Genomic DNA, 57,671 nt, shown 5'->3' on the forward strand with positions numbered 1-57,671 from the left:
AAAGTCCCTCACGAATGACTCCACCATCTAATGGAATCAGACTCGTGAGGGACTTTTTATACTCAAAAACCAGCTCAGAATGGGATTAGCCCATCTCTTTAATACGCTTACTTTTTTTGTAGAAAAGAAAGGAAAGATATGAATGAAAGCAACAAGGCATAATGGAAGAGCTGGTAAGCATGGAGCTTACAATCCTAAGCATAATGACCGTGAATTTGATGAAGAGAACAGTGAACATATTGATGCAGAGAGAACAAAATTCAATGTCTATTGGGACTGCTATCAGGGTTATAGTCTACCAAATGCTGAGAACGAAAGAGCAAAATTCACTTTCACAGAAGTAGAGAAAGCCTACTATGTTGAGCATTATTCAGAGCATGTGGACGGACAGAATGAAAGGAATCGAAAGGCAAGGCACTATGATAGAGTGAAAACAATTGACGGCATACTTACGAATACGAAAACGTGTCCGGAAGAAACGTTACTACAGCTTGGCAACATTGACGGAACAGTTTCCGCTGATGTGCTTGCTCAGATTAGCGCAGAATACTTTGAGGAATTTAATAAGCGATATGGTTCTCATGTTCATATACTGGACTGGGCTTTGCATCTTGATGAAGCTACTCCGCATATCCATGAAAGACACGTTTTTGACGCATTGAACCAGTATGGAGAATTATGTCCCCAACAAGATAAGGCATTGGAAGAATTGGGTTTTGAACTTCCGAAGCCGAATGAGAAAAAAGGAAAATACAACAATCGGAAGATGGTATTTGATGATGAGTGTAGAAAGCTGTTCATTAGTATTTGCCAAAAGCATGGATTAAATATTGATGTTGAACCGGTCTATGGTGGTGCAAGTTATTTGGAAAAGCAGGATTTTATCCTCATGAACCAACAGAAACGCATTGAGGAAAAGCAAGCCCTGTTAGACGGGCTTATGATGAAGATAGAGGACGTAAACGCAGTTGTTGAGGAAGCAGTTGACCTTGCCTATGAAAAGGCTTGTGAGGTTGTCACAGAGCGTGTGAAAGAGGAAACTGTGAAACATGATGTTGATGTAGTAAAAGATTACGGAGAATTGTTACAGAAGCAGCCGAAGGAGAAACTCAGCGACAGTTCTAAGTCGGTAGCTTCCAAAGTCGTAAATGCGATTGTTTTCCGACTGGAGAAAGCGTCTCAGGTTCTTCTTGGCAATATTATTTCTGCCCTGAATGAGCCGAAGAATAAGACTAAGGCAAAAGAGCAGATCAAGGAGCACGCAAGGGTATCTATTCAGGAAAAATTGAAAGCCATGCAGAAGCAAATTAGGGAAGATGAGCAGAAACGAGACGTGCCTATCAGAAAAAAGAATATGGAACTTTAAGGAGCATTTGTTATCCATGACTGGAGAGACAGATGCTTTTTTATTGTCCGGAAAGGATATTATGGGAGTATTTGATGAAGTAAAGGAACGAGTGACCGCAAGGGCGGTTATGGAGCGAGCCGGTATTGTTTTCAATCGGGGTAATATGTGCAAGTGTCCGTTTCATCAGGATAAGACAGCGAGCATGAAAGTAAAGCCGATGGATAAAAAATATTTTTGCTTTGGTTGCGGGGAAAAGGGAGATGCAATTGATTTTGTTGCTAAGTATTATAACCTTTCTCCCAAAGATGCAGCTATGCAGATTGCTGATGAATTTGGAATAGCTTATGACAGTTCGGTGCGGTCTCCACCAAAGCCGGTCAGGAGAGAAAAATCTCCAATGCAGATACTGGAAGAAGCTAAAACAAAGATATATCGTGTGTTATCTGATTATTTTCATTTGTTAAAAGAATGGGAGAGAGACTTCAAACCGAAAAGCATGGATGAAATTGATGCAAGGTATGAGGAAGCGGTGCAGAATCTGCCTAAGGTGGAATATCAGCTTGATACTTTGCTATGGGGATTAGAGGAAGAAAAAGAAATGCTGGTAAAAGATTTGGGAAAGGGGGTGGCAGATATTGAGCGAAGAGTTAATGAGCATAGCAGAAATCAGGGAACTATTGATCACAACAGACAAAGGAGCTGTGAAGCAGTGCATTAGGAATGTTGTTACAGTATTGCAGAATGATCCGAAGTTCAAGGGTGTTATTTGTTACAACATGATGACAGACCGGAACGACATTGTAAAAGATCTGGGGTGGTATCGGGAAAGCCCTGTGCTGACTGATTCTGACATAGACCATATCATGCTGTATCTTGAAGAGAATTACAGTCTGACAACGGAGAAAAAGATAAAATCGGCAATCAATGTGGTCTCTATGGAAAACAAGTATCACCCGATTCAGCAAAAACTCAATTCCTTAGTGTGGGACAAAAAAGAGCGAATCAAAGATGTGCTGTATCACTTTCTTGGAGCGGATAGGAATGTCTATACCTACGAAGCAATGAAAGTTCTTCTGTTGGGGGCAATTTCAAGAGTGTTTCGCCCAGGGACGAAGTTTGAGTATATGCTGATACTGGTGGGTGGTCAGGGAGCCGGAAAGTCCACATTTTTCAGGTTCCTTGCCATGAATGATTCATGGTTTACTGATGATCTGAAAAAACTTGATGATGAAAATGTGTTCCGTAAAATGCAAGGACATCTCATCATAGAACTGTCGGAAATGATAGCGACTGCCAGTGCTAGGAGCATTGAGGATATTAAGTCTTTTATCAGTAGGCAGAGTGATATTTATAAAGTACCTTATGAGACACAGCCAAAGGACAGACCGAGACAGTGTGTGTTTGGTGGTACTTCCAATGCTATGGATACACTTCCGCTTGATCGTACCGGTAACAGACGATTTATGCCGGTCATGGTCTATCCTGAGAGAGCAGAGTGCCATATTCTTGATAATGAAGCAAGTTCAAGGGAATATATCGAGCAGGTGTGGGCGGAAGCTATGGAGATATTCAGATCAGGAGAGTTCAGGCTGATGCTTGGCAAGGAATCAGCGGAATACCTGAAAGATTATCAGAAGCAGTTCATGCCGGAAGATGCTGATGCCGGAATGATTCTTGCCTTTCTTGATGATTTCAAAGGAGACAGGGTTTGTTCCAAACTGTTGTGGAAAGAAGCCCTTCACAGAGATTACGAACCTAAGAGGATTGAACTAAAGCAGATTTGTGATATTATGAACAATTCTGTGACCGACTGGGTTATGAGTGATGGAGCAATGCATTTCGGAGATTATGGCAAGCAACGAGGTTGGGTGCGTGTCGGTTCGTCTCAGGAGATCCCCGACAAAGCGGACAGCGATGGTTTTATGGAAATACCGAAACAGTTGGAATTGGAGATACCATTTAAGTAACAAAATTGATGAAGTTACCTTGTTGTTACTTATGTTGTTACCCAGTGGAAGCATTGATTTTACTGGGTTTTCTATGAAAGGTAACAAAAGTAACAAGAAAATAGAAAAATAAATAAAATACGGGTAGCAAGCATAGGTAGCGGTGATTTGAGAAGTCTTTTCGGTCATGTTACCTTTTTTGTTACCCTTTCCCTTGTAGGGGGAATTTGGGAAAGGAGAGGTGCGAATGCAAGGAGATAAAACAGTGGAAAACAAAGCAAATTATATAGATGGCGGTAATTTTAAGACGAAGATCGGCAATACTACTTACCTTGTCGGGGTGTTCTTCAACAATGCGAAAAAGGTAACAGTAGAGGACAGAATGAAGAATTTAATACGTCAGGAAGTGGTTGCTGGCAATTTCTAAGCCAGTCCATCATAAAACAATCATTTTTTTAGTGAATTATCATTCTCTGTATTGACAAAACGCTTCCGAAAGGGACAGTTTTGCCTGAGGTTGGCAATGCTCTTTTAAAGAACGGATATCGTATAAAAATCTTCAATACCATCAACTTTAAAAAGAGTATGCATTACAACCCATTCGCTTATGTGCATGATGAGAAGGACATCTTAAAGCTTGTAACAACGCTGATTGCCAACACCAAAGGCGAAGGTAAATCCAATGACGAATTTTGGGAAAAGGCAGAGAAACTATTATATTCGGCGCTTATCGGATACATCCATTATGAAGCACCGGAGGAAGAGCAGAACTTCTCAACTTTGCTTGAAATGATCAATGCGATGGAAGTCAGGGAAGATGACGAAGAGTTCAAAAACCCTGTAGATCTCATGTTTGACGAGCTTGCAGAACGTGACCCGGATCACTTTGCGGTACGCCAATATGCCAAATACAAGTTAAGTGCCGGCAAGACGGCTAAATCCATACTTGTGAGTTGCGGCGCAAGGCTTGCTCCCTTTGATATTAAGGAGCTTCGTGAGATTACGGCATACGATGAACTTGAGCTTGATACCCTGGGCGATAAGAAGACTGCATTATTTCTTATCATGTCGGATACGGATGCAACCTTCAATTTTCTGATCAGCATGGTTTACACGCAGCTTTTCAACCTACTTTGCGAAAAAGCAGATGATGTCTATGGCGGAAGGCTTCCGGTGCATGTAAGATGTCTTATTGATGAGGCAGCAAACATCGGCCAGATTCCGAATCTTGAGAAACTTATGGCTACCATCCGTAGCCGTGAGATATCTGCAGCACTTGTGTTGCAGGCAAAATCACAGCTTAAGGCGATTTACAAAGACAATGCAGATACCATCATTGGTAACTGCGACACCCAGATATTCCTGGGCGGCTCTGAACAAACGACTCTTAAGGACCTGAACACTATTCTTGGTAAAGAAACGATTGATATGTATAACACGGGCGAAACCAGGGGTACGAGTCAGAGCTACAACATGAATTACCAGAAGTTAGGTCATGATCTTATGAGTATCGACGAATTGGCGGTCATGGATGGCGGCAAGTGTATTGTCCAAGTCAGAGGCGTAAGACCTTTTCTTTCAGATAAGTATGACTTAACACAGCATCCGAAATATCCGCTGACAGCGGATGCGGACAAAAGGAACCGGTTTGATATCGAGAAGTTCCTTGATCACAACTTAATATTGAAACCCGATGACCAATATGAAGTCATCGAAATCAACGAAGACTAAGGCTTTCTCCTAAGAACGGGAGAGGGCCTTTTTCTTATGCGCGCATACCGTGAGTCAGTCGACGGGCTTACGGACAACAGTAACTAACAAACAATCATTTTAATTTACGGAGGATTTTTATTATGGCATTTTTTCAGAGCGCAGTAGGCGTACTTCAGACACTCGTTGTAGCACTTGGTGCAGGTCTCGGCATTTGGGGAGCAATCAACCTCATGGAAGGTTACGGCAATGACAACCCTGGAGCTAATGCCAAGGAGCAGGCTGAAGTTCAGACCGTTCCTATTCAATGTAAAGTTGCGCTCACCATAAAGGAGGCTGCAGAGTATTCCAATATCGGTATCAACAAGTTGGAGTGTCTGCTTCGCTCTCCGAGATGTCCTTTTGTCTTATATGTGGGTAAGAAGAAACTTGTTAAGAGAAAGGAATTTGAGAAGTTCATTTCTGACAACATTGAGATATAGCGCATCTCCGACAAACGTGATGATTCCGCGGTTTGTCGGCTATCAAAAAAATGAAATAACATTGCAATTGAGCCCCGGTTGGTGTATAATATAGCGTGCTAATTTGGGGCTCTTATAGCTTAGAAAGGAGCCTTAAATGGGAAAAGATCTCAAAGGAAAGGAGATTGGAGCAGGAATCGTTCAGCAACCTAACGGAACTTACTTCGCCAGATTTGTTGATAAGTTTGGGAAACGCAGAACGAAAAGATCCAAGAAACTTCAAGAGGTAAAACAGTGGCTTGCTGATGCTACATATATAGACCAACACAGTGACCTCGACCAGGCAACGGATATGCTCGTTGATGCCTGGTTCGATTATTGGATAGGGATAAAAAAGCAGACAGTGAGACCAAATACGGTCAGAAACTATTCGGAACGGTATGAGCGTAATATCAAGAGTGTTATAGGCAATAAACTCTTAACTGATGTGAAGCCCATTCACTGCCAGAAGATTTTTTCAGATATGGCTGATGAGGGCTATAAGACGACTACCATATACCAGACGCGGATTGCTCTTTATAATATGTTTGAGTTTGCCAGGGAGAATGATGTACTCATCGCAAACCCTTGCAAGAAGTCATTAAAGAGCGATATGGGAAAACCTTCAGATAAGAAAGAAGCCCTTACGATTGACGTTCAGAAGAAGTTCTTGGAAGCTGTGGTGGGTTACAGCTATGAGAATCAGTACCGCTTCGTATTACAGACCGGACTTCGTACAGGTGAGCTTATAGGACTTAGATGGAGCGACATCGACTTCGAAAATCGTACTATGAAGATCGAAAGGACGATGGAATATCGCTATAAGGTAGGTGAGTGGAGAGTTGGTCCACCTAAGAGCAAATCTGGCTACCGTACAATTCCTCTTACAGACGAAGCAATTCGTATTCTTGAAAACCAGAGATCAAAGAATAAGAGCTTAAAGCTCGTGCCGATTGAATGGAAAGACATAGTATTCCTTTGCAGAAAGGGAACTCCGGTCAAGAACAGCACTTATGACACAGGCTTGTTTAAGTATTGCGACCGTGTAGGCATTCCGAGATTTTCAATGCATGTCTTAAGACATACTTTTGCTACCAGATGCATTGAAGGTGGAATGAAACCTAAGACTCTGCAGAAGATTTTAGGTCATTCTAATATCGGTATTACCATGAATCTGTATGTTCATATTACAGAGGATGAAAAACATAGAGAAATTGACTTAGTGGCTGACGCTTTAAAAGTGGTATAAAACTTGATGCGAAATTCATCTCCGTGGTACTCGACGTGGTACTCGGTCAAAACCATGAATCGCGGAAAGCCAGTAAAATAAAGAAAAAATGAAGGAGATGAATTCATTATGAAATTAGAGATTGTAATCAAAAATACAGAAAAACAAACTTTTATTATTTAGAAGAAAGGATATAAAAATGAAACGTTTACCTAAATATACGCCTGCGGAAGTACGGAATGATCCATACGGATTTACTTACAAAGAAATGTCGGAAGTTATTGGCGAGAATGAAGCAAAAGCCTTATATGAAGAATTATATAAGCAATTACCACGCAAAAAAAATCTATCAATGTTGGTAAAAAATATTTGCAAAAGCAGTGATACTGAAAAGTATGTTTACGAACTGAAAGACAACAAATACATTGAAACGGTTTTTATCAAGCGGCGAGATGGTGGAACTGTTTGCGTGAGCACACAAGTCGGTTGTCCTGTTGGTTGTATTTTTTGTGAGTCCGGGCGAAATGGCTTTGTTCGTAATCTAACATCGTCAGAAATCGTACAACAGATTATATTGTTGCGTCGAAAAGTAAACCGTATCGTTTTTATGGGTATGGGAGAGCCTTTATTCAATTATGACAACTTGATAAAAGCAATCCATATTCTCCGAGATAGATATGGGCTCAACTTTCCAACCGACGGCATTACCATATCAACAGTTGGTCCGGTCGATCAATTAAAAAAATTGCGCGAGGAACATCTTAAAATTCAGTTGACAATATCTTTACACGCAGCAACACAATCTGCAAGAAATCGTATTATTCCTCACATGCGCATATATGCTATTGAAGATGTTGTTAAGCAAGCCTTATCCTATTCTGAAAGGCATAATCGCAAAATTGTCTTTGCGTATTTGCTTTTACCGGGTATAAATGACCGGCCCTCAGATGTAAGACAACTTGCAAAATGGTTTCGGGGCAAAAAAGTTATGATTAACGTGTTACAATACAACCCAACAAGCAATTCAAGAATTAAAGCACCACAGAAACGGGAAATAGTTGCATTCAAACATCAATTAGAGCAAGCAGGACTTGAAGTTACTATGAGAGTTTCTCATGGCAGAGAGATTAACGCGGCTTGTGGACAGTTAGCTAACACATATAATAAATTCAAAAAAAAATGATTAAAAGTGCCAGACGCATAGACGCAGAGCCGATAACGCATTAGGTCAAAAAACCTATGTGTTATCGGCTTTTTTATTTAATATTGCGCAAAAGCCGCTGTTCCCTATTATAGAATGGATTGCGGGTAGTGTATTAAAGTCGCCCTTTTTTAAGGATACGGCGGTATCGGGGAGGTATCGCCGTGTCCATTTTTATTTACTGTAACCCGCCTAATGCTTTGCGGTCAAAAAAAGCTATGCTCCGCAAGCGGGATATTCCGGCTATGAATGTGAACTGTCAATACATTTAGCTACTGCTTACATTTCCTTTGCGCCCGTCCGCGTCTTGCGGACGGGCGCATTTTGCTTTTTTCAACTTTTTTCTGAAAAGCGCACTCAAGAGCCATCTCCCGAACGGGTACGGAGCGAAAGGGGCAGAGAGGACAAGCCCTTAACTCCCGTCCTCTACTCCACGCGGGAAGGAGGTGAACTCTATGGAGCTATCTTCTTCCGACAAGGAAAGAATACAACATCAGTACGACGCATTAGCAAAGAAAACTTTGGTCGGCGAAGCGAAAAGCCACCGCCGCACTCTTGCGAAACGCGCAGCACGCGAAGTTACTTTTTCGGATTTGAGCGAAAGCGAACTCGCGCAGCTTTTCACAACGGACGAATACGAAAGCGATTATTTCCGTTTTCAAGTGTCCGGCTTTGATGTACTCGTCAAAAATGAACTGCTTGCCGAAGCCCTTAACGCTTTGCCCGAAAGGAAACGCGACATTATCCTTTTGTCCTACTTCTTGGATATGAGCGACGCGGAAATTGGCGAACTGCTGAATGTTGTACGCACGACGGTTTTCCGGCACAGGAAATCCGCGCTTGCGAAAATCAAACAGTATTTGGAGGGAAAAGCAGATGATGAATACCGTTAGGAAGTCTGAAAATCTGTTGCCGTTCCCTGTCATTTCCGCAGCGGCAAACGGCGACACAACCGCCATGTGCGCGATCTTGAAGCACTACGAGGGTTACATAGCGAAACTTTGTACCCGCACGCTGAAAGACGACGCGGGCAATACCTATTCCTATGTGGACGAGGAAATGCGTAACAGGCTGCAAGTGCGCCTTATTACCCGCACCCTTGCTTTTCATGTAGGATAATCTTTTAGCCCATGCGGGGAGCGTGTCCCCTTTCCACGCTTCCCGTTATGGGCTATTTGTCGTTCCGCAAAAGCATATCCGCTGTTGATGTGCTTTTGCAGGCCGACAAAGCCTATTGTTCTTTGACAAAGAAAGCGGCCTTTGGTGCGCAGCATAACAGGCAAACGGGTACATTCCGTCTGTACCGAGCCAGTCGGCGGGTACGCCATGACAGCTTTTCCCCATAGGGGAAAAGCCGAGCGAGAACTACCGCGCCGTAAAACAGGTTTAGCAGCTTGTGGGCGACGACATACAAGGCGGCACAATGATACTCCCGCGTTGAACACCCTCAAAGTATTGCGCGGCGCACCCATAAGCATGGGCCGGGGTGAAACTCCCGTGAGGTTGCAGCTAACAACCGCCCGTTTTTGCCTTTTGACGAATATAGTTTATCCATACAGGAAAAGGAGGTTTTTCTAATGGATAAAAAACAGACAATTACAACCGAACGCAAAATAGGGAAAATCACCTATCTTGTTCAAGCGTTGCCGAGTGAAAAGGCAACCGATACAATCCATAAAAAGATTGAGAAACTCATTGTAAAGGATTTGCAGAAAAAGCCCGGAAATCCGGGATTTTTAGCGTCCGAGTAGTGCATTAGGCGGCGGGATATGGTATAATGATAGCAACACATTATACCTGTTTATTCGGCTGTCGGAAAGGAGGACTAATGTTACAGTCGAATAAAATCACCGCCCTTTACTGCCGTTTAAGTCAAGAGGATATGCAAGCCGGAGAAAGCGGAAGCATACAGCACCAAAAAATGATACTTCAACGCTATGCGGACGAACACCATTTTTTGAACACAAAGTTTTTTGTGGACGACGGATTTTCCGGCGTGAGTTTTGAGCGCGAGGGGCTGCAAGCGATGTTGCAGGAAGTGGAAGCCGGACGAGTGGCGACGGTCATTACCAAAGACCTTTCCCGTCTTGGCAGAAACTATCTGAAAACGGGCGAACTCATAGAGATTGTATTTCCCGAAAACGGAGTACGCTATATCGCGATCAACGACGGAGTTGACACAGCGCGGGAGGATAACGAGTTTACCCCCTTGCGGAACTGGTTTAACGAGTTTTACGCCCGCGACACAAGCAAGAAAATCCGCGCAGTTAAACAGGCACAGGCGCAAAAAGGCGAGCGCGTCAACGGGGAATATCCATACGGCTATATCCCAGACCCGAACAACCGCCACCACCTTATACCCGACCCGGAAACCGCGCCGATTGTCAAACAGGTTTTCGCTATGTTTGTTAGCGGCGTGCGTATGTGCGAAATCCAAAAATGGCTTGCGGAAAACAAAGTCTTGACGATTGGAGCGTTGCGCTATCAGCGTACAGGACAGGCGCGGTATCAGCGGGCAATGATCGCCCCCTATACTTGGCCGGACAAAACGCTCTATGACATATTAGCAAGGCAGGAATATTTAGGGCATACCATAACCGCAAAAACTCACAAGGTATCCTACAAGTCGAAAAAGACCCGGAAGAACGAAGAAGAACAACGCTATTTCTTCCCAAACACCCATGAGCCGCTTGTTGACGAGGAAACCTTTGAACTTGCGCAAAAGCGGATTGCTACCCGCCACCGCCCGACAAAAGCAGCGGAGATTGATATTTTTTCCGGCTTGCTGTTTTGCGCTGGTTGCAGACATAAGATGTATTACCAACAGGGCGTAAATATCGAGCCGCGCAAGTTTTCCTATTCTTGCGGCGCATGGCGCAACAGGGCAAGGACAGGCAGCGAGTGTACCTCTCATTATATCCGCAAAAACGTACTTCTTGATTTAGTGCTGGAAGATATGCGGCGGGTTTTGCGGTATGTTAAGGAACACGAACAGGACTTTATCTGTAAAGCTACCGAGTACGGCGACATGGAAGCGAGAAAGGCATTAGCGCAGCAGCAAAAGGAACTTTTCAAAGCACAGGCGCGTATGACCGAACTTGACACGCTTTTCCGCAAGCTGTATGAGGACAACGCATTAGGCAGACTGACAGATGAACGGTTTGTGTTTCTAACTTCCGGCTATGAGGACGAAAAGAAATCCCTTGCCGCAAGGATAGACGAGTTACAACAGCAGATCGCAACCGTTACCGAGCGAAAAAGGGATATATCAAGGTTTATTCAGATTGTCGGGAAATACAGCGACATACAGGAATTGACCTATGAAAACGTCCATGAGTTTATCGACCGTATTTTGATACATGAATTAGACCGGGAAACCAACACCCGGAAAATCGAAATCCATTATAGCTTTGTCGGACAGGTTGATACCGAGCAGGAGCCGACGCAAGTTGTCAACCATGACCGCCGCAACATGGTAGATGTAAAAAGTATCGCTATCTAACCCCAGCAAAGTTCGCGCCGGAATAGCCGTCGTCGGTGTACCAGCGCAGGTTGGTAAAGCCATTCTGTTTTGCAAAGGTTTCGAGTATCCGTTTTTGGTTCGATATGGAATTACTCTCGCCTTGCAATTCGTCCTCATGGGACAATCGCGGATAAAGGGCGGTAATGAGGTTTTGGGTGGCTTGTCTTAACATAAAATCCTCCGTTTCCGACAGCCAGCCCCACTATTCCGTGGTTTCATTGTACCACGGAACAGGGGCGGCTGTACAGCGGTAAAAGTGATAAATCTGCTTCTTTACAGCTTGTCAAATCGCCTTTTTTTGTGTAGCAGCGGCTTCCGCTTCCAGTACCCTCGCCATCTTGTCGGCGGCGGTGCTGGTGGTGTCTTTCTTGAAAAAGCCGGACACGACAAGAACGGTATTCCCCATGCGGATTTCCGTCACGCAGTCGGGGCGGCGGGTGGTACGGTGGTCGTGCTGCTTGATATTCTCCATAGGCAATACTCCTTTCATTCAGCCAGCAGTTTCTTCATGGTTTCCATTTTCCGCTTTGCGGTTTCCTGCCGGAAGTTGACGCCAGTAAAGCGTATCGGGACGCACATGGACAGCAGTCGGTCATAAATCCGAGAATGGGCCGTGTCTGTCGGCTTTTTCAACTCGTCCAGCGGGCGGTTGGTGGTGGCGATCAGCGGCTTGTTGCTGCGGTATCGGGTATCAATCACATGGAATACCTGTTCCAGTCCATAGTCGGTGCCACGCTCCATGCCGAAGTCGTCAATGATAAGCAGCGGATAGCGGCAAAGGCGGGAAATATACTCATTCCGGCCTGTAAAGCCGGGAGAGAGGTCGCCCAGGATAACGGCGAAGTTCGTCATATATACGGGGACTTCTTTCTCCATGAGGGCGTTTGCGATACAGCCCGCAAGGTAGCTTTTCCCGTTGCCGACGTTCCCCCAGAACAGGCAGCCGATGTTTTCGGCCTGCATTTCTTCCCAATGCTCCGCATACTGCCGGGCAATCCCGGTCTGCGGGTTTCTGCCGTTGTCGTTCTCGAATGTCCATTGCTGCATGGCTGAGTCGGCAAAAGCCCTCTGTTTCAGATTTTCCACGGCTTCCACATGGCGGCGGTGTTCCTCGGCGGCCTGCCGCTGCTCACGGGCGGCTCTCTGGCAGTCGCACTCTGCCGGGTGGCGGTCACGGCCAAACAGCTCCTTACCCTCCGGGAAGTAGGCTTCTTTCGGCGTATGGCACTTTCCGCAGTAAAGCAGTCCGTCCTCGCCGATATAGTCCTCCATCTCCGGGGCGGCGGTTGTCATGTTCTCCAAAATATCTTTGATTTCACTTGTCATAAGCTTTCTCCCTCCATACAGGTATAGTCGGGGATGCCCTGTTTTACGGCTCCCTTTTTGTCATTGGCCGCCCATCTGTGCAAGGCGGCGGCATAATTCTGGTAGGCTTTCCCGCTGGCGGCAAGGTAATGGCTCATTTCCTCAATCAGCCGTTCCAGCCTGTCCGGGTATTCTGCCTGTAACTCGTCATATTCGTCCTTTGACAGAAAAATATTCTCATATCGGCCATAAGCTGTGGGCGGCTCCCCACTCGCTCTCATTGTTTGGTTCTCTATTAAGTTGTTTATATTAGTTTTGTTAGGGGTCGGTTTTCCGACCATCATAGGGTCGGTTTTCCGACCGTCATAAGGTCGCTTTTCCGACTGTATGAGGGTCGCTTTTCCGGCCATCAGTTGGTCGGAAAACCGTACCACTGGGACAGGCGGCACTTTCACATAAAGCCGATTGGGTGCGGAGAAGCCCCGCCGTTCCCGTTCTAAAAGCCCGGCTGCGTCCAGTTCTTTCAAGGCTCCCTTGATGGCGGTACAACCCTTGTCCAGCATTTCCGCTATCTCCGCAACGGGGTAGACAATGAATATCCTGCCCTCGCCGTCCTGCCAGCCGTTCTTCTGTGACAGGGTGGAGCGGTCTAATAAAAGCGCATACAGCAGCTTGGCGGTCTGTGAAATCTCCATTTTCAGCAGGAAACGGGGGTATGGAAGATAGGCGGGCAGCGTGGTGTCTGCCCTGATATAATCAGCGATAGTATCACCTCCCTCTGTGTTGTGTCGTTTTTGGGCTTTGTCACGCATTAGGACGGCATTTCCGGGGGGAAAGGATAAATGTATCGCATACCCTTTGACACCCACGAAAAAAGCCTTGATTTATGCGGGTTTGAAAGGCTCTAAAGCGTGACATTTCTGCCTTTGTTTCCGCTTTCTCTCGGCGGCTTTGCGTTTCTTCATGCACCCGGCGCAGCCGGGGCAGTATTTCCCCCGGTTGGATTTGGGGACAAAGGCCGCCCCGCAGACCGCGCAGCGTTTCCGGCTCCCCCGGTACAAGAGGGCTGCGGCCAGCTCCCCGTCAAGGGGCAGGACAGCCACACGGAACCAGCGGAACATGAGGGAATAGGAAATGCTCTGGACGCACACGCAAGGCTCCCCGTCGTCTAACAGCAGGCAGTTCCCCTCGTCGTAGTTACAGCACTCATGCACAAGGCGGCGGGCTGCCTGGTGCTGGCGGTAGTCCATGCGGGACGGCTTATCGTTCATGGCTCTGCTCCTTTCTGCGGTGCGGCTCTTCCCGGCGCAAAATCTGGTCGATGTTCCGCTTGACGGTCTGCAACTCCCTGAACCGCTGCTTCTGTTCGTGATAGGTGTTGTACAGGCCGTCTTTCTCGGAGATAAGCTGCTCGATCTCGGCCTGCAACGCTTTTCGGCCGGGCAGCTTGGTAAGCCCCTGTGCCTTGAAATACCGGGCGGCGGCTTCGGCTATGATAAAATCGCTCTCGTTTGCCTGGCGGTATGCGGCGCGGGCTTTCTCGGATTTCTGCGCTTTCAGCCCCTCGCGGATGGGCTTGGTCTTGGCATAGGCAAGTACCTGTTGCCGCAACTCCCTTTTCCCTTGCAGCTTCGTTTCCAGTGCTTTCAGTTCGCCGCTGATCTGGCGCATTTCCTGATAGGCGGTAGCAACGGCGGCTTCAAGCTGTTCCGGGGAAGAAAAGCCGTACTGTTGGTAGATGGTCAGGGTCTTGGCGGCCTGTTTCAGATTGTGTATCTTCGCCCATCGTTCATAGCCTTTGCCCTTGCCCTCGGCCATCTTCTGCTCAATGTCCACAAGCCGCTGCACACTGTCCTGTCTGGGGTCGATTTTCCCTGTCTTTTCGCCCTGTAAGCGGCCTTTCCCGGCGTGTAGGTATTCGGGGATGGCTGCGGTCTGTTCGGCGGCTCTGGCGGCTTGGTGCTGCGGGGTGTAGCGAACCGTTACGCCCCTCTGGGCGTTCTGCTCCAAAACGGCAAGGACGGCGGTGCGGTCAAAGTCGCCGCCCAGCTTCCGGGCGGTGATAGGCTTCGTCCTGTCTGGCGTGAGGTAGGACAGCCGCCCCCGGCTCTCCTTGACGGTCACACCCTCCCGCAACAGCAGAGAGGAAAACTCGTCAAAGCTGGCAGCGGTGGCAAGGGCTTTCCGTAGGGTCTGCCGCAGCTTCTCCTTGTTCGTTTCAAACTTGGTCTGCCGGGGCGTGATACCGCCTGCAATCATGGGGGCGTTCTGCTTGTCCAGTGCGGCCTGTCCCTTTTTCTGCGCCCAATATTCCCGGTCTGTGACACGGTTCTTGCTGCCGTTCAAGAGGTCGATTTGGTAAAGTCCTTCCCGGTGGCACATCTCCATGACCTCGGACTTGAAGTAGCGTAGGGCTGCGTCGGTGCAGCGGTGCTTGCACCCGGCTTTCGTGTCCGCTGGCCTGTCCATGTAGGGCAGGAACGGCACTTCCTCTATCCGCAGGCTGTTAATGACGATATGCACATGGATGTTGCCGCTGTGGTTATGCCCGTCCGGGTGGGTGCAGACAAGGGCCTGATGGCCGGGGAAATGCTCTTTACAGAATTGCTCCCCCAACGCCTGCGCCCGGTCTACGGTCAGGCCGTTGTCCGGCCCGTCCCGTGGGTCAAAGCTGATGATATAGTGGTGGCTTTTCACATCCTCCCGCCGCTGATTTTTCTCATAGCGGAGATTGGAGCGCATACACGCAACGGCAAAATCCTCGCCGCCGCAGTTCAGCGTGGACAAGCGATCATCCTCACGGGGGATAAGCCTGCCGTTTTCATCAAGGACGGGCTTCATAGTAAATTCGTCATGCTCAAAGAGCAGGTATTGTTCGGCGGCTCCGTAGTCGGCGTTCTTAGAGCCTAAATGCTTGAGTGTTGCCAACGGCGTCACCTACTTTCTTTAGGACTTCATACTTGAGGGCGGCAAGGTCGGCGGCCGCTTCCCGCAATTCCTTTGCCATAGCCGGGTAGGGGCTATGCCACTCGTTGAGGGTGCGGGCAATCTGGTTGAGATTGCCGCCAATCCTGCCGTACTCGGCTGTGAGCTTCCCGACAGCGGAGAGCAGCTCGTCATTGACTGACGACACATGGAGTACGGGGCGTATGGTAGTGCGCCGGATGGCCTGCCGGAGAAATTCGGACTGACTGATACCATAGGGCGCAAGCCGTTCTGTGAAGTCGGCGTATTCTTCATCGGTCAGCCGGGTTTTCACAACATGGCTGCGGTGGGGGGTGTTGTATCGCTTCGGCATGGGCTGTAAACCTCCTTTCACTTATCACAAAAAATGGGCTGGTCTGTTAGCTATTTTCGGGGCATTTCCTGTCTGCCGGACAGAAATATTTTTGCGGCGTAAGCCGCATAGCAGGGTTTGGGGAAGGCACTCCCCAACAAGTTTCCCGCGAGGGGCAAAACCGCAGAATTGCGGATTTTGGAACCGTGGTAGAAACTTGCTCTAAGTAAGCCGTAGATTTCCCCTTGCACTTACTACTCGTATAGCTGCCGCCTGTTTTGGCCGGATTTCTGCAAAAATCTTACGGCGTGGGGCGATTTTTACCCGCAGTTCTTTCTTTCCGCTAAAGATACATTTCAAAGGCCGCCAGCTACCCGCTTGCCGGGAATTTTCTCAAATTTTCCTTTGCCTTAGAAATACAGAAAATGCAGATTTGGCTACCGCCGCAGAAAATTTTTTGTTTCCGGCTTCACCTACCTACTACGGATGACTTTGCGATTTTGCCAAACGGATAAAGAAAAAAGCAGCAAATCTTTTTCAGACTTACTGCTTTCGCTGGCCGCCGATGGGCGGTGGATATTCAGTTTTGAAAGTTCAGGTCAGGTTGGCCCGATGATGGATAGCACAATAAATTCCTGTTTTCCCTTTAAGGCATTGTGCATTTTTTCTATTTCTCTTGATGATTATTTTTTTCATAATCAATCAATGTACCTATAACAATTCCAATCAACATTCCGATACCTGCACAAATAGAAATAGCAAAAAGATTTTGCAAAAACGCCCATGCCAACACACCTATGCAACCACCGACAATAAATCCTGTTAATAAGCCAATAGTTAAGTATTTATTACTTTTCATATTGCTATATCTCCCCTAAAAGTATATTTGTCGTTGGTTCTATTATACTATGACCTGCTTCCTTTAGGAATAGATGAATTGTAAACTGGCTGGAGTGAAACCGCTAATGACAGCCAGTGTTTGTTCTTTGTTTATCGGTCAAAGCGAAATTTGAACAGGGCGGCAATGAGCTGTTGCTTTATATGTTCCTCAACTTCGGCGTTGACTTTCCCGTGTACTTTGGAACAGTAGCGGATATATCCGGCATAGTGGGAAAGAATGGTGTCGATTGCGTCCGGGTCGCCCTCATGGGCTTTGACGATTGTTTCATAGGGGAGAAGTTTACTCATAGTCATTTCCCTCCATGAGCCGCCTTAACCGCTGCAAGGCAAGCCGGATATGCCGCCCCGCTGTGCTGCGTGTCCGGCCAATATGTACGCCGATCACTCGCTGCGGCTGGCGCAGGAAATAGTAACGAAAAATTTCTTCCTGCGTCTGCTCCGGCAAAAGGGCAAGGGCGGCGGCAAGCTCCGCATGATACAGAACGGCGGTCTGGCCGCAGGCGGTAAAAAGATATTCTTCAAGCTACTCCGGCTCGGCAAGCTGGACAAACTTTTCACTCATCAGATAATCAAGGGAAACTTCCCGTTCCCACCTCCGGCGCAGCTTCAAGATTTTATCTATGGCTGCGTGACGAATGACTACCTTGCAAAAGGCATTGAATGTGTACTGGATATGCACCTTGTAGGCTTCATCTTCGGTCATGGAAATTCCCCCTCTCTGAATAATAGTGCGGGGCGGCAGTACTCCTTGCTGTCGCCCCTTGATTGCCTACCAGCAAAGACGGGCGGGGCTGTCAACGACGGCGCGAAGCGGCGTTCATTTTATCGTTGACTGGCTCGGCTGGGTTTGCTATTTACCCGACAAACTTGAATTTATTTTAAGCTATCACGTTTTACCTTCTTAAGCCTTACTATCATTACCATAGGAATTTCTTTGTTGGTTTTAAAACATTCTTCATAAAATCCATCAATGACAAATCCAGCTCTAAAACAAAGGTTAAAAATATCTTGTATGGAACGATGATAATAAATCTGCTCTTTCGGTTGCCCTTCAATCGCTATATCATAGTAACTGTGCGGTGTCATATATTTTTCAGTCAACGTGACAAAACAAGGGTGTTGCGTTGCAAAGACAAAAATTCCGCTTTCCTGCAACAGTTCATAAACAGCCATAAGAAGTGGTTCAATATCCGTAATATCCATAATTGCCATATTAGAAACTGCTTTCGTAAAGGCTCGATTTCTTTTTAATTCTAATATACTTTTTCTATCGGTCGCATCCGCCACACAAAATTCAATTTGTTTTGCATATTGTGATTGCCGTCTTTTAGCCAATTCTATCATTTTTTTGCTGTAATCAAAAGCGACAACCGAAGCGCCTCTTTGTGCAAGATACGAAGAATAATTTCCATTGCCACACGCAATATCCAAAATGTAATCCGCAGGATTAGGAGATAGAAGTTCCGTTACTTTGGGACGCACTACCTCTCTGTGAAATTCATTAGATTCGTCACCCATTGCATTATCCCAAAATTGTGCGTTCTCCTCCCAGATTTTTTTACTTTCCTCTGTTCCCATGTTCTCTCCCACTCCCCAAATTTGCTTTTTTGCTTCCATTAAATCTTCCTTACTATATTCCATTGTTACCCTCCATAACTTCTGATTGTTGCCGTCTTGACGATTATGTATCTTTACATTACCTTCTGAAACATATGGCGCACCTTGTCCAGGCGGCTGTTTGGACGGCGGGGCTGGATGACTGGCTTGCCGACAGCGGCCTGATACCCTTTCAGTTCTGTAAGGCATACGCTCTGCCCGTTGGTGTAAAAGGCCAGATCAGTACGGTATGCCTGTATACAGCGGGCGGGAATCTCGCCAGTAAAGACAACTTCATCCTTTTTTTCCTGGACCGTTTCGATGGTGGCACAGTATTTCGGTGCATCATGATAAGCCCTGGAAAGATATTCCCGGGGCGCATAGAGGGTGAAGGAGAGATAAGGTTCCAGCAGTTGCGTCCCTGATTCCTTCAATGCCTGTTCCAATACAATCGGGGCCAATGAGCGGAAGTCCGCCGGCGTGCTGACCGGACTGTAATAAAGCCCGTATTCAAAGCAAATCTTACAGTCCGTTACGTTCCAGCCGAACAAGCCCTGCTCCAGCCCGTAACGGATACCATCCCTGACAGCGTTTTGAAAACTCTGGTTCAAGTATCCCAGCGAAACCCGGCTCTCGTATTGTACACCGGAGCCAAGCGGGAGTGGTGTAACAGACAGTCCGATGGATGCCCAAAACGGGTTGGGCGGCACCTCGATATGGATGGTGTGGCTGGCTGCTTTGAGCGGCCGCTCCATATAAATGACGGTGGGTTCCTTTACCACTGTTTCAAGCTTGTATTTTTCCGACAGCAAAGCGGAAACAACCTCCAACTGCACCCGGCCCAAAAAAGAAAGAATGATCTCATGGGTGATGGAATCCACCTCGCAGCGCAAAAGCGGGTCAGTATCCGCAAGTTGCGTAAGAGCGTCCAGCAGCCGTTCTCTTTGCGCTGCCGTTTTCGGCGCAATCGACGTCCGCAGCATGGGGAGGGGGTCCTCACGCCACCTTTTACGAGGGAGCCGGGTTGGGTCCCCTAATACATCGTTTAACCTCACGCTGTCGCTGGGAAGGATAACAATTTCACCCGGATAAGCGGTGTCTGTCCGAACAATTTCCCCTTTGGATGGAATACGCATCTCTGTGATTTTCAGCTTTTCTCTCCCGGCCAGGGCCACCGTATCCCGCAGGCGCAGCGTTCCGCTGTATAGCCGTAGATAGACACGCCGCTGGCCGCAATCTGTATACTCCACCTTGAAAACGCTGCCGCATAGGGCGGCGCTCCCCTGTTCCCCAATCGGTTGGAACAGCCCTGTCACCGCATCCATCAACGGTTGAATGCCAAGGCCCTTTTTGGCGCTGCCATAATAGACCGGGAACAGGGAGGCGTCTTGAACCCGCCGCTGTTCCTCCCGCACAAGTTTTTCCCGGCTGATTGGTTCTCCTGCGATATACTTTTCCAATAATTTATCGTTATTTTCGATGACCGCATCCCATGCTTCTATGTCGGTATTTTCCTCCAGGACTATTTCCGGGGACAGCGACACCGTCTGCTTGATGATAATATCGGCGGAGAGCTTATCCCGAACAGACTGAACCACGCTCTGCAAATCAACGCCAGCCTGGTCGATCTTGTTGATAAAGATAACGGTGGGAATGTTCATTTTCCGCAGGGCATGGAACAGAATACGGGTCTGGGCCTGCACGCCATCTTTAGCGGAGATCACCAAGATGGCCCCATCTAAAACAGCCAAAGAGCGGTACACCTCCGCCAAAAAATCCATGTGGCCGGGCGTATCCACAATGTTGACTTTACATCTGTGCCACTGGAAGGAAGTGACTGCCGCTTGAATGGTAATCCCACGCTGCCGCTCCAAAAACATGGTGTCCGTCCTCGTTGTCCCTTTTTCGACGCTCCCCGGTTCTGAAATGGCTCCGCTGGCATATAGCAGACTTTCCGTCAATGTTGTTTTTCCTGCGTCTACGTGGGCAAGAATGCCAATATTGATTATTTTCATGTGATTGTCCTCCTTTTACAGCCCGAAAGGGCACAAAAATCCCCAGCAGTAAAATACTTTTACCACTGGGGATTATAATTTGCGGACATACACATATACAGCATACACCTATTTGTGACTGCTGTTTTTTTGGATATGTCAAAATTGATAAGGCAAAAGTATTCTTAAATTGGGTACAAAAAATCAAGCCCCCACAAAAGGAACTATCATAATCCTTTGTTCCCACTATTTGATTATAGTTTTATTTAAGAATACCTTGCCGCATATTTTTTACTCCTTTTCTGGATTAAATCATTGTATCACATCAGTTTTAGGAAAGCAAGTACCTAAAAGAAATTTTTCTTCCCCTTATATGTAACAATCATACCGGCTTCCTAGCGTTCAGAATGTTTTCTGCTGTCTGCTGTGGTGTTTGGTTGGAATTGTCCAACCAAAAGCCGATCCGTGGTGTTGTCTGCATTTTACTAAATACAAATTCAATGTATACAGAAAGATATAAGGAGTGGGAGGGATTCCGCCGTAGTTGGCATTGTAGGAAAATCCAAAAGTTTAGATTTTCCCACAATGCTTATCTTTTGGTCTTTGGTTCGGAATAGTGTAGTGCTGGCGGTCTATCTCTTGTTTTCGGTTGCTTGCTTCCTTACCGTACATGAGCATTCTCTCCGGGGATCTCTTCAACAATTTTCTTCAGCGAATGGTTCAATCACTTCTTTTACTTTTCAAAGTTCCACCTGCATTCCCTCAGTATTCCGGTCTCTCCAGAATCTCATTCCCTATCGAATACTCATCTTTCTTAGCTGAATATGTGACCTCCTCTTCATAATACCAAGGATCATCATCGTGTGCAGGATTTTTTATCACATGAAATTCCTGTGCCGGCATATACCCCTGTGCCAGCAGAAACGCTGCCTTTCCATCAGAATCCCGGCAGGTGTCTACTACCATCACTACATGTCCCGGACTCCCTGCACGAAGAAATACATCCCCTATACGCAGATCTTTCAGATCTATCTTATTACACTCTGTCTCCATCGATGCTGTTCCGGCATACATGAATACGGTATGCAGATACTTGATAAAGGTCTCATCAGAGTCATCTGCCGCAGCTGTCTTTACCCATGAGACATTATTACCCTTTGCAGAGACTCTGTATCCCTGCTTCCACTTTGAATACGAAGCCAGGAATCCGTTCGTAAAGTGAAAGGCTATCCTGTCATCCTCTCCTTTGCTCCGATAATACTCTGCATAAATACGCATTATGGAATCTGCACATTGCTGCAGGTCAACATTTTCTATCGGAAGAGCAAATACAGCGGCATGGCCGTTCTGCCCTGACTTCTCTGAACCGTCATACAGAAGGACCGGGCTGCCATCCGGCTTCATCGCATAATTGCGCAGGAATTCGCCGAGACTTCCATTTTCCTCATCAGTCCGGGTATATCCCTCTGGCACATTGATCCTGGTCTCAAGAGTATTGCCATCTGGATTTATATACTGATATTTTTCTTCTTCATCAGATACAGAGCTGGAAGATATATCATCTGTCTCCACCGATGTACTGCTCTTCACTGTCGATTGTGTCTGTTCAGAAATACCACAGGAACATAGCAGCAAGGCAATGATGGCTGACAGAACTATCATTTTCAGGAATCGGGCAATCGGCTTTTCAGATATCATTTTTCTTTTTTCCTCTTCATATTGCGGGGGTGCGGACATTTTTACTTGACAGTTAACAAGCTGTTCTTCCAAAAAATAATCGTTGTCTTTTTTATGAATTTTTCCGTCTAATAGATTGACTGTGCAACGCAAATCACATATAATATAAGTGCAATAGCAAGGAAAGGAGTTGACATTCATGGCTACCACAACTAATTTCAGTGTCCGTATGGACCGCGACATTAAGAAAAAGTGCGAAGCAATGTATGGTGAATTAGGTATCAACCTTACTACCGCTATCAATGTGTTTCTTCGCCAGTCGCTCCGTGTCGGCGGTTTTCCTTTTGATGTTCGTCTGGAGCAGCCGAACAAGGAAACGATGGCAGCAATGCTGGAAGCAGAACACATTGCCCGTGATCCGTCTGTAAAACGCTACTCTGATATAGAGGAAGCATTGAAAGCCTTGAAAGAATGAGTAAACATTTAGACATTGTTTGGACAAATCAATTTAAACGCTTAAGGCAGGCTGACACCACTTTTCATTACTTTGCCTGATGCACTGCCTGCGCCATCTCTGCTACGAATTTCTTTACTTCGGGAACACAGTCCTTGCCGTACTTTGCGCATAGCTTTACTATGGCGGAGCCTACGATTGCGCCGTCTGATTTCGATGCCATGTCCCCTGCTGATTGTGGGTCTGATATTCCGAAACCGACTGCACATGGGATATCCTTTGTCTCCTTTACCAGCCGGACCATAGCTCCTATATCTGTCGTGATCTTTGATCTTGTCCCGGTCACACCAAGTGATGAGACACAGTATACAAAGCCATCTGCCTCCCTTGCTATCATCCGGATACGATCATGCGATGTAGGAGCAATAAGAGATATAAAATCTATTCCGTATTTTCTGCAGACAGACTGGAATTCATCCTTTTCCTCATATGGCACATCAGGAAGTATCAGGCCATTCATACCTATCTCTGCTGCTGTCTTTATGAACTTTTCAGTTCCATAGTGGAAGACCACATTTGCATAGGTCATAAAGACCATAGGAATATCACAGTTCTTACGGATCCTCCTTACCATATCAAAAATGCTGTCAGTCGTCACACCACCGGAAAGCGCTCTTATATTCGCCTCCTGTATCACCGGGCCCTCAGCTGTCGGATCCGAAAAAGGGATACCAAGCTCTATAAGGTCCGCACCGGCCTCTGCCATAGCATAGACCAGCTGTTCAGTTATATCAAGTGAAGGATCCCCACTTGTGATGAAGGGGATAAATGTCTTGCCGTTTTTAAATGCTTTTTCTACCATCTTATTTCTCCATTCTATTGTCAGGGATCAGGTGAGTCAGACCCACTAGACCCTATACCCTTATTCCTTAATCTGCTCTCCCCTGTATCTCGCTATTGCTGCCACATCCTTGTCCCCTCTTCCGGATACTGTTACTACTATTATCTTATCCTTATCCATTGCAGGAGCAAGCTTCATTGCATATGCTATTGCATGAGCGCTTTCGATCGCAGGAATTATTCCCTCTGTCCTCGACAGGTATTCAAAAGCGTTTACCGCCTCATCATCGGTTACAGGTACATAGTCGGCCCTTCCTATATCATGCAGATAGGCATGCTCAGGTCCTACTCCCGGATAATCGAGTCCGGCGGAAATAGAATATACCGGAGCTATCTGACCATATTTATCCTGACAGAAATATGACTTCATACCGTGGAAGATACCCAGACTTCCGGTATTTACTGTCGCAGCTGTTTCTTTGGTATCTATGCCGCGGCCTGCTGCCTCACATCCGATCAGTTTTACCGAACTGTCATCTATGAAGTGGTAAAAAGAACCGATCGCATTGGATCCTCCGCCAACACAGGCTATCACTGCGTCAGGAAGTCTGCCCTCCTTTTCCATGATCTGCTGCCTTGTCTCTCTTGAGATCACAGACTGGAAATCTCTTACGATAGTCGGGAAAGGATGAGGTCCCATACAGCTTCCCAGTACATAGTGGGTATCATCTATCCTGTTTGTCCACTCCCTCATGGTCTCTGAAACCGCATCCTTAAGCGTGGCCGTTCCACTTGTTACAGGATGCACCCTGGCACCGAGCAGCTTCATCCTATATACATTAAGAGCCTGTCTCTCCGTATCTACCTTTCCCATGAAGATTTCGCACTCGAGTCCCATATAAGCTGCAACAGTAGCAGTAGCTACTCCATGCTGGCCTGCCCCGGTCTCAGCTATGACTCTGGTCTTTCCCATTTTTTTAGCGAGAAGACACTGTCCCAGGGCGTTGTTTATTTTGTGGGCTCCTGTGTGGTTTAAGTCCTCTCTCTTCAGATAGATCTTTGCTCCTCCCAGATCCTCTGTCATATTCTTTGCATAGTAAAGAAGAGATGGGCGTCCTGCATAATTCTTGTAGAGATCTAAAAGCTCCTCGTTGAATTCCGGATCTTTCTTATACTTATTGTAAGCATCCTCAAGCTCTATCACTGCATTCATCAGCGTCTCTGGTATGTACTGACCGCCATGAATACCAAATCTACCTTTCGACATATTAACTCCTTTTTATGATTTTCATTACTTCTGCTATCTTAGCCTGATCCTTGACTCCATTTTTCTCGACTCCGCTCGATATATCCAGGCCCCATGGATGAAGTCGGTCAATGGCCTCTTTCAGATTAAAGGGATCAAGTCCACCTGCCAGAAACCATGCTCTGTCCATATCCTTACCTATAAGACTCCAGTCAAAGGTCTCTCCTCCGCCTTTGCCCTTATCGAGTAGAAGATAATCAGCAGGAGATGAAAGAGCAGTCTCTATATCCTCTTTGTTTTTTACTTCAAAGGCCTTTATCACAGGCTTACCGCTCTCCTCCTGAACCCGTCTGATGTAGTCGTCATTTTCTCTGCCATGCAGCTGAGCTATGTCTATGGAGCCATTTCTTAAGAGACCTATAACCTTTTCCGCTGGTTGATCTACGAATACACCAACGGCAGCTATCTCAGGCGAGAGGATACGTCTGAGATTTCCTGCCTCTTCACCTGTTATGCTTCGGTGACTCTTTGGAAAATCTATTATAAATCCGGCAAAATCAGGTTTATATTTATTGACTATCTCTATATCTCCAGGCCTTCTCAGACCGCAGATCTTTATCCGTGTCATCTGATTCCCTGCTCTCCTTATCTGCCATCAAGCTCCCTAAGCTTTGCTGCCTTATCCTCTGCTCTCATCAGTGTCTCTCCTATCAGAACCGCGCAAGCCCCTGAATCTGCTGCATTTCTTACATCATCTGCTGTCCTTATACCGCTTTCTGAGACAACTATGCAGTCGTCAGGGATGAGCCCTACAAGCCTTTTTGTATTATCCATATCTACAGAAAAATCGGCCAGATTGCGGTTGTTTACTCCGATAATTTTTGCCCCGCAACCTACAGCAGTTCGGATTTCTTCTGCATTATGTGCTTCAACAAGCGCATCCATTCCGAGTTCCTCGGCCCTTTGCCTGTATTCAGTGATCTGGTCAGGACTAAGTATTGCACAGATCAGAAGGACAGCCGATGCTCCAAGGACCCTGGCCTGATCCACCATATATCTGTCAACGGTAAAGTCCTTTCTTAGTACCGGTATAGTGACCCTGTCAGTAATCTCCTTAAGGTACTGATCCTTTCCTAGAAACCAGCAGGGCTCAGTCAGGCAGGAGATTGCCGAAGCACCTGCTTCCTGATATTCCTCTGCTATTTTAAGATAAGGAAAATCCTCTGCTATAAGGCCCTTTGACGGGGAGGCCTTCTTTACCTCACAGATAAATGATATCCCAGGTCCCTTCAAGGCTTCTGCAAAGGAAGGGACCTTAGTCTTTCCTGCCATAGCTTCTGCCATGGACGCCATCTGGTCTGCTGTAATACTTTCCTTATAAAGCCTTGTCCGCTCCCTTGTCTTAGCTGCTATTTCTTCAAGTATGTTCATCACTTACTTATTGCTTTCCTCTATAAACTGACTGAGCTTGTCCCCAGCCTTACCGCTGTCGATAAGCTCCTCTGCTCTCCTTACTCCCTCCTTCATATTCCCTGCCTTCCCGGCTATATAAATGGCTGCGCCGGCATTCAGGCAGACGGCCTGCCTCTTAGGTCCTTTATCTGCACCGCTTATTATGTCTCTCGTGATCCTTGCGTTTTCCTCAGGCCTGCCGCCAAGAAGCTCTTTCTTATCACAGGTCTTATATCCGAAGTCCTCAGGTGAGATCCTGTAGATGCCCTTCCTGTCTCCATTTATCTCACATACTGCTGTAGGCGAGCTCATCGATATCTCATCGAGACTGTCAAGTCCGTAAACTACCATTCCGCGCTTAACTCCGAGATTTGAAAGCACCTTTGCAAGTGGCTCGACAAGCGACTCATCATAAACCCCCATGACCTGGTAGGCTGCTCCGGCAGGAGAGGTAAGAGGTCCTAGTATATTAAAAATTGTACGTATCCCAAGCTCTTTCCTTACAGGTCCGACAAATCTCATTGCGCTGTGATATCTCTGGGCAAAAAGGAAGCAGATATTTATCTTTTTAAGAATCTCTAAGTTCCTGGCCGGATCTATATCGATCTTTACTCCTAGTGCCTCAAGGCAGTCTGCTGCTCCTGACCTTGATGAGGCTGCTCTGTTTCCGTGCTTTGCTACCGGTATATCATCTGCTGCTATTACGATCGATGCGGTGGTAGAAATATTAAAAGAATTTGAACCATCTCCGCCTGTTCCTACTATTTCAAGGACATCCATATCATTCAAGAGCTTTGTGCCTGCTGCCCTCATTCCCTCTGCGGACGCCGTTATCTCATCTATAGTCTCACCTTTCATGGAAAGGGCGGTAAGATAGGCTGCCTCCTGAACCTGGCTGGCGTTTCCGCTCATTATCTCATCCATTACACTTCTGGCCTCATCATAGGTCAGATCCTGCTTATTTACAACCTTTTTGATCGCCTCTGCTATCATTTCTGCCTCCTTATATCACTGTCTGAAAAAATTTTCCATTATCTGCTTTCCAACGTCTGTCATAACTGACTCCGGATGGAACTGAACCCCGAATACAGGATATTCCTTATGCTCTACTGCCATTATCTCCCTTTGCCCGTCATCCGAAACGGCTGTTACCCTAAGGCAGTCCGGCAGACTGTCCGGATCAGCTTCAAGCGAATGGTATCTGGCTGCGTAAAATACTTCCGGCAGGCCATCTAAAAGGATGCTCTTACCAGTCCGTCTGATTGGCTTCTTTTTACCATGCATAAGCTCCCTGGCATAGGTTATCCTTCCACCGAAGGCCTGGACTATTGACTGGTGTCCCAGACAGACTCCCATTACTGGGACTTTTCCAGCGAATGATTTAATAAGCTCCATACATATACCTGCATCCTCCGGTCTCTTTGGACCTGGAGATATGAGCAGGTAGTCAGGTTTCATTTTCTCGACGTCTTCAAGGCTGCATTCGTCATTCCTTATCACCCTTATATCCGGCCTGACCGAGCCAGCCAGATGATAAAGGTTATAGGTGAAGCTGTCATAATTATCCACAAGAACTACCATTACAGACCTCCTTCTGACTTTTCCACTGCCAGAACGACTGCCTTTGCCTTGTTCTGACACTCCATGAATTCCTTTTCAGGCACCGAATCTGCTACTATTCCAGCTCCTGATCTTATCGTCAGCTTATCATTTTTCTTATAAGCCAGCCTTATCGCTATACATACATCCAGATTCCCGCTGAAATCTATATATCCTATTGCTCCGCCATAGATTCCTCTCTGGGAATGCTCAAGCTCCTCTATTATCTGGCAGGCTCTGAATTTCGGCGCTCCGGAAAGGGTTCCTGCCGGAAGGATGGCGTCGATTGCATCGATAGCGTCCTTATCATCTCTTATCTCTCCGACTACTGTCGATCCTATATGCATGACCTGCGAAAACTTCTGTACGCTCAGGTAATCAGTCACCCTTACGCTTCCGAGCCTTGAAATCTTTCCCACATCGTTTCTTCCCAGATCCACAAGCATGTTATGCTCTGAAAGCTCCTTCTCATCAGAGAGCAGATCCTTTATCAGGGCCTGATCCTCCTCATCATTCCTTCCTCTCGCTCTCGTTCCTGCCAGAGGAAAGCTCGATACGACACCGTTCTCTAGTCTGGCCAGGGTCTCCGGCGATGCTCCTGTCATCTCTATGTCATCACTTGAGAAATAAAACATATAAGGACTCGGATTGCTGGTCCTTAAGACCCTGTATGTATCAAACAGATCACCTTTTGCCTTTGCCTGAAGAGGATCTGAGAGCACTACCTGAAATATATCTCCCTCATGGATATAGTGCTTTGCCTTTTCTACCATTCCGGCATATTCTTCTTCTGAAAAAAGAGGCTTTATCTGAGACTTGAGCTCAAGAGGGGCGAAATCATATTCATCATCACCTGTGATCACTTCCCTGATCTCCTTAAGTCTCTGCGCGGCCTTCTCATATGAATCCTCCGGATCAGTCGTATCGACCCCGCTTATCAGATAGATTTTCTGCTTATAATAGTCGAAGGCTATTACCTCGTTGAAAAGCATCAGGTCCATGTCCTTGAAATCACCGTCGTCTGAAAGATCAAGCTTTGGCTCTGCATATCTGATATAGTCATAGGAAAAATATCCGACCAGACCACCCGTGAAATATGGGAGTTCCTTTAGGACTGCGCTCTTATACTTTCTTACAATTCTTCTCAGCTCATCTCCCGGGTGGGTTACTTCAATTTCTTTAATCTCTGTCGTTCCATCATCGCATAAGGACCTTTCTACCATATGTCCCTTCTGGCAGGTGATCTCCATTGTCGGCTTGTAGCCCAGAAATGAATATCTGCCCCAGGTCTTATCCTGACTCGCGCTCTCCAGCAGATAGACATGATTGCTCTTTGCGCGAAGCTTCTTCATCACCATGATAGGTGTAAGCATATCGGAGTAGATCTCCTCATATACCGGAATCCTTCTGAATTCCGAATCCATCGCGATTTCCTTTACTCTTGATAATTCAGGCTGCATGGCTTAATTATGCTCCTTTCCGTGGTCAGGGACCAGGCCCTGATCACTAAATAAAAAAGACCCGTTCCCAGAGTCGTCTCATTAACGATCTCCAGGAACGAGTCTATAAATGTCTATAGTCCCGCGGTGCCATCCTGATTCGTGGAAGTCCACACACTTAGCAAGGTACCAACATACCTCCGGCAACTGACGCATGCCTCTCGTCACAGAGTACTAAGAAATTATATCCTTTCACTGTGCCCTCAGCGGTCCATTTGGCAAGTCTCATACGATCCGGCTCTCATCATCCCGGACTCTCTGTGCGCGATAGCTTACTTTGATCTCCGCTTCATCGGTTTCATTTAAATTTGCATTTATATTACTACTCATGTCCTGCTTTTTCAAGTGAAATTTTTTCATTTATAAAAAAGCCGGCAATTTATTTAGGCCAACATGTGGTCTGAACAGTAACGGCGCCAGGGTTCAGGGCCATTAATCCTCTCATATACCTCAAACCTCAGACCTCACACCTCACACCTTCTCTTGACGTAGCCGGCAATCGATTATAACCAGCATTATGAAAGTACAGCAAATTTTTAAAAAGCCATTGACAAAAGCCTTGGAATTTAGTAAAATAGAAAAGCACGTTGAGTATCGGAAATCTCAACCGTGTCTTGGTACAGGGCATTTTTTTAAATGCTTTTTGGAGAAGTACTCAAGAGGCCGAAGAGGTGCCCCTGCTAAGGGTATAGGTCGGGAAACCGGCGCGAGGGTTCAAATCCCTCCTTCTCCGTTTATATGGCGCCATAGCCAAGTGGTAAGGCAAAGGTCTGCAACACCTCTATCCCCGGTTCAAATCCGAGTGGCGCCTCTATATGACAGTCCAGTGAAGCTGGGCTGTTTTTTTTAGTGAATAGGAATCAGTAGTCAGGGCTTAGTGGTTTTGACCTGAAAACAGTTAAGTACCCGCTAATCCCTGGACCCTGATCCCTAATTCCTAACTACTAGCTCCTATATCCTACCCTGGCTTCGTACAGCATCCTAAGATTATCATAATAATCCGCATTCGTTGTTGCCATCCATGGTGCTACATAGAAAATTCCAAGTATTCCGAATGTACATGCACTAAGCAGTGCCCATCCTATGAAGGACAGCTGGAGAATGAAGAATTCCATCTTATGACCTTCCATCATTGCCTCTGACAGACGGCGGGCCTCTGTACCGCTTATATCAGGATCGTCTGCTATGATATAGAATGTCATCGCCCAGCAGAAGCTCTTATAGATTCCCGGTATCACGAAAAGCAGTGTCCAGAGTCCTATAAAAAGATTTGTCGTAAAGTATGCTAAAAAGACATTTCCGAACTTATCAAAAATACTGAAAATATCGCCAACTCCTGCATTTCTCATTCCTCTTACTATTCTAAGAAGAAGTACAAGGCCTCCTACTATAAGGATAGGAGAAAATATCCATGAAATGATAGAACCTACAGGTGGTACTATGGCGGCTATTCCACCTGCTATAAGAGAGGGAAGCAGGACTGCAAGAACAGCATTCCAGTAATTACCCTTGAATATAGCCCTGGCCTCTTCCTTGAGCAGGGACCTGTTCAGGATTCCGTTGAAAAAGACCGGCTGTCTCTGTACCGGCGGAGGTGTCTGATATCCGCCATTCCACCCCTTGTTATTATTTCCGTTGTTCCAGCTGCTGTTATTATTTCCACCATTCCAGCCATTATTCTGCTGATCATTCCACTGCTTGTTATTGCTCCAGCCATTCTGACCTGTGCCATTACCCTGGGCATTCCAGCTGTTATTATCAGACTGGCTGTTATTGCTCCAGCCATTCTGACCTGTGCCATTACTCTGGGCATTCCAACTGCCATTATCAGACTGGCTGTTATTGCTCCAGCCGTTCTGATCCGTGCCATTACCCTGAGTATTCCAACTGCCATTATCAGACTGGCCATTATTATTCCAGTTGCTTCCGTTGTTGAAATTATTATCCATTATTTACCTCCTCTTTGGATCAGCCCAGTCTGCAGTTGTATTTCTGGCAGAAGCTTTCGTCACTTGAACATAATACTATAATACCCCTGATGAAATTAACGATAGCAGGAATACCTGTCCAGCAGAAAAGCAGATCTACAATTCCAAGACCTATCTGTCCCATATAGAAGTTACCTACTCCTATATCACCAAAGAGTATAAAAAGTATTCCGGCAGCCACCTTACTTCTGGCCGGAAGCGGCTGATAACCATAGTTCTGAAACTGATTATAGCCATTCTGGTAATTCTGCTGGAACTGACCACCCTGCTGGTACTGATTGTTACCATAGGCATTAAACTGATTATTCTGGTTATTACCAAACTGATCATAATGGCCATTCTGATTACTTCCGTAGGGACCATACTGACTATTCTGGTTGCTTTGATACTGGCCTCCGTTTTCAGGACCAACTATAGATCCGCAATTAGGGCAGACATTGCTGCCAGACTCGATCGGAGCCCCACAATTAGGGCAAAATTTTGACATAAAATCCTCCTTGTTGGGATTAGGGGTAGGAAGTTCTTTTCGCTAAATTCGAGCTGCGCCTTCGGCTTGCTCTCGCTAATAATGAAGTTCTGTTCGCTAAGCTCAAGCTTCGCCTACGGCTTGCTTTCGCTAATCTCACAGAACGACCTCGCATAGGATTCAGACTTCGCTATCGCTCGTCTTCATCTCTATGCTTTCGGCCTCAGACAGCGGCCTCGCACCTCGCACCTCACACCTCTAACCTCACACCTCTAACCTCACACCTCTAACCTCGCACCTCTAATACAAATACCCTCCCTTATCATCTGCTACTACTATCACTGGAAAATCCTTTACTGTGATCTTCCTTATAGCCTCCGCTCCCAGATCCTCATAGGCTATGATCTTTGAGCTTGTGATACATTTTGAAAGAAGCGCCCCGGCACCTCCGATTGCTGCAAAATAAACAGCATGATTTCTTACTACAGCCTCTAGCACCTCCTTCGTTCGCTTTCCCTTTCCCACCATAGCCTTTTCTCCAAGGTCAAGCAGGGTAGGAGCGTATTTATCCATTCTGCTTGCAGTTGTAGGACCGGCCGATCCTATTGGCCTTCCCTCTCTGGCAGGAGATGGTCCCATATAGTAAATCGTTGAATCCTTAAGATCAATAGGAAGCTTCTGACCCTTTTCTATCAGGTCAAAAAGCCTTTTATGAGCTGCATCTCTGGCTACATACATTTCTCCAGTCAGATAGACGAAGTCACCGATCTTTAAACTAGAAGCTTTTTCTGCCGTGATCGGCAGATCCATATGTATCTCCATTTTATTCTCCATTTCAGATCTCACAGCTTATATGCCTGTTTACATGACAGCAGATATTTACTGCTACAGGAAGTCCTGCTATATGAGTAGGATAAGTATTTATATTTACTGCAAGAGCAGTAGTCCTTCCTCCGAGACCGGCAGGTCCTATACCAAGCGAATTTATCTCTGAAAGTGCCTCCTCCTCGAGATCTCTTACCCATTTCTTTTCTGAATGGACGCCGACCTCTCTGGTCAGGGCTTCCTTTGCCATTTCAGCAGATTTTTCGAAATTGCCGCCGATTCCGACTCCTACTACCATAGGAGGACAGGCGTTAGGACCAGCTTCCTTTACAGTTTCTACTATCGCTTCCCTGACACCATCTATACCCTGTGCAGGCTTAAGCATATAGATCCTGCTCATATTTTCACTGCCAAAGCCCTTTGGAGCAACCTTAATACGAATCTTATCTCCGGGTACTATTCTTTCATGGATTATGGCTGGAGTATTATCCCTTGTATTTACTCTCTCAATCGGGTCTGCAACAACGGATTTACGAAGATAGCCCTCCTCGTATCCTCTTCTGACTCCCTCGTTTACAGCATCATTAAGATCCGATCCGCACAGATGCACATCCTGACCGATTTCAAGAAATATAACAGCCATTCCTGTGTCCTGACAGATAGGGATCATATCCTCTGATGCTATATCAAGGTTTTTCTCAAGCTGGGATATGATCTGCTTTCCAAGAGGATCATCCTCATTTTCTCCGGCCCTGTAGATAGCCTTCTTCATATCGTCTGAAAGCTTGTAGTTTATAGAGATGCACATCTCCCTGATCTTTTCAGTTATAACCGATGTATCAATTTCTCTGATCATTGATCCCTGTCCTTTTCTGCCCTGTCAAGAAGCCTGTTTATGTCATTATTTTCCGCTTCTTTGTCAGCTGAGGAATCAGCTTCATCTGATCCGGCCTGATCCTGCGCCTCCTCAACAAGATAATCACGTCTTACCTTTGCTATAGATGCAACTTTTTCATCACCTGTCAGGTTGATAAGCTTTACTCCGGTTCCGTATCTGGACTGGAGGGTGGTCTCGGCTACCTTGATCCTTATGATGGTACCACTCGTATTGATGATCATTACCTCATCATCCTTGTTTACGACCTTGGCACCTACCAGACATCCTGTTCTATCTGTGATCCTGTAGCATTTGATTCCCTTTATCCCTCTGTTCTTAAGCGGGAATTCAGACAGCATGGTGCATTTTCCAAGACCCTTTTCTGAAACAATAAGGGCACTCTCTCCCTGAGAATCAAGCTGCATGGCAATTATACAGTCACCGTCTGACAGGTTCATTCCTCTGACACCGGTTGCATTTCTTCCCATGTCCCTTACATCAGTCGATCTGAACCTGCAGCATTGTCCCTGCTTTGTAAAGAGAATGATCTGATCCTTATCCGTCACCTTCTTTACAGTGATAAGCTCATCACCGTCCCGGAGATTTACAGCTATAAGACCATTCTTATTGATATTTTCAAATTCATCCACTCTTGTCTTCTTGACAGTTCCGCTCCTTGTTACCATGAACAGGTATTCGTCATGATCAGCGCCCTCATTTCTGTCGCGAAGGGCGATCGCGGACGTTATCTTCTCATCACCTGACAGCTGGAGCAGGTTTACTATCGCAGTACCTCTTGCAGTACGTGATGCCTCAGGGATCTTATAGGCCTTTAGCTTATATACCCTTCCCTTGTTTGTAAAGAATAGCAGATTATGATGATTCGTTGTCATCATGATCTCGGTGATGAAATCATCCTGAAGAAGCTCTGTACCCTTTATTCCTTTTCCGCCACGGTTCTGAGCCTTGAAATTGTCCATGCTCATCCGCTTTATATAGCCCAGATTGGTAAAGGTAATGACTGTATTGTCATCAGGGATCAGATCCTCATCGTCGATCTCATCATCCTCACCTGAAACTATGACTGTCCTTCTGTCATCTCCGTATTTTTCCTTGTATACGATGATCTCCTTTTTGATCACACCGAGAAGCAGCTTTTCATCTGAGAGTATGGCCTTATACTCCTTTATCTTTATCTGGAGTCCGTCATACTCATCCAAAAGCTTCTGTCTCTCGAGTCCAGTAAGGGCACGAAGTCTCATTTCTACTATATTTGAAGCCTGAACCTCGTCAAGACCGAATCTCTCCATAAGTCTTGTCTTTGCTGTCGCAACATCGTTTGATGATCTTATTATAGAGATGACCTCGTCGATAAAATCGAGCGCCTTTAACAGACCCTCAAGTATATGGGCTCTTTCCTCTGCCTTATTGAGATCGTATTTTGTACGTCTTGTGACTACCTCCTCCTGGAAGGACAGATAGTAGTCAAGCATCTCCTTCAGGTTTAATACCTTAGGCTGATTATCAACAAGTGCAAGCATTATAGCACCATAGGTTTCCTGGAGCTGGGTATGCTTGTAGAGCTGATTCAGCATGATCTGAGGATTTATATCCTTACGTAGCTCGATGGCTATCCTCATTCCCTCACGGCTTGTCTCATCACGAAGGGCTGTGATGCCGTCGAGCTTTTTATTCTTTACCAGATCTGCTATATTTGCTATAAGCCTTGCCTTATTTACATAATAAGGCAGCTCTGTTATAACTATCCTGTTTTTTCCGTTGGCCATCGGCTCAATATCTGTGACGCCTCTGACCTTTATCTTTCCACGGCCGGTTCTGTATGTCTCACTTATTCCTCTGTGACCTAATATCTGGGCTCCTGTAGGAAAATCAGGTCCCTTAATTATAGTCATTATCTCATCAATATCCGTATCCCTGTCATTTTCAATACGATTATCGATTATACGGACAACTGCGTCTATTACCTCACGAAGGTTGTGTGGAGGAATATTTGTAGCCATACCAACTGCTATACCCTGGGCTCCGTTTACCAGAAGATTAGGGTAACGCGAAGGGAGGACAAGGGGCTCCTTTTCAGTTTCATCATAGTTTGGAATGAAATCAACCGTATCCTTGCCTATATCCTGGATCATAGCCAGAGATATCTTTGAAAGTCTGGCCTCTGTATACCTCATGGCTGCCGGACTGTCTCCGTCTACTGATCCGAAATTTCCATGACCATCAACAAGAGTATATCTGGTGTTCCAGTCCTGAGCAAGATTTACAAGGGCTCCGTAGATAGAGGAGTCTCCATGCGGATGATATTTACCCATTGTATCACCAACTATACGGGCGCATTTCCTATGCGGCTTGTCCGGATAGTTGTTCATCTCGCTCATAGAATAGAGGATTCTTCGCTGAACAGGCTTCAGACCATCCCTCACATCCGGAAGTGCTCTTGAGACTATAACGCTCATAGAGTAATCGAGATAAGAGGACTCCATGGTCTTCTTCAGATCTACCTCTCTTATATTGTCAAAAATTTTGTCGTCCATTTTTCTTCCTTGTCAGATTCTGACATGTTAAATATCAAGGTTTTCAACCTTTTTAGCGTTTTCAATGATGAATTCTCTGCGGGGCTCTACCTCATCTCCCATAAGAGTGGAAAATACCTTGTCAACCTCTGAAAGGTCGTCATCATCCATATTCACTCTCTTCAGGATCCTTCTTTCAGGATCCATAGTGGTCTCCCAGAGCTGATCAGCATCCATCTCACCAAGTCCCTTGTATCTCTGGACCTTGTTATTCTGGTCACGGCCTATCTGATCCATGATCTGATTCAGCTGGTCATCATTGTAGGCATACCATACCTTTTTATTTTTTTCGACCTTGTAGAGAGGAGGCATTGCCAGATAGACATAACCCTGCTTGATAAGCTCAGGCATATATCTGTAGATAAAGGTCAGCATCAGCGTAGCTATATGAGCTCCATCAACATCGGCATCAGTCATTATTATAATCTTATGATATCTGAGCTTTGTGATATCAAAATCGTCAAGGATTCCTGTTCCGAAGGCTGTTATCATGGCCTTTATCTCTTTATTGCTGTATATCTTGTCCTCACGGGCCTTTTCCACATTCAGGATCTTGCCGCGGAGAGGAAGTATCGCCTGAGTAGCACGGCTTCTAGCAGACTTCGCTGAGCCACCGGCTGAATCTCCCTCGACTATGAAGATCTCGCAGTTTGCCGGATCCTTATCGGTACAGTCTGCCAGCTTTCCCGGAAGGGATGTAGAATCAAGAGCTGTCTTTCTCCTTGTCAGATCTCTGGCCTTTCTTGCTGCCTCCCTTGCTCTCTGGGCCAGAAGCGATTTCTCACAGATGATCTTTGCGACCTGAGGATGCTGTTCCAGATAATAGGTCAGCTGCTCACTTACAACTGAATCAACAGCGGTCTTTGCATCGCTATTCCCAAGCTTCTGCTTGGTCTGTCCCTCAAACTGAGGTTCTGAGATCTTTATGCTGATGATAGCTGTAAGTCCCTCTCTTATGTCATCTCCGGTAAGTGGAGGATCATTTTCCTTTATAAGCTTATTCTCATGAGCATAGTTATTAAAGGTCCTTGTGACCGCAGCCTTGAAGCCGGCCACATGGGTTCCGCCTTCAGGTGTAATGATATTATTTACAAAGCTGTATGAGGAATCATTGAAGGAATCATTATGCTGCATGGCAACCTCTACAAGCACATCATTCTTTTTTCCCTCACAATAGATCACATCCGGATAGAGCGGCTGCTTACCACGATTTAGATATTCCACGAATTCCTTGATACCGCCCTCGTAGTGAAAGACATCTGTCCTGTCCTCTTCACCTCTATGATCAGTCAGAGTGATCTTTAAGGCCTTAGTAAGGAAAGCAGTTTCCCTCAGTCTGGTCTTTAAGGTATCAAAATCGTATTCAGTCGTCTCAAATATAGTCTCGTCAGGCTTGAATGTGACCCTGGTTCCGGTCTGATCAGACGGACATTCTCCAACGACCTTCAGATCATACATGGTCTTGCCCTTTTCATATTTCTGCTTATAGACCTTTCCATCACGTCTGACCTCTACCTCCAGCCAGTCGGAAAGAGCATTTACTACTGAGGCTCCTACTCCATGAAGACCTCCTGATACCTTGTAGCCTCCGCCTCCGAACTTACCTCCGGCATGCAGGACCGTAAATACGACCTCAACACCCGGCTTTCCTGATTTGTGGTTAATATCTACAGGTATCCCACGTCCATCGTCAGTTACAGTTATGGTATTACCCTTATTGATCTCAACCTGTATATGATGACAAAATCCTGCAAGTGCCTCATCAACAGAGTTATCAACAATCTCATATACAAGATGGTGAAGTCCCTTTGCAGAGGTCGATCCTATATACATTCCAGGTCTTTTTCTGACTGCCTCGAGGCCCTCAAGGATCTGTATCTGGTCACCACCGTATTCATGTTCAACCATTATTTCTGCTCCGTTTCCTTTCCTGCTAGATCCGTGGAATCAGTCACTTCTGTAACGGTTCCTTTTACTACTTCAAAAATTTTATTTATTTTATACTGACTTCTTACAAAATCATCAAGCCCTGTACAGCTGATAAGCGTCTGGGTCTGTGACAGACTCTTGAGAAGATCCTGCTGTCTCTTGCTGTCAAGCTCTGATAGCACATCATCGAGCAGCAGAACAGGCTTTTCTCTTGTAGCCTCCTCCATCACATTTACCTCGGAAAGCTTAAGCGAAAGGGCTGCTGTTCTCTGCTGTCCCTGGGATCCGAACTTTCTTAAATCTGCACCTGCCAGATCAAATCTCAGATCATCTCTGTGAGGACCCTTTGTGGTCGTCCCAAGCCTTAAATCATTATCAAGTGATCTAACAAGTGCTTCTCTGAAGTCATTCTCTGACACATTACTTTCATAGCTGAGTCTTACCTCTTCCTTTTCACCTGAGATCTCACTGTGGATTTCACTCACTACAGGTGATATCTCCTCTATAAACTGCCTTCTACGACTGATTATCTTTTCTCCATAGCCTGCCAGGGCCATATCCCACACAGACAGGGTATCAAGAAGTCCTCTGTTCCTGTATATTTCCTTCAAAAGGCTGTTTCTTTGGGCGAGTGCCTTGTTATATTCACTTAGATTATAAAGATAGACTCTGTCTATCTGACAAAGCTCTGTATCTATAAACCTTCTTCTCTTGTCCGGTCCCATCTTTATTATAGACAGGTCATCAGGCGAGAAAAATATCACATTCAGTATTCCAAACAGCTCAGAGGCCTTTTTTATAGGGACCCGGTTTATTGCTATTCCCTTGGAATGTCCTCTTTTCAGATGGACATCTATCTGATATGTCATGCCGGCCTTTTCCACAATGGTCATGATATGTCCCTCATTCTGATCGAACCTTATCATTTCGCTGTCCCGGCTTCCTCTGTGGGACCGGCTTGTGGAGCAGACTCCTATGGCTTCAAGTATGTTGGTCTTCCCCTGGGCATTATCACCCCAGATGATATTGGTTCTGGGATCAAACTGTATGGAAAGATTCTGATAATTTCTGAAATCTCTCAGATCCAGGGATCTTACTATCATCTACCAACCTTTATCTCTTCTCCATCGTATACCACGACATCACCCTCATAGAGCTTTCTTCCTCGTCTGGTATCGGTCTCGCCATTTACTGTGACCTCACCATTCTGGATAACCTCCTTGGCTTCCACGCCTGAGCTTACCAGACCGGCCTTCTTAAGAAGCTGACCAAGCTTTATGAATTCATCTGTTTCTCTTATGTTTATAACCATATTATCTTACGTTATTAAAATTTATCGGCAGTATCAGATAGATATATGATTCCGTTTCGTTCTTAATAAAGCAAGGCGATTTTGAATCAAAGAAATACATAGTAACCTCTTCATCATCTATTGCCTTAAGTGCCTCTACCAGGAACTTAGGATTGAAGCCTATCATCTGATCTGCTCCCTCCTTGACTATAGGAAGACTCTCGTTCATTGTTCCTACTGCAGAGTTTCCTATAAGCTCCATCTGATCATCTGCAATCCTTACTATGACCGGGTTCTTACGGGCCTCTACCTCCCTTACAAGAAGCGTAGCACGTGTCACACCCTCTATCAGCTCTCTTCTGTTGACTTTTATCTTTGTATTGAACTCATTTCTTATCATCTTCTCATAGTTGAAGTACTCTCCATCTATAAGCCTTATGACCATAATAGTGTATTCAATCTCAAAGATCATCTTTGAAGGAGTGATATATACAGAAACCATATCGTTCGATTCGGAACTTAAGATCTTGTTGATCTCGTTCATCTGCCTTCCTGGTACCACGACATTTACATCTGGATATGATTCCTTAAGAGAACAATTCCTGATTGAGATACGGTGTCCGTCAAGGGCTACCATTCTGAGGTTGTTTCTGGAAATATTGAACAGGATACCTGTCATCATCTTGTTGGCGTCATTGTCAGATACAGCAAAAGCTGTCTGTCTGATCATTTCCTTAAGAGCCAGCTGGGACATCACGACCGGATCCGTTATCCTTACAGGATCGAGAGCAGGGAAGTCCTGTCCTGATTTTCCTATTATCTTATAGAGTGCCTTATCGCATCTGATCGTCGTATGGAAAACCTCGTCCGTATCTATGTAGACCGTGCTCTTTGGAAGATTCCTTACCACATCAGAAAAGAGCTTTGCATCAAGGGCTACTATTCCCTCCTCATCGATTTCACCGTCTTTTACCTGATTTTCTATTCCCAGATCCATATTGCTTGCAGTAAGTATTATCTGTCCGTTGAATGCCTTTACAAGTATACATTCAAGTATAGGCATAGTTGTCTTTACAGGTACAGCCTTTGTTACTACATTTACGCTTTCAAGAAGCGCCTCCTGTGAACATGAGATCTTCATTTTTCTGACGGACTCCTTTCTCATCATTATTATCTAAAAGATAATAATCTTATTATTATAGTCAGTAGATATGTGGAAAAGTCCCGTTTTCCGCTATATATCAATGTTTCTTTAAAAAATATCCATGTCATCAGCTGTTAGTCTGATGTTTGACGGTCTTTATAGACTGTGAATATTTCACCTATGAATTAGGATCGATCTTCTTTTTTATAGCATCGATCTGTTTTTTCAACTCTTCATTGTTCTTATAATCATCTGCTACCTTGTTGGCACCGTAGATAATTGTCGAATGGTCCCTTCCACCAAGCAGCTGGCCGATCGCATCAAGTGGATAATCTGTTAGCTGCTTGCAGAGATACATGGCTATCTGCCTTGGCTCGGCTATATTCTTACTCCTGTTCTTCGATGTCATCTGGTCTATGGTCAGATCATAGTGGTCAGCGACTACCTCGATTATGAGCTGGGGAGTGATCTCCCTTGGCTTTTCAGGAGAAATGATGTTGGCAAGCTCCTGCTGGGCTATATCCATAGTGATTTCTGTGTGCTCTATATTGGAGTAGGCTATGAGCTTGTTAAGGGCGCCTTCTATCTCACGGACATTAGTAGTAATGTTTGTTGCTATGTAGTTAAGTATCTCATCAGCAAGATTTATATTCTCATCCTCGACCTTTTTTCGGAGAATAGCCATTCTTGTCTCATAGTCAGGATTGCCTATGTCAGCCATGAGTCCCCATTCGAATCTTGATCTGATACGGGACTCTAAGGTCTTCATTTCCTTAGGAGGACGATCAGAAGTAAGGACAATCTGTTTTCCGGCGGAGTGGAGAGCGTTGAATGTGTGGAAAAACTCCTCCTGAGTCGATTCCTTACCTATTATAAACTGTATATCATCGATCATCAGCACATCAACCTTACGGTATTTCTCCCGGAATTTGCTCATTGCCGAGGTATTGTTGGTACTTCGTATAGATTCGATGACCTCGTTTAGAAATTCCTCTGAGGTCACATAAAGAACTTTTTTTTCAGGATTATGCAGCAGTATATAGTTTCCTATCGCATGCATAAGGTGGGTTTTGCCAAGTCCCGGACCACCGTATATATAGAGCGGGTTAAAATTCTTTCCGGGAGTCTCTGCAACCGCAAGTGCAGCATTCTGGGCAAAACGGTTATTATTTCCTACTACGAATGAATCAAACGTATATTTGTCATTCAGGTTAGAATTCATGTAGTTTGGATTTCTGAGAAGATCCTCCTGTGAAACTTCAGTCTTTGTATCAAGCTGGTTGGCCAGAATGAAGTGGATATTATATTCCTTTCCTGTCATGTCAGCTATCTTTGTGATCAGCGGCTTCTCATATTTCTTGGAAATATAATTGATAGCCATCTCATCAGTCTCATCCGATGCCATGACTGTCAGCTCATTTCCATCTACTGAAACAATCTTCAGTGGTGCAAGCCAGGTGTTGAATGAGACATCAGCTATTTCATAATCATTCTTGACTGAGAGAAGTATATCCTCCCACATTGACGCAATATCGTCCATTACCGTTTTACTCCAGACTATATATTATAATAGGAAGAAACACATTCTTCCCCTGTGATTTCGTCAAAAAACCACTATCTATTTTACCTAAAATTAAGAGAAACTTCAACTCCTAACAGAAATTTATGTTGATATTTTTAGTTATCAACAATTTTATTCACATTGCCAACATCTTGTATGTTTACAAAATATGGTCTCTTATGTTGTAGCTTGACATTCTTCAGATTTTTGTTAAAATGATAGTCGATATTCTGTCCACGTAGATAATATTTTAAGGAGGTGCGTATATATGAAGATGACATTTCAGCCAAAGAAGCGTCAGAGAGCCAAGGTTCATGGCTTCCGTTCAAGAATGAGCACAAAGGGCGGCCGTAAGGTTCTCGCTGCAAGACGTGCTAAAGGCAGAAGAAAACTCACAGCATAAGCTGTTTACTATGAAGTTTTCAGAATCTCTTAAGAAGAATTCAGATTTCAGGAGGGTTTACAGAAAGGGTCATTCTAAGGCAGACAGTCTTTTTGTCCTTTATGTACTCCCCAATGATCTGAATGAAAACAGGATTGGTATTTCTGTCAGCAAGAAAGTTGGAAATAGTGTAGTCAGGCATCATATCACAAGACTTGTCCGTGAGAGCTACAGGCTTAATGAGGATTCATTTATCTGCGGATATGATCTTGTCCTTGTAGCCAGACCATATGCCAGATCAAAAAGCTTTGATCAGGTCTCTTCCTCACTTCTTTCTCTGATGAGATATCATCATTTATTATTGGAACAAGCTTTATGATGAAAAGATTTATTATCTTTCTGATTAAATTCTATAGAAAATATATTTCTCCGTTCAAGACGACAAAATGTCCTTACTATCCTACCTGTTCCACATATGGCCTTATAGCTGTGGAAAAGCATGGTGCTCTTAAGGGTGGAGCATTAGCACTCTGGAGAATTATCAGATGCAATCCATTTTCAAAGGGTGGATATGATCCGGTTCCGTGATTGGAGGATTTGTTTTGATACCAGTTTTTTTAACAGCATATAATGGTACATTTATCGGTCCTATAGCAAAGGGACTTGGATGGATAATGGACAAGATCTATTATCTGATCTATACAGTTCTTGGAATACACAATGGTTCGATAGCCTTTGCTATTGTTCTTTTTACTTTTATCATATATATGGCTCTTCTTCCTCTTACATACAAGCAGCAGAAGTTTTCAATGCTGCAGCGTAAGATGCAGCCGGAGCTTTCAGCAATCCAGAAGAAATATAAAGGAAAAAGGGATCAGGCTTCCATGCAGGCCATGAATGAGGAAACTCAGGATCTCTATGCCAAGTATGGAGTCTCCCCTATGGGAAGTTGTATCCAGCTTCTTATCCAGATGCCTATCCTTTTTGCCCTCTACCGTGTCTTCTACAATATTCCTGCATATCTGGGTGAGGTCAAGGGGATATTTAGCGGACTTACCAACAGTATTGTAAGTACTAGTGGATATGAGAAGATAATGACAGCGCTGGCTAAGACTGCCGGTGTTGCCAACACTTCTTTCAATGGCAGTGGAACTGCATCAAAGAATTTTGTCATTGATGTCCTCTATAAGCTTCCTGATTCAGGCTGGATGAAGCTTACAGATAAGTTCCCGGATCTCTCATCCCAGATCAGGGATACTCATGGCATACTTCATTCTGTAAATTATCTTGGCAATCTTAATATTTCAGATACGCCATGGAGACTTATAAGCTATGGCTTTTCAAACCATTTGATTGGCCTTGCTATCGGGGCTATCCTTATTCCGATACTTGCCTATGGTACCCAGTATCTTAATATGAGGCTTACACCTCAGTCTAATGATTCTAATGATCAGATGGCTCGTCAGATGAGGACCATGAACCTCATGATGCCTCTCATGACTCTTTTCATCTCTTTTACTACTCCTGTAGGTCTTTCTATTTACTGGATAGCCGGTGCCGTGATCAGATCAATACAGCAGGTCCTTCTCAATCGTCACTTTGAGAATATAGATCTGAATGATATAATTGAAAGAAACAAAGAAAAGGCACAGAAGAAGAGAGAGAAGAGAGGAATCGCCCGTGATAAGATGATGCAGTACTCAAACATGAGTACCAGAAGCTTAAGCAGTAAGGCTAACTCCCTTAATGATAAGGAAAGGGTTGACCAGCTTGAAAAGGCAAGGGAGACTGCATCTCATGCCAGAAAGGGCAGTATGGCTTCGAAGGCTAATCTGGTTAGGGATTTCAATCAGAGGAATACGAAATCTAACCACAAGGGAGGTAATTGATTATGGAGGAATTCAGAGAGTTTACCGGCAAGACTGTTGAAGATGCGATAACAAACGCATCAGTTGCTTTAGGGCTTCCTTCATCTGAGCTTGAGATCGATATTCTTGATAAGGGCTCAAATGGCAGGCTTTTTGGTATTGGGGCCAAGGATGCTGTTATAAACGCAAGGATAAGGTCTACATCATGTGAGGATATTGCCAGGGATTTCCTTGATCAGGTCTTTGATAAGATGGGTCTTACTGTGAATATAGAGATGCTCTATAATGACGAGGAGAGCGTTCTTTCGATAAACTTGAGCGGTGACCATATGGGTCTTCTTATCGGTAAGAGAGGACAGACCCTTGATAGTCTTCAGTATCTTACAAGCCTTGTTATCAACAAGGGACACGATAATTATATACGTGTTAAGCTTGATACGGAGGATTATAGACACAGAAGAAAAGAGACTCTTGAGAATCTTGCAAGGAATGTTGCCTATAAGGCTAAGAAGACTCATAGATCCCAGTCTCTTGAACCAATGACTGCTTATGAGAGAAGGATTATCCACACTGCTCTTCAGGATGATGACGAGGTAACTACATTTTCTGAGGGAGAAGAGCCATACAGACATGTGGTAATCGACCTTAAGAGATAAGAGGATATTTAAGGCCTCCCTTATGGGAGGTCTTTTTTATAAGAACTTATCAACTTTATCAACTTTTGATGTTGATAATAACGTTAAGAAGGCTATTATGAAGAGTGTATATGATACTATTGCAGCTATAGCGACCCCTTTATCCTCTTCCGGAATAGGTATAATAAGGGTAAGTGGCGGTGAATCTATCAAGCTTGTGGATAAAATATACAAGGGAAGGGCTTCCCTTACCTCTTATGCTGCCAATACCATTAACTACGGTCATATTGTTGATGGGTCCGGCGAGATTGTGGATCAGGTCCTTGTTTCTGTATTCAAGGCTCCGCACAGTTATACCGGTGAGGATACTGTTGAGATAAACTGCCATGGTGGAATCTATGTTTTAAAACGGGTTCTTTCACTTGTCTTTTCAACAGGGGTCCGTCAGGCAGAACCAGGTGAATTTTCTAAGAGAGCCTTTTTAAATGGAAGAATGGATTTGTCTGAGTCTCTTTCTGTAATGGATCTTATTTCCTCTTCAAGTGAAAGAGCCTATCGGAATTCCATCCGTCAGCTTTCTGGATTTCTTTCTGAAAAGGTAAAAATACTCCGTTCTGAAATCTTACGTGAGGCAGCTTTTATTGAAGCATCATTAGATGATCCTGAACATTATGATCTGGATGGATTTGATCAGAAGCTATGCTTTAGTCTGAATAAATGGAAGAAGGAGCTTTTTCTTCTTATTTCAAGCTATGATCAGGGTTCGCTTATTAGGGATGGAATTGATACCGTTATTACCGGACCTCCTAATGTTGGTAAGTCGTCTCTTCTTAATTTTCTTTCGGGAAATGAAAGAGCTATAGTGACCGATATTCCTGGCACTACAAGGGATATTATAGAGGAGAGGGTAGTCTTTGATGATCTTGTATTAAATCTAGTGGATACTGCCGGTATCAGGGTGACATCTGATGCTGTAGAATCTATAGGAGTAAGGAAGGCTATAGAGGCTAAAGAAAATGCTGACCTTATTCTGTACTTAGTTGATTCATCTGTACAACTAAGTCAGTCTGATATTGAAAATATCTCTGCGCTTGATCAGTCCTATTCTATTGTTTTATTAAATAAGTCTGATCTCGATACTGTAGTAGAAAATGATGATATTCGCCGCTTTTTTAATGGTTTGGTGGTATCTTTTTCTACAAAAACAGGGCAGGGTTTTCATGAACTGAAGGACTGCATCGATAAGCTCTTCTTTGATGGCGGTCTGGATAAGGACAGGTTCTATATTACTTCTGAGAGGATTTATAATGATCTGCTTGATGCTAATAAATCTCTGGATCTTGTCAGTCGATCAGTAGCTAATGGTCTGTCGGAGGATTTTTTCACCTCTGATCTTTATGATGCCTACAGGTCCTTGGGATATATTCTAGGCGAAGAGGTCAGTGACGATCTTGTAAATAAGGTCTTTTCTGATTTCTGTATGGGAAAGTGAGCTTGCTTTGATAGAAGAAAGATATGATGTAATTGTGGTTGGTGCCGGACATGCCGGCTGTGAGGCTGCTCTGGCCTGTGCCAGGATGGGGCTTTCCACTATTATTTTTACAGTTAGTATGGATTCGGTGGCTTTTATGCCATGTAATCCTCATATCGGTGGGTCGTCAAAGGGGCATCTGGTAAGAGAAATAGATGCCCTGGGCGGCGAGATGGCTAAGAATATAGATAAGACCTTTATCCAGTCCAAGATGCTTAATTCATCCAAGGGTCCTGCCGTTCATTCTCTCAGATGTCAGGCTGATAAGCTTGCCTATTCGATAGAAATGAGGAAGGTGCTTCAGTCCACACCTGGTCTTACACTCCGTCAGGCTGAGGTCTGCGATCTTTTTATTTCTGATCACAGGATAGAGGGAGTTCGTACTATATCAGGAGCTACTTATTTTTCTACCTCTGTTGTTTTATGCACAGGAACCTATCTTAATGCAAGATGTCTTTATGGTTCTGTGATAGAGCATACAGGTCCTAATGGGCTGAGGGCTGCCACCCATCTTAGTAAGTCTCTTCTTGATAATAATGTAAAACTTCTCCGCTTTAAGACTGGTACTCCGGCGAGAATTGACAGACGTTCCATAGACTTTTCAAAAATGACTGAGCAGTTCGGTGATCCTGTTATCACGCCGTTTTCCTTTGAAACTGATCAGAGATCGATCCAGAAGCATCAGGTTTCATGCTTTCTTACCTATACCAATGAAAGGACTCATCAGATCATAAGGTCCCATCTCGATCAGAGTCCTATCTATTCCGGTGTAATAGAAGGTACTGGTCCAAGATATTGCCCGTCTCTTGAGGATAAGGTGGTAAAATTCCCCGAAAAAAGCAGACATCAGCTCTTTATAGAGCCTGAAGGCCTTCATACAAATGAGATGTATGTTAGTGGTGCTTCTTCCTCCATGCCCGAGGATGTCCAGTATGAATTCTATCATTCTATAGCTGGTCTGGAGCATTGTGAGATAGTAAGGAACGCCTATGCTATAGAATATGACTGCCTGGCCTCTCATCAGCTTAAGAATTCACTTGAGTTCAAGGCTATTTCGGGACTTTTTTCCGGAGGTCAGTTTAATGGTAGTAGTGGATATGAGGAGGCTGCTGCCCAGGGTCTGATTGCTGGGATCAATGCAGGAAGATATGCCCTGCATAAGGATCCTGTCATTCTGTCCAGATCCGATGGTTATATTGGTGTCCTGATTGATGATCTGGTTACAAAGGAACTTTCAGAACCTTACCGAATGATGACTTCCAGAGCGGAATATAGACTCCTTTTACGCCAGGATAACGCAGATATCCGGCTATCAAAATTCGGTCATGAGGCAGGATTGATTTCTGATAAGGTTTATGAAAAGGTTTGTCGTAAGGAAGACGAGACCAGGTCTGAGATAGAAAGAGTAAGTCATGTTTTCGTTGGAGAAAATCCTCATACTAATGATTTTCTTTTTGCTTTCCATTCTGTACCTGTTACATCTGGGATAGGTCTTTCTGATCTGATTAAGAGGCCTGAGCTCTCCTATGATATCACGGCACCTTTAGATCCAGATCGCCCTTATCTTTCTTCATCTGTAAGAGAACAGGTCAATATTCAGATCAAGTATTCAGGATATATTGACAGGCAGGAAAAGCAGGTTTCTCATTTCAAGAAGCTGGAGGATAAGCTTATTCCTGATTCTATTGATTATGATAAGGTTCCTTCTCTTCGTATTGAGGCCAGGCAGAAGTTAAAGGAGGCCAGACCTGTTTCTATCGGTCAGGCTTCCAGGATTCTTGGAGTTTCTCCTTCTGATATTTCGGTTTTGATGATATATATTGAGTCGGGGAAATATCTGGGTTAGATTATTATTTGTGAGGTTTTTATGGATGACAGGTTTTTAGCTGATACATTTGATCAGATAGGTATTTCCTTAACCAATGACCAGATACATATGTTCGATACATATTATGATATGATTGTTGAGAAGAATAAGGTTATGAATCTAACCAAGATAACTGATTATCATGAGGCAGTTATTAAGCATTTTGTTGATTCCTGTTCGCTTGTTCTGCTTGATGATGATATTTATATAAAGAAGAGATTTACTGATGGTGCATCTGTTATCGATGTTGGTACTGGTGCTGGTTTTCCTGGTATACCTCTTAAGATCATTTTCCCACAGATCAGACTTACTCTTCTTGATTCTGTGAATAAGAAGCTTGATTTTCTAAGAGATGTATCCTCTGAGCTTGGTTTTACTGATATAAATATTATTCATGGTAGGGCAGAGGATATTTCTCATCAGAAGGGTATTAGGGAATCCTTTGATTTCTGTGTCTCACGTGCAGTAGGAAATCTTGCTGTTCTTTCTGAATACTGCCTTCCTTTTGTCAAAAAAAATGGTTTTTTTATTTCCTATAAATCAGAGAGAGCAGATGATGAACTTAAGCAATCAGCTCATGCTTTTTCAGAGTTGAGAGGTAAGCTTATCCAGGAGGCTTTTTTTGATCTACCGGAATCAGATATTTCCCGTACGCTTCTTCTTATTATGAAGACTGGAAATACTCCTAAGATTTATCCTAGAAAGGCTGGAACTCCATCTAAAAATCCGTTATAATTATTGTAAAAGATAATTATGCCTTTGTTTTACTATGACATTGTTTTGTGACCTGGTTTTAACTAACTTTAATAGGAGCAATAGGATATGATTGAAGAATATTTGAGACAGAGACTTTCTCTATTGACAAATGATAAGAAAAAACTCAAGGATTCTCTGATTGAGATCCGTTCTTCTCTTCATGAGACTAAGCTTGAGCTTGATGATTATATGTCTTCAACCTCTCGTCCTTTTGAACCTTTTAATCCCAGAAGAAATTCTTCGACTGATGACAGGCTTTCACAGATGAACGAAAAGATCAGTAAACTTAGTTCAAACTTTGAAGATCTTTCGGCTCGGATTTCTTCGCTTGATTCTGAAATCAATGTGATAAATCAGTGTCTGGATGAATATGAGTCTCTTATCTTTACGGATAGAAGCAAGTAATGTTTCACGTGAAACATTGATGTTCATGTTTAGTTAGAGATAGCTTATTATTTTTTGAAGGCTATTTTTTGTGGATAAAAGCCTGGACTTTTTCTTATTTCTCAGCTTTATAAACTTATTTATATACTTATCAACAATTCTTGGTATATAACTTATTAATTGTGTTACTATGTTTGCTTTCAATAATATTTATGATAAATATAATAGTAATCTCTACTGTTCTGCTATAAATCGGTAGACATATGAAGCATTAATCAATGTTATATTCCAGAACTCGGACTATAATCCCTATCAATCATTTTCTCTTTATGATTGGAAATGATAAAGGTTGAATGCTTTGAATAGAATTGCAAAAAAAGGATCTTTTTTTAGATATTGATTGCATCTTACTGGATGTAAATAACTCCTGCGAAAAGGAGATACTAAGTATTATATCCAAACAGAGAAAATGGAAATTATGATTGGAGATAATAAAGGTTGAATGCTTTGATTAGAATTGCAAAAATAAGGATCTTCATTTTAGTTAATGATTGCATCTTACTGGATGTAAATAACCCCTACGAAAAGGAGATACTTTACTAACTATTATATCCAAACAGAGAAAATAGAAAACAGGCAATTAGGCAGTCTACTGAATTTCTCAAGATACCCGCATGTCTATATGGCTAAAAGTGCTTCTGTTGAGGTTAGGACATCACTTTTTTCCTGTACCGTATATGACTTTGTCGGGACTGTTGTGGTCTCTAAGAGGTGCGTGTATACTTAGAAACACCAGCAAAATGTATGTAATCAGACATCGGGCAATAAGCGTTCAGCCCTCAATATAGGCGGGACATTCACAAAAATCATTTTAGGGCACAAACATTAAAGATTCAGCAAATGCCATGCCAGGAAAAGCCAGTATATTTCTTTTAGACAAGCAGCAGCAGTACGTAAACAGACATCCGGCAATAAGCCTTTAGCACCTAAATATAGACGGCACATTCACAAAAATATTTTTCGGGCACAACAAGCTGACATGCAGCAAATGCCATGTCACTAAAGACAGTATATTTCTTTTAGGTTGACGGTCACCATATCACAGTTGAACTCATGCAATATGTCTGCGAGCTGCTTGCCTCTAATAATTACTCGAATAAAGATGTTTCAGTGAAACCTAGCTTGGATAGAACACAATCAAGGCGATTGATATACATTGTCTTCAGGAGAAGCATAATGTAATGTAAATGGATCTGATGGATAAAGCCATCTCAAAAAGCCTTGGGAATATTCCAGATTCCTGGGTATTGATGAATTCAAATTTTATAAGGGTTATAGGTCTGATACTCACATCACCTATCTCGATACATGGCATGTACTCTTGGTACAGAACGGTAAAAAGAAGCAGGTCGTATATGAATTTCTGTAACATATAGGAGAAATCTGGATGCGTCATTCCTGGGCCTTGGCATGTGATATAATCCGATTTTCAGGAAGCGTTCTAGGAGAATTGTCCCTGGTTACAGATTGGCCTAGATTACTTTTGTATCGTGAAAAACTTCAATGAAAAGGTGGTAAAGTAGGAGAAAACTGGATGCGTCATGTTGATACATTGGCATGTGACAGAAAACTCGATTTTCAGGATGCGTTCTAGGAGAAATATCCCTGGTTACAGATAGTCTTCGATTACTTTCATATCGTAAAAAACCTTCAATGATAAGTTGGTAAACGAAGTCCGTAAAGTTGAATAGCGCTGTCTTATTGAGGAGTGCCAATAATAGCTGCTAAAGATCTTAATAAATCCAGTTATATACTTACAGCAAGCCGAAAGACCCTGCAGAAAAGAGACGAGTATGCAGCCGCAGAATTGGTCATCCGTAAGGGCAGCAGTCTTTTTAAGACAGATGATATTGTGGAAGGTGGGGTATGAGGTAAAGTACGATAACTCATCAAGGAAAACATGGCCTTTTTTTCACTTGATCTAGTAAAGGAAAAACTCGCTTTTGCATACAGCTTAAAGGATGAAGATGAGATGGCTGTAGCAATCATGGATATCGTGGATATATGTGACGCAAGAGGTAATGAGCATTTCAGTTGGTTTACGAATCTGGCCGTTAATCACTTCTCCGGGATCATTGAACATGCACGATATCAAATATTAACATGAAAGATTGAAGGAATCAATCAGAATATAAAGACACTCAGAAGACAGGAGTAGGGATATCCGTACGATGAATATTTTTTCTAGAAGATTATAGATATGAGCAGAAATGATTATGTCAGGAATCAGAAATCATATAGAATATGTGACTGAACCATTATCATGATGATATATTATTAAGTGGCTGTTTCCTGTCTGTTAGCTATTAGTACTTTGCTCTTAAATCTTGCAATTCACTCGGCTAGATCTTATGACTATCATAACTTTCCTATGGTGAGAGGCACTATACTCATTGATATATCTATTTCTGTTATCGCTTCAAATTGTTCTATGTTGAAATTAGTCATTGATGATACAATTCTTTGCTTTTATTCCTCTAAAAAATATGCTAGATATGGCTTCTAATCTCTATATCTACGACTGAAGTTTTCTAATCACAAACATTATGATCTGCGATAATTAGAATTTGTAGAAGTAATTATTTCTGGAAAATTAGGATTTTTATCTGTCCTAGGCCTATGATATAAACGATATGGGATGCTTTCTTTCAAAAAAGAACGATTACCTAATCTTTGCCCCTAACTCCCATTTCATGCAAAACCCCAATATATGTTTCACGTGAAACATATATTGTATATAGTAAAATGAATTGTAAAATGCTATAATAGAAAAGCAACATTGTGACCTAACATGGGAGTAATAATGAACAAAGTTATAGCTATTGCAAACCAGAAGGGTGGAGTAGGAAAGACGACTACGGCAATAAATCTATCTGCCTGCATGGCCGAAAAAGGTAAGAAGGTTCTGATCATCGATCTGGATCCACAGGGTAATACTACAAGCGGATTCGGAATAGACAAGTCAAAGATCGAGAATACAGTATATGAACTGATGCTTGATGAGTGTTCGATCAAGGAAGCAATCAAGAAAATAGAAATAGATGGAGTCGATAATCTCTATATCATTCCGTCGAATGTTAATCTGGCCGGAGCGGAGATAGAACTTCTAGGGATTAACGAAAAGGAATACATTTTGAAAAACGCAGTGGACTATATATCTGATGATTATGACTATGTATTCATCGATTGTCCACCATCACTGAACATGCTCACAGTAAATGCAATGACAACGGCAGATAGCGTGCTGGTGCCGATCCAGTGTGAGTATTATGCACTTGAGGGAATCAGCCAGCTGATGCATACAATCGATCTTGTGAAGCAGCGTCTGAACAAGAAGCTTACTATAAACGGTGTAGTTTTCACTATGTATGACGGCAGAACCAATCTTTCAAATGATGTAGTAGCAACAGTCAAGGAGAATCTGAATACCAGGATCTATAAAACCATCATACCGAGAAATGTAAGACTGGCAGAGGCACCATCACATGGTTTACCAATAAATATCTACGATCCTAAATCTGCAGGAGCTGAAAGCTACAGAAGCCTTGCTCAGGAAATTATTGAGAACGAATAAGAGGAAACATGGCAAGATTGAATAAACATGGTCTTGGTAAAGGATTGGACAGCCTGATACCGGATATGACTAGCCCATCTGAAAAGACGGAAAAAGATGAAAAAAAGGACGGCGTCACAATTGTGAGCATCAATAAGGTTGAACCCAACAGGGAGCAGCCAAGAAAGATATTTAATGAAGATGCAATTCAGGAGCTGTCGGAATCGATCAAGCAATATGGAATAATACAGCCGCTTCTGGTACAGAAGAAGGATGATTATTACGAGATAATAGCTGGAGAAAGAAGATGGAGGGCTGCAAAAAAGGCTGGACTTGAAGATGTGCCGGTCATAATAAGGGATCTGTCTGAGCAGGAGATAGTTGAGATTTCTCTGATTGAGAATATTCAGCGTGAGGATCTGAATCCGATAGAAGAGGCCCTTGCCTATAAAAGGCTGCTTGATGAATTCAATCTGAAGCAGGACGAGGTGGCAGAAAAGGTCAGTAAAAGCAGAACTGCAGTGACAAATTCGCTTCGTTTGTTAAAGCTGGATGAAAGAGTCCAGCAGATGCTAATCGATGAGATGATAAGTCCTGGACATGGAAGGGCATTACTGGTAATTGAGGATCCGGAAAAACAGTACCAGTTCGCGCAGAAGATCTTTGACGAAAAGATGTCTGTAAGAGATGTGGAAAAAGAGGTTAAGCGTCTCCAGAAGAATAAAAAAGAAGATAAGAAAAAGGATCAGAAGCCTGATGAGAGAGTGCTTACTGAGCTTGCTAGAATAGAGGAGGAACTAAAACAAAAGATTGGAACAAAAGTTCGAATACAGCCAAAGAATGCTGAATCTGGAAAAATAGAGATAGAATACTTTTCCGGAGAAGAGCTTGATAAGATATTAAATTATTTTAACAAATAGAGGAAGCAAGGATGATTGAACAATATTTAGGAATAGAGACAGATTATATAGTTATAGGGATAGCTGGTTTCGCTATCCTGCTGCTGATACTTCTGATCGTACAGGGAGTAAGGATCAGCAAATTAAAGAAACGGTATGAGGAATTCATGCAGGGCAAGAACGGAGCTTCACTGGAGGATACTCTGATAAAGAAGCTTAATAAGGTTGAGGAGCTTGATCAGAAGAATGAGCTTAACGAGGCAAAAATCGACAAGCTTGACAGAGACATAAAGCCATGCTTCCAGAAGATAGGGCTGTTAAAATATGATGCTCTTGATGAAATGGGAGGAAAATTAAGCTTTGCTCTTGCACTTTTGAATGCTAAGAATAATGGATTCATTATCAACAATGTCCATAGCAGAGAGGGGAGCTACAGCTATATCAAGGAAATCATTGATGGCAACTCGATAATCGGATTATCACCTGAGGAAGAGAAGGCTCTTTCTATGGCAATCGACGGGACAGATGAATAAATATATGAGTGCTGCGGGACTCGCAGGATTAGACCAGAATGATTATGAAGATCTTTATAGAATAGTGGAAAAGGATCCGGATCTATATATTGAGGCAAGCTATATTGAGGGAAAAGAATATGACGAGAGATTGATAGAGCTTACTAAATATATTGCTCCGAATATAGGGATCACACTTAGAGGCTTTCTGGACAGGGACGACCAGTTCATACGTCAGCTGGCTTTTCCTGTAATAAAAATAAACGAGCCTGTAAGTAAAAAATATAAAAGGATAAGTCCTCTGAAAAATGAACCAGCCGCGCTTACAAGGAGCGATTTTCCTACACTAGGATGCAGTCTGTATTCATATGTGCAGAATCTCTATGAGGTATCGGATGGAGAAGAGCTTTCAAGTCTTACCAATGCGACTTGGAAAGGTATAGGCATAAGCGCGCTCTCATCAGCAGGTATGATTCTTCTGCCAATGGGAAAATCAGAGAACAAGGAGCTTCGTGCCATCGAGGGAAAGCGAAACAGGCTGAAAAAAGAACTTTTTAATGGAAATGACGACGCATATGAACAATTAACATTGACAGAAATGCAAATTTATACTACAATAGACAAGCGGGTCAAAAAGAACGGGATTTATGGAGTTATATCGACCACACTGATGCCTCGAGGTGTCGAGGAGGATATGTATTACTGCATTGGTCAGATCGAGGAGATAAGCTCTAGCAAGATTCCTTTGACGGAACAGATAGTCTATCATTTTCTACTGTCCTGCTGCGGTATTAGATTCTGTGTTTCTATCAATAAGGATACCCTTATAGGAGAACCGGAGGTAGGGCGCAGATTTAAAGGAATCGTATGGATGCAGTCTAGGATTTTCGCTTGACTCACAAGTAAATAGATGTCTCTGTAGCTCAGCCGGATAGAGCGTCCGCCTCCTAAGCGGAAGGTCGTGTGTTCGAATCACATCAGGGACGTTACCAGTAAAGGCATGGAAGAATTCATAAGAAATTCTTCCATGTTTTTTTATATAAAAATTTCAGGATCCGATCAGATGACTATTGGAAAAAGTTGATTTATTGAAAGATAAATCAGCATCATTTCCTTATCTTTAGATTACGCCATTCATATAGATAATAGGTTCCAGGGATGGACAGGTGTATGGAAAAACAGTAGAACTTATCCTGATATAATAAATAGTTGAAACAAGATTCAAGTAAATCAGAAAACAGTTGCAATAATTATTAAAAAGTATTAAAGTAAAGATATGGTAGCAACTATCAACTAGCAAGAATGACTGGGGGTTTCCTATGGATACCAAGGAATCAGAAATCAAGAAAGAAAAAGAAAGAAACAACGAGTCAGGAACAGGAAGACTTAACGGCCTCGTGATACTGATCTGTATTGATCTGATAGGGCTGATGGCAAGCCTTTATAGTATAAAGGCAGCGCCTGATGCTAATCTCTTTCTCATACCGGCATCTATCACTCTTGTGATGTGCGCTATAACTGCAATGGTCTATGTCCAGATCAAGAATCAGGATGAAAGGGAGAGACAGAGGATCACATCGGATGTCGCAGAGGCACTTTCAGCTATGATCCAGATAAATCAGAATAGCGAGCAGAAGCTTGACCAGAAGATAAAGGAGCTTAGCAACGAGTATCAGGTACCGGCAGAGGAGATCATAAATGCGCTGAAGGCAATGACAAAGATTTCCCTTGGAAGGAGCAAGGAAAACGCTGCAGCTCTTATCAATTCAAATGAGGCGCTTGTGACCCAGACCATGGATCTGCAGGACAGGATCGATGCTCTTGAAAAGAAGATAAACAGCCTGTATGAGGCGGATATACCAAAGCAGCTTGACGATCATGGTCATAAGATCTCAACAGGAATAGGTGATCTGTCGCATGATATAGAAAGACTTGATACCGATGTAAGAAGGGTAGAAAAGGTAGCAAGGGATATGGAACTGTATTCATCCCTTGTGGAGGCTGAGAGATCGAAGCTTAAGGAAACCGGTATGTTGAATCATACAGAGTTGAATGAAAATACAACTAATCGTTCAGCAGGTGATACAACAGGTAATGTGGAGAAGACAGATAATATCACCTCACAGCCAGATATATCGGAGATGAGCGATGATGTTACCTCTTGGCAGGATACAGGAGACCTGAGTGCAGATATTGTTCAGCCGACAGATGAGACTGATCTGACAGAGGATATTATCCAGCCGGCGGATGAAGCAGACCTTAGTGATGATATTGGACTGCAGCCAGAAGAGGCGGACCTGAGTAAAGACGATGGTCCGTTGACAGATGATGCAGATCTGAGTGAAGATGTAATCCAGCCGACAGAAAAGTCGGATCAGAACGAGGAAATTACTTTGCCGATGGAGGAGGCAGATCTGTCAGGCGATACAGCCATGGAGGAAGAGGGACCAGACATTACAGATGAAATTACTATTCCGCCAGAAGAGACAGATCTTACAGATGATATATCCCCACAGACGGAAATTCCTGATCAGACAGATGATATCATGCAAGAGGAGGACGATAATGGTCTTTCGGATGATATCAGAGTGCCTGATGAGAAGGAACTGGATCTTACAGATGATATTGCCGGGCCTGTGGATGATCAGATCACAGATCCAGCTGATGATATAAAGGAGACTGTGGATGAAAATCAGGAGGCCACGGAAGATAGCGGAGAGCCTGTCTTTGACGAAACCGATCTGACAGGAGATATCTATTCAGATGATAAGGATGGAACTGAGCAGGCAGATCTTGCCGCCGGGACAGGAAGGGCTGACGGCAGCCAAATGTCTGTATCAGACCAGCCGGACGCTTCAGTAGAAGATAAGGATAATACTGCAAAACAGACAGGGCAGGAAACATCGGTTGGCCAGGATAAGGCCGTAGAGCCTGGTAAGGACCTGACAGAGGATATCTCTTCACAAGAGGAAAAGACCGAGGAGATAGACGATGATAGTGACTATGATCCAAATAAACGCCTTTCACCTGAAGAAATAGCAGCCCTGTTCGCACAGTCGACAAAGTCAGAGGATATATCTGAGAAGACGGAGGAAGAAGAGAAGGCCCCTGACACAGGAAAAGAGTCTGAAGAGGACAAGAAGGAAGCAGATGCAGAGCCAGACAAGACTTTGGAGAGTCAGGGAGATCCTAACAGGATGATGACGCCGGAGGAGATACAGGCATTGTTTTCAAAGATATCATAGGAGGGAGTA

General features: G+C 44.1%; 55 protein-coding genes, 3 tRNA genes and 4 pseudogenes. 33 read left to right on the plus strand and 29 right to left on the minus strand.

What is annotated here, in order from left to right; genetic code table 11:
* The first annotated feature begins 142 nt into the window (after window positions 1–142).
* The 13 genes and pseudogenes from ACTNCK_RS06545 (at window position 143) to ACTNCK_RS06605 (ending at window position 11,435) form a co-directional block, all read left to right on the plus strand.
* On the plus strand, window positions 143–1,366 hold the full coding sequence (locus tag ACTNCK_RS06545) for a serine/arginine repetitive matrix protein 2 (RefSeq protein WP_441081717.1): 1,224 nt from the start codon (window positions 143–145) through the stop codon (window positions 1,364–1,366).
* Between the two features lie 16 nt (window positions 1,367–1,382).
* On the plus strand, window positions 1,383–2,066 hold the full coding sequence (locus tag ACTNCK_RS06550) for a CHC2 zinc finger domain-containing protein (RefSeq protein ID WP_441081718.1): 684 nt from the start codon (window positions 1,383–1,385) through the stop codon (window positions 2,064–2,066).
* Window positions 1,999–3,315 carry a VapE domain-containing protein gene (locus tag ACTNCK_RS06555; RefSeq protein WP_441081719.1) on the plus strand — a complete coding sequence of 439 codons (1,317 nt, stop codon included), beginning with the start codon at window positions 1,999–2,001 and terminating at the stop codon, window positions 3,313–3,315. Before ACTNCK_RS06550 ends, ACTNCK_RS06555 begins: the two co-directional genes overlap by 68 nt.
* A gap of 226 nt (window positions 3,316–3,541) precedes the next feature.
* Window positions 3,542–3,721, plus strand: coding sequence for a transposon-encoded TnpW family protein (locus ACTNCK_RS06560; RefSeq protein WP_441081720.1), 180 nt, complete (start codon window positions 3,542–3,544; stop codon window positions 3,719–3,721).
* Window positions 3,722–3,780: 59 nt separating this feature from the next.
* Window positions 3,781–5,025, plus strand: a pseudogene (locus tag ACTNCK_RS06565) (VirD4-like conjugal transfer protein, CD1115 family); the annotation flags it as partial.
* A gap of 122 nt (window positions 5,026–5,147) precedes the next feature.
* Window positions 5,148–5,279, plus strand: a pseudogene (locus ACTNCK_RS06570) (Maff2 family mobile element protein); the annotation flags it as partial.
* 27 nt (window positions 5,280–5,306) lie between these two features.
* Window positions 5,307–5,486: pseudogene (locus ACTNCK_RS06575) on the plus strand (excisionase); the annotation flags it as partial.
* Window positions 5,487–5,622: 136 nt separating this feature from the next.
* Complete coding sequence (locus ACTNCK_RS06580) at window positions 5,623–6,753, plus strand: tyrosine-type recombinase/integrase (RefSeq protein WP_347072130.1); 1,131 nt, start codon at window positions 5,623–5,625, stop codon at window positions 6,751–6,753.
* 178 nt (window positions 6,754–6,931) lie between these two features.
* Window positions 6,932–7,915, plus strand: a complete 984-nt coding sequence (rlmN, locus tag ACTNCK_RS06585) for a 23S rRNA (adenine(2503)-C(2))-methyltransferase RlmN (RefSeq protein WP_002584956.1) — start codon at window positions 6,932–6,934, stop codon at window positions 7,913–7,915.
* 473 nt (window positions 7,916–8,388) lie between these two features.
* On the plus strand, window positions 8,389–8,826 hold the full coding sequence (locus ACTNCK_RS06590) for a sigma-70 family RNA polymerase sigma factor (RefSeq protein WP_002604474.1): 438 nt from the start codon (window positions 8,389–8,391) through the stop codon (window positions 8,824–8,826).
* Window positions 8,810–9,052: a helix-turn-helix domain-containing protein gene (locus tag ACTNCK_RS06595; RefSeq protein ID WP_002604473.1), complete on the plus strand. Its 243-nt coding sequence runs from the start codon at window positions 8,810–8,812 to the stop codon at window positions 9,050–9,052. The genes ACTNCK_RS06590 and ACTNCK_RS06595 overlap by 17 nt, the downstream gene beginning before the upstream one ends.
* Window positions 9,053–9,510: 458 nt before the next feature.
* Complete coding sequence (locus tag ACTNCK_RS06600) at window positions 9,511–9,684, plus strand: transposon-encoded TnpW family protein (RefSeq protein ID WP_002604472.1); 174 nt, start codon at window positions 9,511–9,513, stop codon at window positions 9,682–9,684.
* Window positions 9,685–9,761: 77 nt separating this feature from the next.
* Window positions 9,762–11,435: a recombinase family protein gene (locus tag ACTNCK_RS06605; RefSeq protein WP_002604471.1), complete on the plus strand. Its 1,674-nt coding sequence runs from the start codon at window positions 9,762–9,764 to the stop codon at window positions 11,433–11,435.
* A gap of 7 nt (window positions 11,436–11,442) precedes the next feature.
* Here the strand turns inward: ACTNCK_RS06605 and ACTNCK_RS06610 are convergent.
* The 9 genes and pseudogenes from ACTNCK_RS06610 to ACTNCK_RS06650 form a co-directional block, all read right to left on the minus strand.
* A pseudogene (locus ACTNCK_RS06610) lies at window positions 11,443–11,628 on the minus strand (recombinase family protein); the annotation flags it as partial.
* A 111-nt stretch (window positions 11,629–11,739) separates the two neighbouring features.
* The gene (locus ACTNCK_RS06615) at window positions 11,740–11,928 is read right to left on the minus strand and encodes a transposon-encoded TnpW family protein (RefSeq protein WP_000427739.1); all 189 of its coding nucleotides are present in this window, start codon (window positions 11,926–11,928) and stop codon (window positions 11,740–11,742) included.
* A gap of 14 nt (window positions 11,929–11,942) precedes the next feature.
* Window positions 11,943–12,782, minus strand: a complete 840-nt coding sequence (locus ACTNCK_RS06620; RefSeq protein ID WP_441081721.1) for an ATP-binding protein — start codon at window positions 12,780–12,782, stop codon at window positions 11,943–11,945.
* Window positions 12,779–13,513, minus strand: coding sequence for a replication initiator protein A (locus ACTNCK_RS06625; protein WP_432765087.1), 735 nt, complete (start codon window positions 13,511–13,513; stop codon window positions 12,779–12,781). Before ACTNCK_RS06625 ends, ACTNCK_RS06620 begins: the two co-directional genes overlap by 4 nt.
* 132 nt (window positions 13,514–13,645) lie before the next feature.
* Window positions 13,646–14,032, minus strand: coding sequence for a cysteine-rich VLP domain-containing protein (locus ACTNCK_RS06630; RefSeq protein ID WP_441081722.1), 387 nt, complete (start codon window positions 14,030–14,032; stop codon window positions 13,646–13,648).
* Window positions 14,022–15,689 (minus strand): relaxase/mobilization nuclease domain-containing protein, encoded by a 1,668-nt coding sequence (locus ACTNCK_RS06635; RefSeq protein WP_441081723.1) that lies wholly within the window; start codon window positions 15,687–15,689, stop codon window positions 14,022–14,024. The genes ACTNCK_RS06630 and ACTNCK_RS06635 overlap by 11 nt, the downstream gene beginning before the upstream one ends.
* A complete protein-coding gene (locus tag ACTNCK_RS06640; protein WP_001126628.1) occupies window positions 15,661–16,059 on the minus strand; it encodes a plasmid mobilization protein in 399 nt (132 codons plus the stop codon). Before ACTNCK_RS06640 ends, ACTNCK_RS06635 begins: the two co-directional genes overlap by 29 nt.
* Window positions 16,060–16,705: 646 nt before the next feature.
* Window positions 16,706–16,897 (minus strand): hypothetical protein, encoded by a 192-nt coding sequence (locus ACTNCK_RS06645; RefSeq protein WP_000841357.1) that lies wholly within the window; start codon window positions 16,895–16,897, stop codon window positions 16,706–16,708.
* Window positions 16,898–17,028: 131 nt separating this feature from the next.
* Window positions 17,029–17,226 (minus strand): helix-turn-helix domain-containing protein, encoded by a 198-nt coding sequence (locus ACTNCK_RS06650; protein WP_001909500.1) that lies wholly within the window; start codon window positions 17,224–17,226, stop codon window positions 17,029–17,031.
* An 82-nt stretch (window positions 17,227–17,308) separates the two neighbouring features.
* Here ACTNCK_RS06650 and ACTNCK_RS06655 point away from each other — a divergent pair, with 82 nt between their 5' ends.
* Window positions 17,309–17,770, plus strand: a complete 462-nt coding sequence (locus ACTNCK_RS06655) for a hypothetical protein (protein ID WP_021659603.1) — start codon at window positions 17,309–17,311, stop codon at window positions 17,768–17,770.
* 41 nt (window positions 17,771–17,811) lie between these two features.
* Here ACTNCK_RS06655 and ACTNCK_RS06660 read toward each other — a convergent pair whose 3' ends face one another.
* The 3 genes from ACTNCK_RS06660 to ACTNCK_RS06670 all read right to left on the minus strand — a co-directional run bounded on the left by ACTNCK_RS06660 (window position 17,812) and on the right by ACTNCK_RS06670 (window position 22,226).
* Window positions 17,812–18,579, minus strand: a complete 768-nt coding sequence (locus tag ACTNCK_RS06660; RefSeq protein ID WP_002586626.1) for a class I SAM-dependent methyltransferase — start codon at window positions 18,577–18,579, stop codon at window positions 17,812–17,814.
* 50 nt (window positions 18,580–18,629) lie between these two features.
* Window positions 18,630–20,549, minus strand: coding sequence for a tetracycline resistance ribosomal protection protein Tet(W) (gene tet(W) / locus ACTNCK_RS06665; protein WP_441079679.1), 1,920 nt, complete (start codon window positions 20,547–20,549; stop codon window positions 18,630–18,632).
* A gap of 741 nt (window positions 20,550–21,290) precedes the next feature.
* Complete coding sequence (locus ACTNCK_RS06670; protein WP_441081724.1) at window positions 21,291–22,226, minus strand: DUF4846 domain-containing protein; 936 nt, start codon at window positions 22,224–22,226, stop codon at window positions 21,291–21,293.
* A 178-nt stretch (window positions 22,227–22,404) separates the two neighbouring features.
* On the opposite strand from ACTNCK_RS06670, the gene ACTNCK_RS06675 reads away from it, so the two are divergent.
* The gene (locus ACTNCK_RS06675; RefSeq protein ID WP_441081725.1) at window positions 22,405–22,680 is read left to right on the plus strand and encodes a type II toxin-antitoxin system RelB/DinJ family antitoxin; all 276 of its coding nucleotides are present in this window, start codon (window positions 22,405–22,407) and stop codon (window positions 22,678–22,680) included.
* 67 nt (window positions 22,681–22,747) lie between these two features.
* Here the strand turns inward: ACTNCK_RS06675 and trpA are convergent, their stop codons facing one another.
* The 7 genes from trpA to ACTNCK_RS06710 are packed head-to-tail and all read right to left on the minus strand — an operon-like array spanning window position 22,748 to window position 29,256.
* Complete coding sequence (gene trpA, locus ACTNCK_RS06680; RefSeq protein WP_441081726.1) at window positions 22,748–23,521, minus strand: tryptophan synthase subunit alpha; 774 nt, start codon at window positions 23,519–23,521, stop codon at window positions 22,748–22,750.
* A gap of 60 nt (window positions 23,522–23,581) precedes the next feature.
* Window positions 23,582–24,766, minus strand: a complete 1,185-nt coding sequence (trpB, locus tag ACTNCK_RS06685; RefSeq protein WP_441081727.1) for a tryptophan synthase subunit beta — start codon at window positions 24,764–24,766, stop codon at window positions 23,582–23,584.
* Between the two features lies 1 nt (window position 24,767).
* Entirely contained in the window at window positions 24,768–25,373 is a 606-nt protein-coding gene (locus tag ACTNCK_RS06690; protein WP_441081728.1) for a phosphoribosylanthranilate isomerase, read from the minus strand.
* Window positions 25,374–25,390: 17 nt separating this feature from the next.
* Entirely contained in the window at window positions 25,391–26,176 is a 786-nt protein-coding gene (gene trpC / locus ACTNCK_RS06695) for an indole-3-glycerol phosphate synthase TrpC (RefSeq protein ID WP_441081729.1), read from the minus strand.
* A 3-nt stretch (window positions 26,177–26,179) separates the two neighbouring features.
* Window positions 26,180–27,190 (minus strand): anthranilate phosphoribosyltransferase, encoded by a 1,011-nt coding sequence (gene trpD / locus ACTNCK_RS06700; RefSeq protein WP_441081730.1) that lies wholly within the window; start codon window positions 27,188–27,190, stop codon window positions 26,180–26,182.
* A gap of 15 nt (window positions 27,191–27,205) precedes the next feature.
* Window positions 27,206–27,778 (minus strand): anthranilate synthase component II, encoded by a 573-nt coding sequence (locus ACTNCK_RS06705; protein WP_441081731.1) that lies wholly within the window; start codon window positions 27,776–27,778, stop codon window positions 27,206–27,208.
* Window positions 27,778–29,256: an anthranilate synthase component I family protein gene (locus ACTNCK_RS06710; protein ID WP_441081732.1), complete on the minus strand. Its 1,479-nt coding sequence runs from the start codon at window positions 29,254–29,256 to the stop codon at window positions 27,778–27,780. Before ACTNCK_RS06710 ends, ACTNCK_RS06705 begins: the two co-directional genes overlap by 1 nt.
* 684 nt (window positions 29,257–29,940) lie before the next feature.
* Between ACTNCK_RS06710 and ACTNCK_RS06715 the strand changes: the two genes are divergently transcribed.
* A tRNA-Ser gene (locus ACTNCK_RS06715) sits at window positions 29,941–30,028 on the plus strand.
* Between the two features lie 7 nt (window positions 30,029–30,035).
* A tRNA-Cys gene (locus tag ACTNCK_RS06720) sits at window positions 30,036–30,106 on the plus strand.
* A gap of 133 nt (window positions 30,107–30,239) precedes the next feature.
* Here the strand turns inward: ACTNCK_RS06720 and ACTNCK_RS06725 are convergent.
* The 10 genes from ACTNCK_RS06725 to dnaA form a co-directional block, all read right to left on the minus strand.
* Window positions 30,240–31,244: a DUF975 family protein gene (locus ACTNCK_RS06725; RefSeq protein ID WP_441081733.1), complete on the minus strand. Its 1,005-nt coding sequence runs from the start codon at window positions 31,242–31,244 to the stop codon at window positions 30,240–30,242.
* A 19-nt stretch (window positions 31,245–31,263) separates the two neighbouring features.
* Window positions 31,264–31,770 carry an NINE protein gene (locus ACTNCK_RS06730; RefSeq protein ID WP_441081734.1) on the minus strand — a complete coding sequence of 169 codons (507 nt, stop codon included), beginning with the start codon at window positions 31,768–31,770 and terminating at the stop codon, window positions 31,264–31,266.
* 279 nt (window positions 31,771–32,049) lie between these two features.
* A complete protein-coding gene (locus ACTNCK_RS06735) occupies window positions 32,050–32,583 on the minus strand; it encodes a Fe-S-containing hydro-lyase (protein WP_441081735.1) in 534 nt (177 codons plus the stop codon).
* A gap of 1 nt (window position 32,584) precedes the next feature.
* Entirely contained in the window at window positions 32,585–33,430 is an 846-nt protein-coding gene (locus ACTNCK_RS06740) for a fumarate hydratase (RefSeq protein WP_441081736.1), read from the minus strand.
* Window positions 33,427–36,006, minus strand: a complete 2,580-nt coding sequence (gyrA, locus tag ACTNCK_RS06745; RefSeq protein ID WP_441081737.1) for a DNA gyrase subunit A — start codon at window positions 36,004–36,006, stop codon at window positions 33,427–33,429. Before gyrA ends, ACTNCK_RS06740 begins: the two co-directional genes overlap by 4 nt.
* Before the next feature lie 27 nt (window positions 36,007–36,033).
* Entirely contained in the window at window positions 36,034–37,953 is a 1,920-nt protein-coding gene (gyrB, locus tag ACTNCK_RS06750) for a DNA topoisomerase (ATP-hydrolyzing) subunit B (protein ID WP_441081738.1), read from the minus strand.
* Window positions 37,953–39,077, minus strand: coding sequence for a DNA replication/repair protein RecF (gene recF / locus ACTNCK_RS06755; protein WP_441081740.1), 1,125 nt, complete (start codon window positions 39,075–39,077; stop codon window positions 37,953–37,955). The genes gyrB and recF overlap by 1 nt, the downstream gene beginning before the upstream one ends.
* The gene (locus ACTNCK_RS06760; protein ID WP_441081742.1) at window positions 39,074–39,286 is read right to left on the minus strand and encodes an RNA-binding S4 domain-containing protein; all 213 of its coding nucleotides are present in this window, start codon (window positions 39,284–39,286) and stop codon (window positions 39,074–39,076) included. The genes recF and ACTNCK_RS06760 overlap by 4 nt, the downstream gene beginning before the upstream one ends.
* A gap of 1 nt (window position 39,287) precedes the next feature.
* Window positions 39,288–40,406, minus strand: coding sequence for a DNA polymerase III subunit beta (gene dnaN / locus ACTNCK_RS06765; protein ID WP_441081743.1), 1,119 nt, complete (start codon window positions 40,404–40,406; stop codon window positions 39,288–39,290).
* Window positions 40,407–40,587: 181 nt separating this feature from the next.
* The gene (gene dnaA / locus ACTNCK_RS06770) at window positions 40,588–41,949 is read right to left on the minus strand and encodes a chromosomal replication initiator protein DnaA (RefSeq protein ID WP_441081744.1); all 1,362 of its coding nucleotides are present in this window, start codon (window positions 41,947–41,949) and stop codon (window positions 40,588–40,590) included.
* Between the two features lie 289 nt (window positions 41,950–42,238).
* Here dnaA and rpmH point away from each other — a divergent pair, with 289 nt between their 5' ends.
* From rpmH to ACTNCK_RS06850, 16 genes are all read left to right on the plus strand, one after another.
* Window positions 42,239–42,373 carry a 50S ribosomal protein L34 gene (rpmH, locus tag ACTNCK_RS06775; protein WP_441081745.1) on the plus strand — a complete coding sequence of 45 codons (135 nt, stop codon included), beginning with the start codon at window positions 42,239–42,241 and terminating at the stop codon, window positions 42,371–42,373.
* A gap of 10 nt (window positions 42,374–42,383) precedes the next feature.
* On the plus strand, window positions 42,384–42,731 hold the full coding sequence (rnpA, locus tag ACTNCK_RS06780) for a ribonuclease P protein component (RefSeq protein WP_441081746.1): 348 nt from the start codon (window positions 42,384–42,386) through the stop codon (window positions 42,729–42,731).
* Window positions 42,731–42,940: a membrane protein insertion efficiency factor YidD gene (gene yidD / locus ACTNCK_RS06785; RefSeq protein WP_441081790.1), complete on the plus strand. Its 210-nt coding sequence runs from the start codon at window positions 42,731–42,733 to the stop codon at window positions 42,938–42,940. The genes rnpA and yidD overlap by 1 nt, the downstream gene beginning before the upstream one ends.
* A gap of 14 nt (window positions 42,941–42,954) precedes the next feature.
* Window positions 42,955–44,241 (plus strand): YidC/Oxa1 family membrane protein insertase, encoded by a 1,287-nt coding sequence (locus ACTNCK_RS06790; RefSeq protein WP_441081747.1) that lies wholly within the window; start codon window positions 42,955–42,957, stop codon window positions 44,239–44,241.
* Window positions 44,242–44,243: 2 nt separating this feature from the next.
* Entirely contained in the window at window positions 44,244–44,876 is a 633-nt protein-coding gene (gene jag, locus ACTNCK_RS06795) for an RNA-binding cell elongation regulator Jag/EloR (protein ID WP_441081748.1), read from the plus strand.
* Between the two features lie 97 nt (window positions 44,877–44,973).
* Window positions 44,974–46,347, plus strand: coding sequence for a tRNA uridine-5-carboxymethylaminomethyl(34) synthesis GTPase MnmE (gene mnmE / locus ACTNCK_RS06800; RefSeq protein WP_441081749.1), 1,374 nt, complete (start codon window positions 44,974–44,976; stop codon window positions 46,345–46,347).
* A gap of 7 nt (window positions 46,348–46,354) precedes the next feature.
* Window positions 46,355–48,232 (plus strand): tRNA uridine-5-carboxymethylaminomethyl(34) synthesis enzyme MnmG, encoded by a 1,878-nt coding sequence (mnmG, locus tag ACTNCK_RS06805; RefSeq protein ID WP_441081750.1) that lies wholly within the window; start codon window positions 46,355–46,357, stop codon window positions 48,230–48,232.
* A gap of 21 nt (window positions 48,233–48,253) precedes the next feature.
* On the plus strand, window positions 48,254–48,988 hold the full coding sequence (gene rsmG / locus ACTNCK_RS06810) for a 16S rRNA (guanine(527)-N(7))-methyltransferase RsmG (protein ID WP_441081751.1): 735 nt from the start codon (window positions 48,254–48,256) through the stop codon (window positions 48,986–48,988).
* Between the two features lie 87 nt (window positions 48,989–49,075).
* On the plus strand, window positions 49,076–49,414 hold the full coding sequence (locus ACTNCK_RS06815) for a hypothetical protein (RefSeq protein WP_441081752.1): 339 nt from the start codon (window positions 49,076–49,078) through the stop codon (window positions 49,412–49,414).
* A 1,939-nt stretch (window positions 49,415–51,353) separates the two neighbouring features.
* The gene (locus tag ACTNCK_RS06820) at window positions 51,354–51,560 is read left to right on the plus strand and encodes a hypothetical protein (protein ID WP_441081753.1); all 207 of its coding nucleotides are present in this window, start codon (window positions 51,354–51,356) and stop codon (window positions 51,558–51,560) included.
* 696 nt (window positions 51,561–52,256) lie between these two features.
* Window positions 52,257–53,027 carry a ParA family protein gene (locus tag ACTNCK_RS06825; RefSeq protein WP_441081754.1) on the plus strand — a complete coding sequence of 257 codons (771 nt, stop codon included), beginning with the start codon at window positions 52,257–52,259 and terminating at the stop codon, window positions 53,025–53,027.
* Between the two features lie 8 nt (window positions 53,028–53,035).
* Complete coding sequence (locus tag ACTNCK_RS06830) at window positions 53,036–53,926, plus strand: ParB/RepB/Spo0J family partition protein (RefSeq protein ID WP_441081755.1); 891 nt, start codon at window positions 53,036–53,038, stop codon at window positions 53,924–53,926.
* An 11-nt stretch (window positions 53,927–53,937) separates the two neighbouring features.
* The gene (locus tag ACTNCK_RS06835; protein ID WP_441081756.1) at window positions 53,938–54,438 is read left to right on the plus strand and encodes a DUF4446 family protein; all 501 of its coding nucleotides are present in this window, start codon (window positions 53,938–53,940) and stop codon (window positions 54,436–54,438) included.
* Entirely contained in the window at window positions 54,431–55,312 is an 882-nt protein-coding gene (locus ACTNCK_RS06840; RefSeq protein ID WP_441081757.1) for a DUF3881 family protein, read from the plus strand. Before ACTNCK_RS06835 ends, ACTNCK_RS06840 begins: the two co-directional genes overlap by 8 nt.
* A 17-nt stretch (window positions 55,313–55,329) precedes the next feature.
* Window positions 55,330–55,403: transfer RNA gene (locus ACTNCK_RS06845), tRNA-Arg, on the plus strand.
* 333 nt (window positions 55,404–55,736) lie between these two features.
* Window positions 55,737–57,662, plus strand: a complete 1,926-nt coding sequence (locus tag ACTNCK_RS06850) for a hypothetical protein (protein ID WP_441081758.1) — start codon at window positions 55,737–55,739, stop codon at window positions 57,660–57,662.
* Window positions 57,663–57,671: the final 9 nt, after the last annotated feature.

This window comes from Candidatus Weimeria sp. HCP3S3_B5 (assembly GCF_052064335.1).
In the GTDB taxonomy this organism is placed as follows: domain Bacteria; phylum Bacillota; class Clostridia; order Lachnospirales; family Lachnospiraceae; genus Weimeria.

Bases quoted from the DNA above. Each gene is read 5' to 3' on its own strand.
- ACTNCK_RS06545 (WP_441081717.1), top strand. From the start codon at position 143: ATGAAAGCAACAAGGCATAATGGAAGAGCTGGTAAGCATGGAGCTTAC.
- ACTNCK_RS06550 (WP_441081718.1), top strand. From the start codon at position 1,383: ATGACTGGAGAGACAGATGCTTTTTTATTGTCCGGAAAGGATATTATG.
- ACTNCK_RS06555 (WP_441081719.1), top strand. From the start codon at position 1,999: ATGAGCATAGCAGAAATCAGGGAACTATTGATCACAACAGACAAAGGA.
- ACTNCK_RS06560 (WP_441081720.1), top strand. From the start codon at position 3,542: ATGCAAGGAGATAAAACAGTGGAAAACAAAGCAAATTATATAGATGGC.
- ACTNCK_RS06580 (WP_347072130.1), top strand. From the start codon at position 5,623: ATGGGAAAAGATCTCAAAGGAAAGGAGATTGGAGCAGGAATCGTTCAG.
- rlmN (WP_002584956.1), top strand. From the start codon at position 6,932: ATGAAACGTTTACCTAAATATACGCCTGCGGAAGTACGGAATGATCCA.
- ACTNCK_RS06590 (WP_002604474.1), top strand. From the start codon at position 8,389: ATGGAGCTATCTTCTTCCGACAAGGAAAGAATACAACATCAGTACGAC.
- ACTNCK_RS06595 (WP_002604473.1), top strand. From the start codon at position 8,810: ATGATGAATACCGTTAGGAAGTCTGAAAATCTGTTGCCGTTCCCTGTC.
- ACTNCK_RS06600 (WP_002604472.1), top strand. From the start codon at position 9,511: ATGGATAAAAAACAGACAATTACAACCGAACGCAAAATAGGGAAAATC.
- ACTNCK_RS06605 (WP_002604471.1), top strand. From the start codon at position 9,762: ATGTTACAGTCGAATAAAATCACCGCCCTTTACTGCCGTTTAAGTCAA.
- ACTNCK_RS06615 (WP_000427739.1), bottom strand. From the start codon at position 11,928: ATGGAGAATATCAAGCAGCACGACCACCGTACCACCCGCCGCCCCGAC.
- ACTNCK_RS06620 (WP_441081721.1), bottom strand. From the start codon at position 12,782: ATGACAAGTGAAATCAAAGATATTTTGGAGAACATGACAACCGCCGCC.
- ACTNCK_RS06630 (WP_441081722.1), bottom strand. From the start codon at position 14,032: ATGAACGATAAGCCGTCCCGCATGGACTACCGCCAGCACCAGGCAGCC.
- ACTNCK_RS06640 (WP_001126628.1), bottom strand. From the start codon at position 16,059: ATGCCGAAGCGATACAACACCCCCCACCGCAGCCATGTTGTGAAAACC.
- ACTNCK_RS06645 (WP_000841357.1), bottom strand. From the start codon at position 16,897: ATGAAAAGTAATAAATACTTAACTATTGGCTTATTAACAGGATTTATT.
- ACTNCK_RS06650 (WP_001909500.1), bottom strand. From the start codon at position 17,226: ATGAGTAAACTTCTCCCCTATGAAACAATCGTCAAAGCCCATGAGGGC.
- ACTNCK_RS06655 (WP_021659603.1), top strand. From the start codon at position 17,309: ATGTACGCCGATCACTCGCTGCGGCTGGCGCAGGAAATAGTAACGAAA.
- ACTNCK_RS06660 (WP_002586626.1), bottom strand. From the start codon at position 18,579: ATGGAATATAGTAAGGAAGATTTAATGGAAGCAAAAAAGCAAATTTGG.
- ACTNCK_RS06670 (WP_441081724.1), bottom strand. From the start codon at position 22,226: ATGATATCTGAAAAGCCGATTGCCCGATTCCTGAAAATGATAGTTCTG.
- ACTNCK_RS06675 (WP_441081725.1), top strand. From the start codon at position 22,405: ATGGCTACCACAACTAATTTCAGTGTCCGTATGGACCGCGACATTAAG.
- trpA (WP_441081726.1), bottom strand. From the start codon at position 23,521: ATGGTAGAAAAAGCATTTAAAAACGGCAAGACATTTATCCCCTTCATC.
- trpB (WP_441081727.1), bottom strand. From the start codon at position 24,766: ATGTCGAAAGGTAGATTTGGTATTCATGGCGGTCAGTACATACCAGAG.
- ACTNCK_RS06690 (WP_441081728.1), bottom strand. From the start codon at position 25,373: ATGACACGGATAAAGATCTGCGGTCTGAGAAGGCCTGGAGATATAGAG.
- trpC (WP_441081729.1), bottom strand. From the start codon at position 26,176: ATGAACATACTTGAAGAAATAGCAGCTAAGACAAGGGAGCGGACAAGG.
- trpD (WP_441081730.1), bottom strand. From the start codon at position 27,190: ATGATAGCAGAGGCGATCAAAAAGGTTGTAAATAAGCAGGATCTGACC.
- ACTNCK_RS06705 (WP_441081731.1), bottom strand. From the start codon at position 27,778: ATGGTAGTTCTTGTGGATAATTATGACAGCTTCACCTATAACCTTTAT.
- ACTNCK_RS06710 (WP_441081732.1), bottom strand. From the start codon at position 29,256: ATGCAGCCTGAATTATCAAGAGTAAAGGAAATCGCGATGGATTCGGAA.
- ACTNCK_RS06725 (WP_441081733.1), bottom strand. From the start codon at position 31,244: ATGGATAATAATTTCAACAACGGAAGCAACTGGAATAATAATGGCCAG.
- ACTNCK_RS06730 (WP_441081734.1), bottom strand. From the start codon at position 31,770: ATGTCAAAATTTTGCCCTAATTGTGGGGCTCCGATCGAGTCTGGCAGC.
- ACTNCK_RS06735 (WP_441081735.1), bottom strand. From the start codon at position 32,583: ATGGAGAATAAAATGGAGATACATATGGATCTGCCGATCACGGCAGAA.
- ACTNCK_RS06740 (WP_441081736.1), bottom strand. From the start codon at position 33,430: ATGATCAGAGAAATTGATACATCGGTTATAACTGAAAAGATCAGGGAG.
- gyrA (WP_441081737.1), bottom strand. From the start codon at position 36,006: ATGGACGACAAAATTTTTGACAATATAAGAGAGGTAGATCTGAAGAAG.
- gyrB (WP_441081738.1), bottom strand. From the start codon at position 37,953: ATGGTTGAACATGAATACGGTGGTGACCAGATACAGATCCTTGAGGGC.
- recF (WP_441081740.1), bottom strand. From the start codon at position 39,077: ATGATAGTAAGATCCCTGGATCTGAGAGATTTCAGAAATTATCAGAAT.
- ACTNCK_RS06760 (WP_441081742.1), bottom strand. From the start codon at position 39,286: ATGGTTATAAACATAAGAGAAACAGATGAATTCATAAAGCTTGGTCAG.
- dnaN (WP_441081743.1), bottom strand. From the start codon at position 40,406: ATGAAGATCTCATGTTCACAGGAGGCGCTTCTTGAAAGCGTAAATGTA.
- dnaA (WP_441081744.1), bottom strand. From the start codon at position 41,949: ATGGACGATATTGCGTCAATGTGGGAGGATATACTTCTCTCAGTCAAG.
- rpmH (WP_441081745.1), top strand. From the start codon at position 42,239: ATGAAGATGACATTTCAGCCAAAGAAGCGTCAGAGAGCCAAGGTTCAT.
- rnpA (WP_441081746.1), top strand. From the start codon at position 42,384: ATGAAGTTTTCAGAATCTCTTAAGAAGAATTCAGATTTCAGGAGGGTT.
- yidD (WP_441081790.1), top strand. From the start codon at position 42,731: ATGAAAAGATTTATTATCTTTCTGATTAAATTCTATAGAAAATATATT.
- jag (WP_441081748.1), top strand. From the start codon at position 44,244: ATGGAGGAATTCAGAGAGTTTACCGGCAAGACTGTTGAAGATGCGATA.
- mnmE (WP_441081749.1), top strand. From the start codon at position 44,974: ATGAAGAGTGTATATGATACTATTGCAGCTATAGCGACCCCTTTATCC.
- rsmG (WP_441081751.1), top strand. From the start codon at position 48,254: ATGGATGACAGGTTTTTAGCTGATACATTTGATCAGATAGGTATTTCC.
- ACTNCK_RS06815 (WP_441081752.1), top strand. From the start codon at position 49,076: ATGATTGAAGAATATTTGAGACAGAGACTTTCTCTATTGACAAATGAT.
- ACTNCK_RS06820 (WP_441081753.1), top strand. From the start codon at position 51,354: ATGGCCTTTTTTTCACTTGATCTAGTAAAGGAAAAACTCGCTTTTGCA.
- ACTNCK_RS06825 (WP_441081754.1), top strand. From the start codon at position 52,257: ATGAACAAAGTTATAGCTATTGCAAACCAGAAGGGTGGAGTAGGAAAG.
- ACTNCK_RS06830 (WP_441081755.1), top strand. From the start codon at position 53,036: ATGGCAAGATTGAATAAACATGGTCTTGGTAAAGGATTGGACAGCCTG.
- ACTNCK_RS06835 (WP_441081756.1), top strand. From the start codon at position 53,938: ATGATTGAACAATATTTAGGAATAGAGACAGATTATATAGTTATAGGG.
- ACTNCK_RS06840 (WP_441081757.1), top strand. From the start codon at position 54,431: ATGAATAAATATATGAGTGCTGCGGGACTCGCAGGATTAGACCAGAAT.
- ACTNCK_RS06850 (WP_441081758.1), top strand. From the start codon at position 55,737: ATGGATACCAAGGAATCAGAAATCAAGAAAGAAAAAGAAAGAAACAAC.